This window comes from Pantoea sp. R13S299 (genome assembly GCF_048515925.1).
Lineage (GTDB): Bacteria > Pseudomonadota > Gammaproteobacteria > Enterobacterales > Enterobacteriaceae > Pantoea.
The window spans coordinates 569545-622901 of the sequence record NZ_JBLYEF010000001.1; the positions used below are offsets into that span (position 1 = coordinate 569545).

General features: G+C 52.5%; 69 protein-coding genes and 5 tRNA genes (1 of these 74 running past the window's edge). 49 read left to right on the plus strand and 25 right to left on the minus strand.

Features of this window, described 5'->3' with window-relative positions; genetic code table 11:
* Positions 1 to 66 precede the first annotated feature (66 nt).
* A complete protein-coding gene (locus ACN1CO_RS02720) occupies positions 67 to 708 on the minus strand; it encodes a DUF2057 family protein (protein WP_419137480.1) in 642 nt (213 codons plus the stop codon).
* A 176-nt stretch (positions 709 to 884) separates the two neighbouring features.
* Between ACN1CO_RS02720 and ACN1CO_RS02725 the strand changes: the two genes are divergently transcribed.
* Positions 885 to 1298, plus strand: coding sequence for a CoA-binding protein (locus ACN1CO_RS02725; RefSeq protein WP_419137482.1), 414 nt, complete (start codon positions 885 to 887; stop codon positions 1296 to 1298).
* A 33-nt stretch (positions 1299 to 1331) separates the two neighbouring features.
* Here the strand turns inward: ACN1CO_RS02725 and hspQ are convergent, their stop codons facing one another.
* Positions 1332 to 1649 (minus strand): heat shock protein HspQ, encoded by a 318-nt coding sequence (hspQ, locus tag ACN1CO_RS02730; protein ID WP_150009837.1) that lies wholly within the window; start codon positions 1647 to 1649, stop codon positions 1332 to 1334.
* Positions 1650 to 1707: 58 nt separating this feature from the next.
* Positions 1708 to 2898 carry a 23S rRNA (cytosine(1962)-C(5))-methyltransferase RlmI gene (gene rlmI, locus ACN1CO_RS02735; RefSeq protein WP_283545771.1) on the minus strand — a complete coding sequence of 397 codons (1191 nt, stop codon included), beginning with the start codon at positions 2896 to 2898 and terminating at the stop codon, positions 1708 to 1710.
* Positions 2899 to 2983: 85 nt separating this feature from the next.
* Here rlmI and yccX point away from each other — a divergent pair, with 85 nt between their 5' ends.
* A complete protein-coding gene (gene yccX, locus ACN1CO_RS02740; protein ID WP_419137485.1) occupies positions 2984 to 3262 on the plus strand; it encodes an acylphosphatase in 279 nt (92 codons plus the stop codon).
* On the opposite strand, the gene ACN1CO_RS02745 is transcribed toward yccX, so the two are convergent.
* Positions 3263 to 3589 carry a TusE/DsrC/DsvC family sulfur relay protein gene (locus ACN1CO_RS02745; RefSeq protein WP_419137487.1) on the minus strand — a complete coding sequence of 109 codons (327 nt, stop codon included), beginning with the start codon at positions 3587 to 3589 and terminating at the stop codon, positions 3263 to 3265. It abuts the gene before it with no gap.
* A 105-nt stretch (positions 3590 to 3694) separates the two neighbouring features.
* A complete protein-coding gene (gene yccA, locus ACN1CO_RS02750) occupies positions 3695 to 4348 on the minus strand; it encodes an FtsH protease modulator YccA (protein WP_003850014.1) in 654 nt (217 codons plus the stop codon).
* Positions 4349 to 4583: 235 nt separating this feature from the next.
* Between yccA and ACN1CO_RS02755 the strand changes: the two genes are divergently transcribed.
* The 3 genes from ACN1CO_RS02755 to agp all read left to right on the plus strand — a co-directional run bounded on the left by ACN1CO_RS02755 (position 4584) and on the right by agp (position 6703).
* A tRNA-Ser gene (locus ACN1CO_RS02755) sits at positions 4584 to 4671 on the plus strand.
* A gap of 68 nt (positions 4672 to 4739) precedes the next feature.
* Positions 4740 to 4827: transfer RNA gene (locus ACN1CO_RS02760), tRNA-Ser, on the plus strand.
* 271 nt (positions 4828 to 5098) lie between these two features.
* Positions 5099 to 6703, plus strand: a complete 1605-nt coding sequence (agp, locus tag ACN1CO_RS02765) for a bifunctional glucose-1-phosphatase/inositol phosphatase (protein ID WP_419137489.1) — start codon at positions 5099 to 5101, stop codon at positions 6701 to 6703.
* A gap of 65 nt (positions 6704 to 6768) precedes the next feature.
* Here the strand turns inward: agp and ACN1CO_RS02770 are convergent, their stop codons facing one another.
* The 3 genes from ACN1CO_RS02770 to wrbA are packed head-to-tail and all read right to left on the minus strand — an operon-like array spanning position 6769 to position 9047.
* Complete coding sequence (locus ACN1CO_RS02770) at positions 6769 to 8142, minus strand: NAD-dependent succinate-semialdehyde dehydrogenase (protein WP_419137491.1); 1374 nt, start codon at positions 8140 to 8142, stop codon at positions 6769 to 6771.
* A 54-nt stretch (positions 8143 to 8196) separates the two neighbouring features.
* Positions 8197 to 8427, minus strand: a complete 231-nt coding sequence (locus tag ACN1CO_RS02775; RefSeq protein WP_010669794.1) for a YccJ family protein — start codon at positions 8425 to 8427, stop codon at positions 8197 to 8199.
* A 20-nt stretch (positions 8428 to 8447) separates the two neighbouring features.
* Complete coding sequence (gene wrbA / locus ACN1CO_RS02780; protein WP_419137494.1) at positions 8448 to 9047, minus strand: NAD(P)H:quinone oxidoreductase; 600 nt, start codon at positions 9045 to 9047, stop codon at positions 8448 to 8450.
* 299 nt (positions 9048 to 9346) lie between these two features.
* Between wrbA and ACN1CO_RS02785 the strand changes: the two genes are divergently transcribed.
* Both ACN1CO_RS02785 and ACN1CO_RS02790 read left to right on the plus strand, forming a co-directional pair.
* A complete protein-coding gene (locus tag ACN1CO_RS02785) occupies positions 9347 to 9520 on the plus strand; it encodes a general stress protein (protein WP_013357370.1) in 174 nt (57 codons plus the stop codon).
* Between the two features lie 97 nt (positions 9521 to 9617).
* Positions 9618 to 10532, plus strand: a complete 915-nt coding sequence (locus ACN1CO_RS02790) for a DMT family transporter (protein WP_419137497.1) — start codon at positions 9618 to 9620, stop codon at positions 10530 to 10532.
* Here ACN1CO_RS02790 and rutG read toward each other — a convergent pair whose 3' ends face one another.
* From rutG to rutA, 6 genes are read right to left on the minus strand one after another with little or no spacing between them, the layout of a single operon-like run.
* Positions 10533 to 11861 (minus strand): pyrimidine utilization transport protein G, encoded by a 1329-nt coding sequence (rutG, locus tag ACN1CO_RS02795; RefSeq protein ID WP_419137499.1) that lies wholly within the window; start codon positions 11859 to 11861, stop codon positions 10533 to 10535.
* A 49-nt stretch (positions 11862 to 11910) separates the two neighbouring features.
* Positions 11911 to 12423 (minus strand): NADH-dependent FMN reductase RutF, encoded by a 513-nt coding sequence (gene rutF, locus ACN1CO_RS02800; protein WP_419137500.1) that lies wholly within the window; start codon positions 12421 to 12423, stop codon positions 11911 to 11913.
* A 19-nt stretch (positions 12424 to 12442) separates the two neighbouring features.
* Positions 12443 to 13252, minus strand: a complete 810-nt coding sequence (rutD, locus tag ACN1CO_RS02805) for a pyrimidine utilization protein D (protein ID WP_419137502.1) — start codon at positions 13250 to 13252, stop codon at positions 12443 to 12445.
* Positions 13252 to 13647 (minus strand): pyrimidine utilization protein C, encoded by a 396-nt coding sequence (rutC, locus tag ACN1CO_RS02810; RefSeq protein ID WP_419137504.1) that lies wholly within the window; start codon positions 13645 to 13647, stop codon positions 13252 to 13254. The genes rutD and rutC overlap by 1 nt, the downstream gene beginning before the upstream one ends.
* A 20-nt stretch (positions 13648 to 13667) precedes the next feature.
* Positions 13668 to 14381, minus strand: a complete 714-nt coding sequence (gene rutB, locus ACN1CO_RS02815; protein ID WP_419138958.1) for a pyrimidine utilization protein B — start codon at positions 14379 to 14381, stop codon at positions 13668 to 13670.
* A complete protein-coding gene (gene rutA, locus ACN1CO_RS02820; protein ID WP_419137506.1) occupies positions 14381 to 15472 on the minus strand; it encodes a pyrimidine utilization protein A in 1092 nt (363 codons plus the stop codon). Before rutA ends, rutB begins: the two co-directional genes overlap by 1 nt.
* 306 nt (positions 15473 to 15778) lie before the next feature.
* Here rutA and rutR point away from each other — a divergent pair, with 306 nt between their 5' ends.
* Together rutR and ACN1CO_RS02830 are read left to right on the plus strand one after the other, a co-directional pair.
* Positions 15779 to 16414, plus strand: coding sequence for an HTH-type transcriptional regulator RutR (rutR, locus tag ACN1CO_RS02825; protein ID WP_283545760.1), 636 nt, complete (start codon positions 15779 to 15781; stop codon positions 16412 to 16414).
* 115 nt (positions 16415 to 16529) lie between these two features.
* Positions 16530 to 16664, plus strand: a complete 135-nt coding sequence (locus ACN1CO_RS02830; protein ID WP_419137508.1) for a hypothetical protein — start codon at positions 16530 to 16532, stop codon at positions 16662 to 16664.
* A gap of 47 nt (positions 16665 to 16711) precedes the next feature.
* On the opposite strand, the gene cycA is transcribed toward ACN1CO_RS02830, so the two are convergent.
* Positions 16712 to 18106: a D-serine/D-alanine/glycine transporter gene (cycA, locus tag ACN1CO_RS02835; RefSeq protein WP_419137509.1), complete on the minus strand. Its 1395-nt coding sequence runs from the start codon at positions 18104 to 18106 to the stop codon at positions 16712 to 16714.
* Between the two features lie 285 nt (positions 18107 to 18391).
* Here cycA and ACN1CO_RS02840 point away from each other — a divergent pair, with 285 nt between their 5' ends.
* The 3 genes from ACN1CO_RS02840 to ACN1CO_RS02850 all read left to right on the plus strand — a co-directional run bounded on the left by ACN1CO_RS02840 (position 18392) and on the right by ACN1CO_RS02850 (position 21715).
* Positions 18392 to 19087 (plus strand): extensin family protein, encoded by a 696-nt coding sequence (locus tag ACN1CO_RS02840; RefSeq protein WP_419137511.1) that lies wholly within the window; start codon positions 18392 to 18394, stop codon positions 19085 to 19087.
* A 1172-nt stretch (positions 19088 to 20259) separates the two neighbouring features.
* Positions 20260 to 20982: a transcriptional regulator SdiA gene (gene sdiA / locus ACN1CO_RS02845; RefSeq protein WP_419137512.1), complete on the plus strand. Its 723-nt coding sequence runs from the start codon at positions 20260 to 20262 to the stop codon at positions 20980 to 20982.
* Between the two features lie 121 nt (positions 20983 to 21103).
* Entirely contained in the window at positions 21104 to 21715 is a 612-nt protein-coding gene (locus tag ACN1CO_RS02850; protein WP_033782566.1) for an acyl-homoserine-lactone synthase, read from the plus strand.
* 32 nt (positions 21716 to 21747) lie between these two features.
* On the opposite strand, the gene ACN1CO_RS02855 is transcribed toward ACN1CO_RS02850, so the two are convergent.
* Entirely contained in the window at positions 21748 to 21972 is a 225-nt protein-coding gene (locus tag ACN1CO_RS02855) for a DUF2594 family protein (protein ID WP_031376087.1), read from the minus strand.
* A gap of 432 nt (positions 21973 to 22404) precedes the next feature.
* Here ACN1CO_RS02855 and uvrY point away from each other — a divergent pair, with 432 nt between their 5' ends.
* The 6 genes from uvrY to ACN1CO_RS02885 all read left to right on the plus strand — a co-directional run bounded on the left by uvrY (position 22405) and on the right by ACN1CO_RS02885 (position 25946).
* The gene (uvrY, locus tag ACN1CO_RS02860; RefSeq protein WP_010246608.1) at positions 22405 to 23064 is read left to right on the plus strand and encodes a UvrY/SirA/GacA family response regulator transcription factor; all 660 of its coding nucleotides are present in this window, start codon (positions 22405 to 22407) and stop codon (positions 23062 to 23064) included.
* Positions 23057 to 24889: an excinuclease ABC subunit UvrC gene (uvrC, locus tag ACN1CO_RS02865; RefSeq protein WP_419137515.1), complete on the plus strand. Its 1833-nt coding sequence runs from the start codon at positions 23057 to 23059 to the stop codon at positions 24887 to 24889. The genes uvrY and uvrC overlap by 8 nt, the downstream gene beginning before the upstream one ends.
* 69 nt (positions 24890 to 24958) lie before the next feature.
* The gene (pgsA, locus tag ACN1CO_RS02870) at positions 24959 to 25507 is read left to right on the plus strand and encodes a CDP-diacylglycerol--glycerol-3-phosphate 3-phosphatidyltransferase (RefSeq protein WP_008925896.1); all 549 of its coding nucleotides are present in this window, start codon (positions 24959 to 24961) and stop codon (positions 25505 to 25507) included.
* A gap of 152 nt (positions 25508 to 25659) precedes the next feature.
* Positions 25660 to 25735, plus strand: a tRNA-Gly gene (locus ACN1CO_RS02875).
* Positions 25736 to 25775: 40 nt separating this feature from the next.
* Positions 25776 to 25849, plus strand: a tRNA-Cys gene (locus ACN1CO_RS02880).
* A 10-nt stretch (positions 25850 to 25859) separates the two neighbouring features.
* Positions 25860 to 25946, plus strand: a tRNA-Leu gene (locus ACN1CO_RS02885).
* Between the two features lie 104 nt (positions 25947 to 26050).
* Here the strand turns inward: ACN1CO_RS02885 and ACN1CO_RS02890 are convergent.
* The 5 genes from ACN1CO_RS02890 to ACN1CO_RS02910 all read right to left on the minus strand — a co-directional run bounded on the left by ACN1CO_RS02890 (position 26051) and on the right by ACN1CO_RS02910 (position 28383).
* Entirely contained in the window at positions 26051 to 27073 is a 1023-nt protein-coding gene (locus ACN1CO_RS02890) for a tyrosine-type recombinase/integrase (protein ID WP_419137517.1), read from the minus strand.
* Complete coding sequence (locus tag ACN1CO_RS02895; RefSeq protein WP_064704762.1) at positions 27073 to 27300, minus strand: DUF4224 domain-containing protein; 228 nt, start codon at positions 27298 to 27300, stop codon at positions 27073 to 27075. Before ACN1CO_RS02895 ends, ACN1CO_RS02890 begins: the two co-directional genes overlap by 1 nt.
* A gap of 132 nt (positions 27301 to 27432) precedes the next feature.
* Positions 27433 to 27774, minus strand: coding sequence for a hypothetical protein (locus ACN1CO_RS02900; RefSeq protein WP_419137520.1), 342 nt, complete (start codon positions 27772 to 27774; stop codon positions 27433 to 27435).
* Positions 27775 to 27784: 10 nt separating this feature from the next.
* Positions 27785 to 28189 (minus strand): hypothetical protein, encoded by a 405-nt coding sequence (locus ACN1CO_RS02905; protein WP_419137522.1) that lies wholly within the window; start codon positions 28187 to 28189, stop codon positions 27785 to 27787.
* A complete protein-coding gene (locus ACN1CO_RS02910; protein WP_409390039.1) occupies positions 28186 to 28383 on the minus strand; it encodes a hypothetical protein in 198 nt (65 codons plus the stop codon). The genes ACN1CO_RS02905 and ACN1CO_RS02910 overlap by 4 nt, the downstream gene beginning before the upstream one ends.
* A 139-nt stretch (positions 28384 to 28522) precedes the next feature.
* Between ACN1CO_RS02910 and ACN1CO_RS02915 the strand changes: the two genes are divergently transcribed.
* Positions 28523 to 28777 carry a hypothetical protein gene (locus ACN1CO_RS02915; RefSeq protein ID WP_419137524.1) on the plus strand — a complete coding sequence of 85 codons (255 nt, stop codon included), beginning with the start codon at positions 28523 to 28525 and terminating at the stop codon, positions 28775 to 28777.
* Here the strand turns inward: ACN1CO_RS02915 and ACN1CO_RS02920 are convergent.
* A complete protein-coding gene (locus ACN1CO_RS02920; RefSeq protein ID WP_163657216.1) occupies positions 28755 to 28949 on the minus strand; it encodes a hypothetical protein in 195 nt (64 codons plus the stop codon). The two genes, ACN1CO_RS02915 and ACN1CO_RS02920, sit on opposite strands and share 23 nt — an antisense overlap.
* 252 nt (positions 28950 to 29201) lie before the next feature.
* Positions 29202 to 29837: a LexA family protein gene (locus tag ACN1CO_RS02925; RefSeq protein ID WP_081273833.1), complete on the minus strand. Its 636-nt coding sequence runs from the start codon at positions 29835 to 29837 to the stop codon at positions 29202 to 29204.
* Positions 29838 to 29935: 98 nt separating this feature from the next.
* Here ACN1CO_RS02925 and ACN1CO_RS02930 point away from each other — a divergent pair, with 98 nt between their 5' ends.
* The 7 genes from ACN1CO_RS02930 to ACN1CO_RS02960 all read left to right on the plus strand — a co-directional run bounded on the left by ACN1CO_RS02930 (position 29936) and on the right by ACN1CO_RS02960 (position 34941).
* Entirely contained in the window at positions 29936 to 30160 is a 225-nt protein-coding gene (locus tag ACN1CO_RS02930; RefSeq protein WP_163657217.1) for a Cro/CI family transcriptional regulator, read from the plus strand.
* Positions 30153 to 30641 carry a YmfL family putative regulatory protein gene (locus tag ACN1CO_RS02935; protein ID WP_419137527.1) on the plus strand — a complete coding sequence of 163 codons (489 nt, stop codon included), beginning with the start codon at positions 30153 to 30155 and terminating at the stop codon, positions 30639 to 30641. The genes ACN1CO_RS02930 and ACN1CO_RS02935 overlap by 8 nt, the downstream gene beginning before the upstream one ends.
* Before the next feature lie 249 nt (positions 30642 to 30890).
* The gene (locus ACN1CO_RS02940; protein WP_083068488.1) at positions 30891 to 31079 is read left to right on the plus strand and encodes a DUF4222 domain-containing protein; all 189 of its coding nucleotides are present in this window, start codon (positions 30891 to 30893) and stop codon (positions 31077 to 31079) included.
* Entirely contained in the window at positions 31076 to 32023 is a 948-nt protein-coding gene (locus ACN1CO_RS02945; protein ID WP_419137530.1) for a helix-turn-helix domain-containing protein, read from the plus strand. The genes ACN1CO_RS02940 and ACN1CO_RS02945 overlap by 4 nt, the downstream gene beginning before the upstream one ends.
* Positions 32024 to 32035: 12 nt before the next feature.
* Entirely contained in the window at positions 32036 to 33373 is a 1338-nt protein-coding gene (locus ACN1CO_RS02950; protein WP_419137531.1) for a ParB/RepB/Spo0J family partition protein, read from the plus strand.
* A 178-nt stretch (positions 33374 to 33551) separates the two neighbouring features.
* Positions 33552 to 34568 (plus strand): DUF968 domain-containing protein, encoded by a 1017-nt coding sequence (locus tag ACN1CO_RS02955; protein WP_419138959.1) that lies wholly within the window; start codon positions 33552 to 33554, stop codon positions 34566 to 34568.
* Positions 34569 to 34584: 16 nt separating this feature from the next.
* Positions 34585 to 34941, plus strand: coding sequence for an antiterminator Q family protein (locus ACN1CO_RS02960; RefSeq protein WP_419137533.1), 357 nt, complete (start codon positions 34585 to 34587; stop codon positions 34939 to 34941).
* Positions 34942 to 34967: 26 nt separating this feature from the next.
* Here the strand turns inward: ACN1CO_RS02960 and ACN1CO_RS02965 are convergent, their stop codons facing one another.
* Both ACN1CO_RS02965 and ACN1CO_RS02970 read right to left on the minus strand, forming a co-directional pair.
* On the minus strand, positions 34968 to 35498 hold the full coding sequence (locus tag ACN1CO_RS02965) for a hypothetical protein (RefSeq protein WP_419138960.1): 531 nt from the start codon (positions 35496 to 35498) through the stop codon (positions 34968 to 34970).
* Complete coding sequence (locus ACN1CO_RS02970; RefSeq protein ID WP_419137535.1) at positions 35485 to 36411, minus strand: hypothetical protein; 927 nt, start codon at positions 36409 to 36411, stop codon at positions 35485 to 35487. Before ACN1CO_RS02970 ends, ACN1CO_RS02965 begins: the two co-directional genes overlap by 14 nt.
* A gap of 403 nt (positions 36412 to 36814) precedes the next feature.
* On the opposite strand from ACN1CO_RS02970, the gene ACN1CO_RS02975 reads away from it, so the two are divergent.
* The 23 genes from ACN1CO_RS02975 to ACN1CO_RS03085 all read left to right on the plus strand — a co-directional run.
* Complete coding sequence (locus tag ACN1CO_RS02975; protein ID WP_419137536.1) at positions 36815 to 37840, plus strand: DNA-methyltransferase; 1026 nt, start codon at positions 36815 to 36817, stop codon at positions 37838 to 37840.
* 34 nt (positions 37841 to 37874) lie between these two features.
* Complete coding sequence (locus ACN1CO_RS02980) at positions 37875 to 38261, plus strand: putative holin (protein WP_419137538.1); 387 nt, start codon at positions 37875 to 37877, stop codon at positions 38259 to 38261.
* Positions 38258 to 38557 carry a phage holin family protein gene (locus ACN1CO_RS02985; protein ID WP_419137540.1) on the plus strand — a complete coding sequence of 100 codons (300 nt, stop codon included), beginning with the start codon at positions 38258 to 38260 and terminating at the stop codon, positions 38555 to 38557. Before ACN1CO_RS02980 ends, ACN1CO_RS02985 begins: the two co-directional genes overlap by 4 nt.
* A complete protein-coding gene (locus ACN1CO_RS02990; protein WP_419137542.1) occupies positions 38550 to 39017 on the plus strand; it encodes a lysozyme in 468 nt (155 codons plus the stop codon). The genes ACN1CO_RS02985 and ACN1CO_RS02990 overlap by 8 nt, the downstream gene beginning before the upstream one ends.
* A complete protein-coding gene (locus ACN1CO_RS02995) occupies positions 39017 to 39271 on the plus strand; it encodes a hypothetical protein (RefSeq protein WP_419137544.1) in 255 nt (84 codons plus the stop codon). Before ACN1CO_RS02990 ends, ACN1CO_RS02995 begins: the two co-directional genes overlap by 1 nt.
* 248 nt (positions 39272 to 39519) lie before the next feature.
* Entirely contained in the window at positions 39520 to 40038 is a 519-nt protein-coding gene (locus ACN1CO_RS03000) for a hypothetical protein (RefSeq protein WP_419137546.1), read from the plus strand.
* A gap of 157 nt (positions 40039 to 40195) precedes the next feature.
* Entirely contained in the window at positions 40196 to 40447 is a 252-nt protein-coding gene (locus tag ACN1CO_RS03005) for a bacteriocin immunity protein (protein ID WP_419137548.1), read from the plus strand.
* Positions 40448 to 40547: 100 nt separating this feature from the next.
* Positions 40548 to 40862, plus strand: a complete 315-nt coding sequence (locus ACN1CO_RS03010; RefSeq protein WP_419137550.1) for a hypothetical protein — start codon at positions 40548 to 40550, stop codon at positions 40860 to 40862.
* 34 nt (positions 40863 to 40896) lie between these two features.
* Positions 40897 to 41328: a hypothetical protein gene (locus tag ACN1CO_RS03015; protein ID WP_419137551.1), complete on the plus strand. Its 432-nt coding sequence runs from the start codon at positions 40897 to 40899 to the stop codon at positions 41326 to 41328.
* Between the two features lie 453 nt (positions 41329 to 41781).
* Positions 41782 to 42285 carry a DUF1441 family protein gene (locus ACN1CO_RS03020; RefSeq protein WP_187491730.1) on the plus strand — a complete coding sequence of 168 codons (504 nt, stop codon included), beginning with the start codon at positions 41782 to 41784 and terminating at the stop codon, positions 42283 to 42285.
* Between the two features lie 2 nt (positions 42286 to 42287).
* On the plus strand, positions 42288 to 44405 hold the full coding sequence (locus ACN1CO_RS03025) for a phage terminase large subunit family protein (protein ID WP_419137553.1): 2118 nt from the start codon (positions 42288 to 42290) through the stop codon (positions 44403 to 44405).
* Positions 44405 to 44620 carry a hypothetical protein gene (locus ACN1CO_RS03030; protein WP_187491671.1) on the plus strand — a complete coding sequence of 72 codons (216 nt, stop codon included), beginning with the start codon at positions 44405 to 44407 and terminating at the stop codon, positions 44618 to 44620. Before ACN1CO_RS03025 ends, ACN1CO_RS03030 begins: the two co-directional genes overlap by 1 nt.
* A gap of 8 nt (positions 44621 to 44628) precedes the next feature.
* Positions 44629 to 46137, plus strand: a complete 1509-nt coding sequence (locus ACN1CO_RS03035) for a phage portal protein (protein WP_419137555.1) — start codon at positions 44629 to 44631, stop codon at positions 46135 to 46137.
* Positions 46097 to 48184, plus strand: a complete 2088-nt coding sequence (locus tag ACN1CO_RS03040; protein ID WP_419137557.1) for a ClpP-like prohead protease/major capsid protein fusion protein — start codon at positions 46097 to 46099, stop codon at positions 48182 to 48184. Before ACN1CO_RS03035 ends, ACN1CO_RS03040 begins: the two co-directional genes overlap by 41 nt.
* A gap of 65 nt (positions 48185 to 48249) precedes the next feature.
* Entirely contained in the window at positions 48250 to 48585 is a 336-nt protein-coding gene (locus tag ACN1CO_RS03045) for a capsid cement protein (protein ID WP_419137559.1), read from the plus strand.
* A complete protein-coding gene (locus ACN1CO_RS03050) occupies positions 48585 to 48944 on the plus strand; it encodes a head-tail joining protein (protein WP_187491675.1) in 360 nt (119 codons plus the stop codon). The genes ACN1CO_RS03045 and ACN1CO_RS03050 overlap by 1 nt, the downstream gene beginning before the upstream one ends.
* Before the next feature lies 1 nt (position 48945).
* Positions 48946 to 49608 (plus strand): hypothetical protein, encoded by a 663-nt coding sequence (locus ACN1CO_RS03055; RefSeq protein WP_419137561.1) that lies wholly within the window; start codon positions 48946 to 48948, stop codon positions 49606 to 49608.
* An 8-nt stretch (positions 49609 to 49616) separates the two neighbouring features.
* Positions 49617 to 50171 carry a hypothetical protein gene (locus ACN1CO_RS03060; protein ID WP_163657256.1) on the plus strand — a complete coding sequence of 185 codons (555 nt, stop codon included), beginning with the start codon at positions 49617 to 49619 and terminating at the stop codon, positions 50169 to 50171.
* Positions 50164 to 50763, plus strand: coding sequence for a phage baseplate assembly protein V (locus tag ACN1CO_RS03065; RefSeq protein WP_187491677.1), 600 nt, complete (start codon positions 50164 to 50166; stop codon positions 50761 to 50763). The genes ACN1CO_RS03060 and ACN1CO_RS03065 overlap by 8 nt, the downstream gene beginning before the upstream one ends.
* A gap of 38 nt (positions 50764 to 50801) precedes the next feature.
* Positions 50802 to 52271: a phage tail sheath C-terminal domain-containing protein gene (locus ACN1CO_RS03070; RefSeq protein ID WP_419137564.1), complete on the plus strand. Its 1470-nt coding sequence runs from the start codon at positions 50802 to 50804 to the stop codon at positions 52269 to 52271.
* Complete coding sequence (locus ACN1CO_RS03075) at positions 52268 to 52774, plus strand: phage major tail tube protein (RefSeq protein ID WP_419137566.1); 507 nt, start codon at positions 52268 to 52270, stop codon at positions 52772 to 52774. Before ACN1CO_RS03070 ends, ACN1CO_RS03075 begins: the two co-directional genes overlap by 4 nt.
* Before the next feature lie 72 nt (positions 52775 to 52846).
* Positions 52847 to 53134, plus strand: a complete 288-nt coding sequence (locus ACN1CO_RS03080; protein ID WP_419138961.1) for a phage tail assembly protein — start codon at positions 52847 to 52849, stop codon at positions 53132 to 53134.
* Between the two features lie 114 nt (positions 53135 to 53248).
* Positions 53249 to 53357 carry the 5' portion of a hypothetical protein gene (locus ACN1CO_RS03085; protein ID WP_419137568.1) on the plus strand. 1568 nt of this gene lie beyond the right edge of the window, so only the first 109 of its 1677 coding nucleotides appear in the window; the start codon lies at positions 53249 to 53251; its stop codon lies beyond the right edge, outside the window.

A 53357-nucleotide genomic window follows, 5' to 3' on the forward strand; every position in this document is an offset into this window, starting at 1 on the left:
GGCGTCCTGATAGGGCTCATGCGCATAAAGAGAGAGCACAAGTTTACCCCTGGCCTTTCGACTCTATCAACTCGTACGTAGCATTTTGACCAGAGTCAGAAATTGCTGGCGCGTGGCTTCATCGAAGCGGTGAAACCAGCGGTGCAGCGAAGGCAGTTCGGCCTGAGTCGTCCAGTCCAGATCGGCGGTAAGTCGAACAGAAGAGGAGGGTGCAGATGCGGAATTTGCAAACCGGGGCACAGAGGCAACCTGGCGGGTGCGATTATAATTCAGCATCGCTTTTTCCATATCAGCGATTGGGGTGGCCGGCAGGTGGTCACGCACGCTTGTAATCTCCGTGCCTTTTTCATCCACCAGCTGAAAGTTCAGGCTGCGGTCAAAATGATATCGCTCGCGTTTTGTCTCCAGCGCGGGTAACCGGATGGTGATGGTTTTAGCGACTGCGGTAAACGTGACGATCATCGGCTGCGACTGATAAGAGATAACGCTCTCTTTCTGACCTGAACGCTGCTGCTCAACCCGAAACAGAAACTGATGCTGACCACGATCCAGCTCTAAGCTGTCTGCTCCTTTGAGGAGCGAGCCTGAAATTTTTCGACCATCCAGCACCAGCAGATCGATCTGTGGATCGAGCTTCAATGTGATGGCAGAACAGGACGCCGAAACGAGGAGAGTCAATAACCCCGTGACAGCCAGCGACAGCTTCATTTCAACTCCGGTAACAGATGGTACAAAGGATGATGTGTAGCAAATTCTTACATTATGGCAGTTAATTTACATTTAAACACATTTATTCGTGCGCGGGTTCAATTAATTGCGCTCCGGCCTTACCCGCAGAAGGGCGTGCCAATCTACACTCAACACTGGCCTGAAAGGAGATAAACATGAACGACCAGACAATTCGTGACGTGCTGACGCGTACCCAACGTATCGCCTTAGTCGGGGCAAGCGATCGCCCCGAACGTCCCAGTTACGGTGTGATGAAGTATCTGCTCGATCAGGGCTATGACGTGATCCCGGTTAGTCCGAAACTGGCCGGTAAAACTCTGCTGGGGCAGCAGGGCTATGCCACCCTGGCGGACGTACCCGGCAAGATTGATATGGTGGATGTTTTCCGCAACTCTGAAGCGGCATGGGGCGTGGCGCAGGAAGCCATCGCCGTCGGGGCAAAAACATTATGGCTGCAGCTGGGTGTGATTAATGAACAGGCGGCGGTACTGGCACAGGATGCGGGCATGACGGTGATAATGGATCGCTGCCCGAAGATTGAAATTCCACGTCTGGGGATAACGCGTTAAAATTAGCGTGGCGGCAGAGCGTGCCGCCACAGATTAATGTCGCAGATGAGGCGCCTGTAACTGCTGACGTACTGACGCCGCCAGCTCATCCATTGAAGGCTGCTCAGGATGCTCAATGCTGGTTTCACCGGACAGCTGAATCTCCGCGACGTAGGTATGCACCTGATCGCCTTCCTCATCTTCCATCACCACATGATACCAGGGCGCGGTACGCATTCTCTCTTCCGCGCCAACATCTTCAATTTTAGGTTCATCTAACGAGTATTCAGGATCGACATCGACGATAACGCCCAGTACGCCGGACAGACGATGACGAACCTGCTGACCAATACCAAATTTACTGGCAATCATTGTGACCTCCGAAAAAAAGCTCTCTTACCAATATGGGGGCAGGAGCTGTTTTTTCAAGTCACATCACGCGGCAGGCGAAACCTTTCAGGTAGAGACCTTCCGGATAGCTGGCGATCACCGGATGATCGGCTGCCTGACGGAACTGCTCAATAAACTGCACTTCGCGGCCCGCATCCAGTGCGGCATCGGCGATAATCTTCTGGAACAGATCGGTGGCCATCAGACCGGAGCAGGAGTAGGTCATTAAGACACCGCCCGGATTCAGCAACTGAATGGCGAGCATATTAATGTCTTTATAGCCGCGACAGGCGCCCATCAACTGGCTTTTGTTTTCGACGAACTTTGGCGGATCCATAATGATCAGATCGAATTTCTCACCACTGTCACGATAGCGGCGCAGCAGTTTGAACACATCATCACGCTCAAAGCGCGCACGGGAGAGATCCAGCTCATTCAGTTCAACGTTCTGTCGGGCAACGTCCAGCGCTTCCTGTGAGGTATCGACGCTGATCACTTCTTTACAGCCGCCCATCAGGGCAGAAACCGCGAATCCGCCGGTATAAGAGAAGCAGTTGAGTACGCGGGCATCCTGCGCGTAGCGACGCGTGGCGAGACGGCTGTCACGCTGATCAAGGTAATAGCCGGTTTTGTGGCCGCCCTGGATATCAACCAGCAGCTTCATGCCATGTTCCGTAATCGGCAGCAGCGGCGGTGGCAGTTCACCGGTGACGGTGCCCTGCGTCAGTTCCAGACCCTCTTTCTTACGTACGGCGACGTCAGAACGATCATAGATGGCGCAGCCAGGGAAACACTGCTGCAGAGCGGTGATGATCGCCGCACGCTGATATTCTGCGCCAGCTGATAGCAGCTGCATCACTAAAAAATTGCCAAAACGGTCGATGGTGACGCCCGGTAAATTATCAGATTCACCGGCGATCAGGCGATAACTGTCCAGACCATCGCGGGCTGCAAGCCATTTCCGCCACTGCTGCGCCTGTTCAAAACGGCGGACAAAGAAGGCGATATCGATGGATTCATCGGCCTGCCAGCTCCAGACGCGGGCGCGAATCTGCGACTCAGGTGAATAAGCGGCGCGAGCCAGCCATTTACCGTTGCTGTCACAAACGTCAATGGTTTCACCCAGTTGCGCTTTACCTTCCAGACGTGCAACGGCACCTGAAAAGACCCATGGATGGCGACGGAGCAGGGACTTTTCACGTCCCTTTGCGAGAATCAATCTGACTGTCATAGTTTGCTATGCTTACCTGAAAAAATGAGGCGCCATTGTCCGGTGGATAACGGGAAATTGCAACGAACAGCAGCAGGAGAGAATAATGTCAGCAGCCTGTTTTAAAGCATGGGTTCATGGCCGCGTTCAGGGCGTCGGGTTCCGTTACAGTACTCAGGCCGAAGCCAGGACGCTGGGCGTGCTGGGTTACGCGAAAAATCTGGAAGACGGCAGTGTCGAGGTGCTGGCCTGGGGCGAGGCGGAGCAGGTTGAGGCACTCATCGCCTGGCTTAAAGCGGGCGGGCCACGCAGCGCGCGTGTTGATAAGGTGCTGGTGGAGCCGCACCAACCCGCAGAGGCGCCGCGCGATTTCAGAACCGGTTAATTACAGACATTTCGCCGGTTTAGGCAGACCAGCGATTTTCGTCGCCTGTTTAGCCGGCCCTTCAGGGAACAGGCGGAACAGGTAGCGGCTGTTGCCTTTCTCTTCGCCATATTTCTGCGCCATCGCCTTTACCAGCATCCGCACGGCGGGTGAGGTGTTAAATTCCAGATAAAATTCGCGCACAAAATGGACCACTTCCCAGTGTGCCTCGGTCATGGTGAGGCCTTCCAGTCCGGCAATGTGTGCCGCCAGCGCTTCACTCCAGTCGCCGGTACTCTTCAGATAGCCTTCGGCATCGACGGCGATTTCGTTACCGTTAAAATTCACGTGATGTCCTCTCTGTAAATGACGGCGCAGTTTAGCAAACCTGGCGGGCAGTAAAAGCAAAAACCCCGCCGAAGCGGGGTTTTACAGGCTGACTGTCATTGCCGTTTAGTTGCTGCGGGCAAAACCCAGCAGGCTCAGCAGGCTGACGAAGATGTTATACAACGAAACATAGAGGCTGACCGTCGCGCGGATGTAGTTCGTTTCGCCACCATGAATGATGTTGCTGGTTTCCCACAAAATCGCACCGGCCGAAAACAGAATAAACAGGGCGCTGATAGCCAGATGCAAGGCAGGCAGCTGCAGGAAGATGTTGGCGACTACCGCTACCAGCAGCACCACAAAGCCTGCCATCATCATGCCGCCCAGGAAGGACATATCACGACGGGTAGTCAGCACGTAGGCTGAACAGCAGAAGAACACCAGTGCCGTACCGCCCAGTGCCAGCGCGATCACGTCGCCCATGCCTGCGGTTAAGAAGGAGCTCAGGATCGGGCCGAGGCAATAACCCAGGAAGCCGGTAAAGGCAAACGCGGCCAGAATACCCATCGGGCTGTTAGCCAGACGGTAGGTTAAAAACATCAGGCCATAGAAGCCGACCAGCATCAGGATTAAGCCAGGCGCAGGCAAGGCCAATAGTGTGCTGGCTGTTGCGGTGACGGCTGAGAAGGCCAGGGTCAGACCAAGCAGAAAATAGGTATTACGCAGAACTCTGTGCGTTGACAGCAATGACGACTGCGATGAGGTGACAATTCTTTCCATGTTGCGCTCCTTTAAGCAGAACACTAATAAGCAGATCGTAAAATATGTGCCGAGAATACGCAGGCCATTAATGAGGGAAAAGGCGTTTTACCCTTCTTTACGCGCTAATCTGCTAATTGTTTGAGCAGAGTGGCGATTTTGACACCAAAAAATCACAATCTGGCTGTTTTTCAGGCGAATAAACAGATAGATGCTTTACATCCCTAAACGGGGTGTTTATAGTGCGCGTCATTGCGGAGGGGTGGCCGAGCGGCTTAAGGCAGCGGTCTTGAAAACCGCCGATGGGAAACCATCCGAGAGTTCGAATCTCTCCTCCTCCGCCACTTTATCTGCCACAGGCAATAAAGCGGTAAAAATCAAGTATTTTGCCGATGCAGTACAGTTTCAAAACGGAGGGGTGGCCGAGCGGCTTAAGGCAGCGGTCTTGAAAACCGCCGATGGGAAACCATCCGAGAGTTCGAATCTCTCCTCCTCCGCCACATTTTACAGGCCAGCACTGAGTGCTGGCCTGTTTCGTTTCTGCCATTCCTGTTTCTTCCTCCTGTCCGAAAAAAGCATGCCTCTGCTGATGACGCGCGGCTGCGCATTCATCTGTGCGATGCATCTCTGCTATAGTCCACTCACTGTTTTTGCAAACATCTGGCGCTTTTCTGAGGCGAGCTGAGTTACACTGTTAAATACATCGCTCTGAGGCGAGCTAATCGGTTGATAGCCAGAGTGTTTCTTTACTGAATAAATGGAATAGGCACAATGATCAAGAAACTGAGTCTTTGCGCATTGTCAGTGCTCGCTGCATTGCCGGTCGGATCGGTAGCATTTGCTGCTGAGGGTGATATGCAGCTCCAACAGGTGCTGATGTTGAGTCGTCACAATCTGCGTGCGCCGCTGGCCGATAATGGCAGCGTGCTGGAGCAGTCGACCAAAAAAAGCTGGCCGCAGTGGGATGTTCCCGGCGGACAGCTGACCACCAAAGGTGGCGTGCTGGAAGTTTACATGGGTAACTACACCCGTCAGTGGCTGGCACAGCAGGGCCTTGTGAAGAACGGCAGCTGTCCTGACAGCAATAACGTCTTTGTTTACGCTAACAGCCTGCAGCGTACCGTTGCCACCGCCCAGTTCTTTGTCAATGGCGCCTTCCCTGGCTGTGACGTCGCGGTCACTCATCAGGATGAAATGGGTTCCATGGATCCTATCTTCAATCCGGTTATCACCGACGGCAGCGATGCTTTCAATAAGAAAGCGCTGGCCGCGATGGCTGCTGCGAATGAAAAACTGGCGCTGAAGCCTGCCTTCCAGCACCTGGAAAAGATTGTCGATTACAAAGCATCGCCTGCCTGCAACAACAAAAAACAGTGTGACCTTAGCAGCGGCCAGAACACCTTCAGTGCTGAAAACGGTAAAGAGCCGACTGTCAGTGGCCCGCTGAAAGTGGGTAACTCCCTGATGGATGCCTTCACGCTGCAATATTACGAAGGTTTACCACTGGATCAGGTTGCATGGGGTCAGATCAAGACGCCTGAACAGTGGAAAGAGCTGTCAGCGATCAAAAATGGTTATCAGGACGCGCTGTTCACCAGCCCGGACGTTTCCCGTGAAGTGGCAGCACCGCTGGTGGATTACATCCGCAGTCAGTTAGTGGATCAGGACAAAGCCAACGCGCCGAAAATCACGCTGATGGTCGGCCATGACTCGAACATCGCTTCACTGCTTAGCGCGCTGCAGGTTAAGCCTTACGAACTGCCTGATACGTACGAAAAAACGCCGATTGGCGGTCAGGTTGTTTTCGAACGCTGGCATGATGCGAAAAATGATAAAGACCTGCTCAAAGTCGAGTATGTCTATCAGACCGCCGATCAGCTGCGCAACGCGGACATGCTGAGCCTGAAGAACCCACCGAAGCGCGTCACGCTGCAGCTGGCGGGTTGCGAGACCGATGCCAACGGCTATTGCAGCTGGGATCAGTTCTCTCAGGTGCTGAACGCTGCGCTGCAAGGTACGCCAATGCAGCCTGCGGCAGCACCGGCACCGGCCGCGCAGTCTGACGACGACAGTGCTAAAGCTGCAGCGACCCATGATGCTGCTGCGGATAAAGCTGAAGCGGATAAAGCGACCGCAGCCAAAGCTGAAGCTGACAAAGCCGCCGCTGCTGAGAAAGCAAAAGCGGACAAAGCGGCAGCAGATAAAGCCGCGGCTGAAAAGGCAAAAGCGGATAAAGCAGCCGCTGAGAAAGCGAAAGCAGACAAAGCCGCCTCAGCCAGTGACGCGAAAGCCTCAACTGACCAGGCTAACGCTGCGAATACGCCAGCAGCGACACACAACGACGAATCGAAGTCGCCAGCTGTGGCAACACAGTAATCGCGCTGTTTCGCCGATAATAAAAAACCCCGTCTCGACGGGGTTTTTTTATGGCTGCAGGACAGTTAACCCGCCACGACCACCAGTTTCTGGTTAGCAAACTCTTTAATACCCAGATCAGAAAGCTCACGGCCATAGCCTGAACGTTTCACACCGCCAAAAGGCAGTTCCGCTGAGGTATCGCTCTGCGAGTTGATAAACACCATGCCGGTTTCAATGGCGGACGCCAGTTTACGACCACGTGCAATATCACGCGTCCAGACCGAGCCACCCAGACCGTAGTGCGAGTCGTTTGCCAGCGCCACAGCTGCGTTATCATCACCCACGACATAAACCTGCGCCACCGGACCGAAGAACTCCTGATAATAAGCGGGATTATCCGGGGTAATGCCAGCAAGGATGGTTGGCTGATAGAAGCAACCCGCACCTTCAACAGCTTTACCGCCCGTCACCAGTTTTGCGCCATTAGCGACGGCCTCATCGACCTGTTTCACCAGACGGTCACGCGCGTCAGCGGAAGAGAGCGGGCCAAGCGTGGTCTTCTCATCCAGCGGATCGCCCAGCGTGGCAGAACTCAGCGCGGCGCTGAACTGGCTGATAAAGCGATCGGCAATCTTCTCATGCAGGATAAAACGTTTCGCAGCGGTACAGACCTGACCACAGTTGCTGAGGCGCGCCTGCACGCCCTGACGAACGGCTTCGTCGAGATCGGCATCATCCAGCACGACAAACACGTCATTGCCGCCCAGCTCCAGCGTCGATTTCTTCAGATGTTTACCGGCCTGCTCAGCCACGGCGCTGCCTGCGCGCTCGGAACCGGTCAGGGCGACACCCTGCACCCGATCATCAGCAATCAGATCGGCGACCTGATCGGTGGAGATGAACAGGTTAGTCCAGGCGCCTTCTGGCGCACCCGCTTCACGAACCAGCTTTTCAAAGACATCGGCACAGTGCGGCACAATGTTGGCATGTTTCGCCAGCACCGGGTTACCCAGCGCCAGGTTAGGAGCCAGCACGCGCATCAGCTGATAGTAAGGGAAGTTCCACGGCTCGACGGCGACTAACACGCCAATCGGATGATACTCAACCCAGGCTTCGCCCAGCTCGCTGGGATAGGACTGCGGCTGCAAAATACGTTCTGCATTCTCTGCATAGTAGCGGGCAATCTGCGAACAGATTTTCACTTCGCCACGGCTCTGACCAATCAGTTTACCCATCTCTTTACTGGCGATGGTGGCCAGTTCTTCCGCGCGGCTATCAATCAGGTCAGCCAGCTTTTTCAGCACCTGCAGACGTGGCTGGATCTCGCCTTTGCTCCATGAGGAGTGGAAAAGACGATCGGCTACGTCCAGGGCATGGCTGACGGCGGCTTCGTCATGTGACGGCCAGCTTTTCAGCAACTGGTTGTTCGCGGGATTAATGCTTTGATAGGAAGACATAGCGTACTCCTTGGTGAGCTAAAAAATTGAGGGCGGGAATGTCCCGCCCCTGAATCAGACGTTCTTGCGTTCTACGGGCTTGTCATCCCAGGTCAGGAGATCTTTATCGGTTTTTTCAAAGGCGCGAATCAGCACGTCATCGCTACCTTGCTGACGCCAGATCTCTTCTGCCAGTTTCTCATCGTAATTCGCCACTTCGAAAATGGCCTCGGCAATTTCAGGGGAGGTATGACGCAGACTTGCCCATTCGCCAACGTGATGTGCTTTCGATTGTTCAGTAGACATACTTTTCTCCTTTAGTTAAATCAGTCCTGCAATTTGACGGTCAGTCCGGCAACATGTTCACCCTGGAAACGGGCGATGTTGAGTTCCGCTTCTGTAGGCTGACGCGAACCGTCGCCGCCCGCCAGCGTGGTCGCACCATAAGGTGTACCACCGCGAACCTGTGAGATATCGAACAACTCTTTGGTTCCGTAGCCGATAGGCACAATCACCATGCCGTGATGCGCCAGGGTGGTCCAGACTGACGTAATAGTCTGTTCCTGACCGCCGCCAGTGCCGGTTGAGGTAAAGACGCTGGCAACCTTGCCAAACAGTGCGCCTGATGCCCAGAGACCGCCAGTGCGATCCCAGAATGTCCGCATCTGCCCGGCCATGTTGCCAAAGCGGGTCGGGGTGCCGACGATAATCGCGTCATACTGCGGCAGCACCTCAGGCGTGGCTTCAGCAGCTTGCTGATCGGTTTTGCCGCCCACCTGTGCAAAGCGATCGGCCTCCATCGTTTCTGGTACCCGCAGGATATCCACTTCCGCGCCGGGAACCCGACGAGCGCCTTCTGCAACCGCGTTCGCCATTGTTTCAATGTGTCCGTACATCGAGTAGTAGAGCACCAGAATTTTGGCCATAAATCTCTCCAGGTGGTTTTGACGTCCAGAAAAAGTATAGAAGAGCTTTCATTTTACGCAGGCGATGCCTGGCCCATAGGGTAAGAGTCGGTCAACAAATCTGCAGCTAATCGGTTGTATGCTGGCAGAATGTTTGTTCTTTAATCAAATTGCTGATGATTACTCTGTTGCGAAATGTGACTGTCGGACGAGTTAAAGCAGAATCTGGCTATTATTTAACCATGGGCTGGATTCGCCTTCGGGCCATCAGCCTTCTGCTTTTTATTCTTATTTATCGCACTACGCGACAGGAGCAAATCATGACGACACATCGTGGAGGTTCAGGAAATTTTGCTGAAAACCGTGAACGTGCCGCAGAGGCGGGACGGAAAGGGGGGAAAAACAGCGGCGGTAATTTCAAAAATGATCCGCAGCGTGCCGCGCGTGCCGGTGAGAAGGGCGGACGCAGCAGTCCTAAAAAAGCGGACGCATAGCCCCACACTGCCGCCGGCTAAGACCGGCGGTGAACCTCATTGCTTTTCCACCTCGCTCTCCCCCACAATATCGTCCGGACACATCATCAGGTGAATTATGTCGGACACACTCCGCGGTTTAACCCTGCGCCTGACGCGGCAGGAGCTGGTATTACTTTTTATCACCATGATCTGGGGCGGCACCTTTCTGGTGGTGCATCGTGCGATGCAGCACTCCGGTCCGTTCTTCTTTGTCGGCGTGCGTTTTGCCACTGCCGCGCTGCTGCTGGCGCTCTTCTTCCGCCGTTATCTGGCCGGTATGACCTGGCTGGAGGTGAAAGCGGGCGCGTTGATTGGCCTGTCGATCGCCGGAGGCTACGGTCTTCAGACCTGGGGCATGCAGACCATCTCCAGCAGTCAGTCCGCTTTTCTCACCGCGCTCTATGTGCCGGTCGTACCGTTGCTGCAGTGGCTGTTTTTACGCCGTCCGCCAGGATTAATGTCGTGGCTGGGGATTCTGCTGGCATTTACCGGCTTGCTGCTGGTGGCCGGTCCACAGGATGGTCGCATCAGCCTGAATGCGGGTGAAATAGCGACGCTGCTGAGTACCCTGGCGATCGCCGCCGAGATCATCTTAATCAGCCGCTATGCCGGTCAGGTTGATGTGCGCCGCGTGACGTTGATCCAGCTGGCGGTGGCGTCACTGTGTGCCTTTGTGCTGATGGTCCCCAATGGGGAGACGGTGCCCGCGATCTCAACGCCGCTGCTGCTCAGCGCGCTGGGACTGGGTGCAGCCAGTGCCCTGATTCAGGTCACCATGAACTGGGCGCAACGTAGCGTTTCGCCAACCCGCGCCACGGTGATTTATGCCGGGGAACCGGTCTGGGCGGGCGTGGTAGGGCGTATTGCCGGTGAGCGCCTGCCTGGGCTGGCGTTGCTGGGTGGGGCGCTGATTGTCTGCGGGGTAATCGTGAGTGAGCTGCGGCTGAAACGAAAAAAAGCGGTGCAGCCTGCTGCCACACCGCTGGAGTAGTTAACCCTGCTGTCGCGCCAGCGGCTTATCCTGCTGCGCCGCATTGCGTCGGCGCAGAATCGCATTAAGGATAATCGCGCCAAAGGTGGCGGTACCGATCCCGCCCAGCGTGAAGGAGCCGATTTTCAGCGCGAAATCCCCTGCACCGAGAACCAGCGTGGTGGCGACCATAATCAGGTTACTGTTCTGACCTAAATCGACATGGTTCTGCACCCAGATGCGTGCGCCCGCCACCGCAATCAGCCCGAACACCACAATGGATGCGCCGCCAATCACCGGGGCCGGAATGGTGTGGATCAGCGCACCAAACTTCGGCGAGAAACCAGCGAGGATAGCGATGATGGCTGCGGCAACAAACGCCAGCGTGGAGTAGACCTTGGTCACGGCCATCACACCGATATTCTCGGCATAGGTCGTCACGCCACTGCCGCCAATTGAGCCGGAGAGGATGGTTGCCAGACCATCGCCGACAAAAGCCCGTCCCATGTAAGGATCCAGGTTGCGGCCAGTCATACCCGCCACCGCTTTCAGATGTCCGAGGTTTTCAGCCACCAGAATGATCGCCACCGGTGCGATCAACACCATCGCCTGCAGATCAAAGGTCGGTGCGGTAGTGTGCGGCAGACCAAACCAGGCTGCCTGTGACAGCATCGTAAAATCGACCGGCTTGCCCAGACCCAGAACGTTGGTCAGAATCGCATAGATCACCCAGGCCAGAATCAGGCCGACCAGAATCAGCAGACGCTGAATCATCCCGTGAGTAAACACGGCCACCAGACCGATACAGAGCACGGTCATCACCGCGACCCAGCTGTCAAATGAAGAGGCGGAGACGCTGTGAACTGCGATGGGTGCCAGATTCAGCCCGATCGCCATCACCACCGCACCAGTCACTACCGGCGGCATCAGATTTTCGATCCAGCGCGTGCCGGACTTCATGACTACCAGCCCAATCAGCGTGTAGAGCACGCCACAGGCGATGACGCCGCCCAGCGCCACGCTAAGGTTCGGATTCAGTCCCTGACCGCTGAAGCCGGTCACCGCAATCACTACGCCAACAAAAGCGGCACTCGACCCGAGATAGCTGGGCACCCGACCGCCGGTGATAAAGAAGAACAGCAGCGTGCCCATACCCGAGACCAGAATTGCCAGATTGGGATCCAGCCCCATCAGCAGCGGCATCAGCACCGTTGCGCCAAACATCGCCACCGCATGCTGTAAGCCCAGCACCAGCGTCTGTCCCAGAGGCAGTGTCTCATCCGGGGCGATAATACCGTTTTCTGTTAGTGCCGACTTCTTTTGCCATTGCGGAAACCAGGATCGTGCCATCGTCTACTCCAGAGCGTTATGAATGCCGGTGGGTTACAGGGAAGCGTTATCAGGCATCCTGCCGCATCAGGGGATGGTATCCCCGGTCAAACCAGGCGAGACCGTGGGTGTCGTCATTACGCACCAGGCCCACGACTTCACAGAACAACGTGTCATGCGTACCCACACTGACAATCTGTGTGATACGACAGTCAAAAGAGGCGACTGCACCACTCAGCACCGGCGAGCCGGTCACGGCCGTCGACCACTCAGCGGCAATAAAACGGTCAGCCATCGGCGTTTTCCCGCCGAACAGACTGGAGAGCGCTTCGTGTCCGGCCGCCAGCGTATTGACGCAGAGCTGCATGTTTTCGCGGAACACCGGATATACCGAGGCTGAGCGGTTCAGGCAGACCAGCAGCGTTGGCGGCGAATCGGTGACGCTGCATACCGCAGAGGCGGTAAAGCCTGCGCGTCCGGCCGGGCCTTCCGTCGTGATGATGTTGACCGCAGCACCCAGCCGCGACATCGCATTACGAAATTCAGTTTTCTCAACGGCTGGGGTAAGGGTTTCCAGGCTCATAGTGTTCTCCGCGAAAGGGTTATCCTGCGACGCGCTGCAGCGGCTGCACGTCATCAGTCTGATCCAGCCACTGCAGCAGCAGGGCATTAAATTTTTCAGGGTCGGTAACGCTCATGGCGTGGCCGCCCCAGGCCATCATCTGTTCAGTGGCGTTCGGCAGCGTCGCGGCCAGCTCGGTTGAGCAGCTCCACGGCACCAGCAGATCGTCCTGGCTGGCAATCACCAGCACCGGTTGCGGAATGGCGGCGGCTCGTGCGCTGAAATCGGCGCTCATCAGGGCGTGCAGCCGTCGCATCAGGTTTTCCATCCCCTGAAAATGCGTGACGTGATGGCTATCTTCCTGCTCCAGCCGCGTCTGATGCTCTGCCATCCACTCAGCAGGATAGAGAAACAGCGGCTGAGCGCGCACAAAAGCCTCAACGCCGACATTGAGCAGCAGATCCTGCCGCACCTGGAAGCAGCGGCGGGTATGCGGATGCAGCGTCAGCCAGCCGTTGATCACGACGATCCGTTCGATCCGATCCGGATAATCCAGCGCCAGCTGCATCCCCACCAGACCGCCCAGCGCGTGGCCGATCAGGCTGAAGCGCAGGATGCCGTGTTGCGCCAGCGCGTCGGCCAGCTCCGCCGCCATCATCGCCATGCTGTAGCCTTCCGGTAAGCTGTCCGCGCTGCGACCGGTGCCGCGCTGGTCATAGAGCACGACCCGATAGCGTGCCGTCAGGGCCGCCAGCTGCGGCTGCCAGAAACCCGCCACGCCGCCCAGACCGGAAGAGAGCACCAGCGTCGGTGCCTCGGGATTTTGCAGGCCCAGAATATCCAGCTGCATCAGACCTCCGGCTTGCCGATGTGCGCCACAGTGGCGATCTCAATCAGCGCGTCAGGCTTGACCAGCCCGCACTGAATGCAGAAACGGGCAGGTTTTTCACCGGGGAAGTATTCGGCATAAACCTGATTCACCGCGGCGTAGTTCGACCAGTCGGTGATGAATATCGAGTTAAAAGTCACATCGTCCATGCTGCCACCGGCGGTCTCTATCACCTTTTTAATGGTTTCCAGCACGTGGCGGGTCTGCGCGGCGGCATCACCCACATGCACCACATTGTTGTCACCGTCAAACGGCAGCGTACCCGAGACATAGACCACGCCATCTGCCAGCGTGCCGGGGACAAACGGGGCGATGGGTGTGGTGGTGCCTGGTGGAACAATAATACTTTTCGGCATTGCGACGTCCTCGTAGTGGATTAGCGGGTATTCAGGCTTTCGCAAAAGGTATCGGCATCCGATACCCAGCCAAAAAAGGTTTCGATATTGAACAGCGCCGCCTGCTGAGCAAAGGGCGGGCCCGCCTGATAGGTGGCGTCTTCCAGCACCACGCCGAAGTACTCCAGGAAAAAGCCGTCGCGCAGCGTTGATTCCACACAGACGTTGGTGGCGATGCCGGTGAAAATCAGATGACGGATCCCGCGACTGCGCAGCATGCTGTCGAGTGGGGTGTTATAGAAGCCGCTGTAGCGCGATTTTGGCAGCACGATGTCACCGGCCTGTGGCACCAGCTCATCAACCAGCGCGTAATCCCAGCCGCCTTTCGACAGCAGTGAACCCTGCAGTTCAGGCCGTTTGCGCATGGTTTTCAGTGCATTCGATTTGTGGAAGTTGGGGGAACCGGCGTCACCGGCTTCAAGATAGTCACTGTCCCAGCCGTTCTGGAACCAGATGATCTGAACGCCGGCCGCACGGGCCGCCGTCACCGCCTGATGAATCTTCGCAATCACTGGCTTCGTCGCGGAAACATCGAAGCCCGCCAGGTCGAGGTAACCCCCTTCGGTGGCGTAGGCGTTCTGCATATCAACAACAATCAGTGCCGTCTGGCCAGGCGGAAAGGCAATGGGTTCTGGCCGCGCCGGCAGTTCAACCTGCGGAACGTCCGGCGTGTGGGCACAATAAACGGTACTCATCATGCCACCTCCTGCTGTGCGTCGAGCAGGGCGCTGCGACAGGCCATCAGCGGCTGAATGTGCTGACCGAAGTTCTCAATACCTTCCAGGAAATCATCAAAGGTCAGCAGCACGCCGTGAGTGCCTTCTACCTGCGCCACTTCATCCAGCATTCGCGCGACGTTGGCGTACGAACCCACTAGGGTGCCCATATTGATATTGACGGCCGAAGTCGGATCCGCCATCTGGCGCACGTTGGTGTCGCTGCCTGATTTGGTGTCCTGCTGACTCTGGGTGGTGAGCCACGAGAGCGCCTCTTCATCCGCACCGGCTTTGTAGTGCTCCCACTTAGCCCGCGCCTCTTCATCTGTTTCTGCTGCGATGATCATAAACAGCACATAGGAGCCGACATCGCGGCCCGCTTTTTCGGCGGCCTGCTTCATGCGAATCGAGGTCGAGCTGAACGCAGAAGGGGTGTTCACACCTTTGCCGAAGCAGAAATTGTAATCGGCATGCTGGGCGGAGAAGGCCATACCGGCATCGCTCTGACCGGCGCAGATCACCTTCATCGGGCGCTGCGGCTGCGGACTGACGCGGCAATCGTTCATGGTAAAGAACTCACCTTTGAAGTCCGATTTTCCGGTGCCCCAAAGGTCGCGCAGCACCGTAACGTACTCGGTAAGATAAGAGTAACGGCTGCCGAAGTACTCATCGCCCGGCCACATTCCCATCTGCTCATATTCGGGTTTCTGCCAGCCGGTCACCAGGTTAACGCCGAAACGACCGCCTGAAATGGAATCAATAGTGGATGCCATGCGCGCCACAATCGCCGGAGGCAGCGTCAGGGTGGCCGCAGTGGCGTAGATCTCAATACGTGATGTGACGGCAGCCAGGCCCGCCATCAGGGTGAATGACTCCAGGTTATGATCCCAGAATTCTGTTTTTCCGCCGAAGCCGCGCAGTTTGATCATCGAGAGCGCAAAGTCGAAGTGGTAATGCTCTGCTTTCAGCACGATGGCTTTGTTCAGTTCAAAGGTCGGCATGTACTGCGGCGCATTGGACGAAATCAGCCAGCCATTGTTACCAATCGGAATAAAGACGCCTATCTTCATGTGAAACCTCGTTGCGATGGGGGAAAGGTGTTTCACGCGCGGCACTGCATCCTGCTACGTCCCTGTGGGCTGCGCTCAGTCACAATTCTGCAAACTGTGTGCCACATTTTTTATTGTTTTAAATAACAGAGAGTTAAAAATAACCCAGAAGAGTTATGTGGAGTAACTGGTCCATTTCAGACCATCTGGTCAAAATTCGCTGCACGTTTTGCATGCAGGCTGAACAAAAAAGGTGCAGGGTGCGGATTGGGCAGCAATGAATCCCTTTGCTATGATGCGCTGACACCAGATGGATGAGGTAAACGTGTGAATACCGATGAAAAAAAGCCAACGCGTCGTTCGCGTGCGGTCGCAGCGAAGCGGGCCGCCATACTGGAAGCGGCATTAACTTTCTTCTCACAGTTTGGGATTCACGGCACCAGCCTCGATAAGGTGGCCGAGCTGGCCGATGTCTCAAAAACCAACCTGCTCTACTATTTTCCTTCTAAAGAAGTGCTCTATGTGGCGGTGCTCAAACAGATTCTGGATGTCTGGCTGGCGCCGCTGCGTGCGCTGGCGCACGATCAGGATCCGCTGGTCGCCATCCGGCGCTACATCCGGCTGAAGCTGGAGGTATCGCGCGATCATCCGCAGGCTTCCCGACTGTTCTGTCTGGAGATGTTGCAGGGCGCACCGCTACTGAAAGGGGAGCTGGCGGGCGATCTCAAGCAGCTGGTGGATGACAAGGCGGCCATTATTGAACGCTGGATAGATGAAGGACGGCTGGCGGGCGTACAGCCCCAGCATCTGATCTTTATGCTGTGGGCTACCACGCAGCACTACGCCGATTTTGCTACCCAGGTCGAAGCCGTTACTGGCCAGACGCTCAGCGATCCGGCGTTTTTCGACCAGACCGTTGATAACGTTCAGCGCATGATCATTGAAGGGATTCGCGTTCGCTAATTAAGGACACATTCACCGTCCAGAGACGGAGTTAATCAATGGATTCTGTTTCGCAGTAAGTTCTGGGTGCCTCGGTCAGTCTCGCCGTGATGGGACGACGGTTGCCGATCTGCGAATGGGCGAAGGCGATAGCTATACCTTCACCTTTGGTCTGGGCTCGCCTCAGCAGCCCGAGGCGCGGCCGCAGCGCTTACTTTATGAACGTCCCCCGTTGTCCGCCATCTTCTCTGCACTGGGCGAGCGTCTGTAATAAAAAAGCCCGGTCAGGTGACCGGGCTTTTTCCATGCTGTTTTTGATTAGCGGCTGCGGCGAGTCCGCAGCATCCAGCCCACACCCAGCAGAGCAAACCAGAGTGGCGTCACCATCAACGCCTGGCGCGTATCTTCCTGCAGCGTCAGCAGCACCAGCACAAAGGCGAAGAAGGCCATGCAGACCCAGCACATGAATTTACCCAGCGGCATCTTAAATGCCGATTCCGCGTGGCGCTGCGGATGCTTTTTACGGTAAGCCAGATAGCTGCACAGAATGATGGTCCAGACGAACATAAACAGAATGGCCGACACGGTGGTCACCAGTGTAAAGACCTTCATCACATCCGGGATCAGGTAGATCAACGCCACGCCAATCAGCAGGCAGAAGCAGGAGAAAAACAGGCCGGTGGTGGGTACCGCGCGGGCAGAGAGTCGGCCAAAGGCGCGACTGGCCACACCCTGCTGAGACAGGCCATACAACATACGGCTGGTGGAGAAGATGCCGCTGTTGGCGGAGGAGGCGGCGGAGGTCAGTACCACAAAGTTGACGATACTTGCGGCAGCAGGCAGACCAATCAGCACGAACATCTCAACAAACGGACTGCGATCGGCCATGACCTGGGTCCACGGCGTCACCGCCATAATCACCATCAGCGCCAGCACGTAGAACATAATCACACGCAGTGGAATCGCATTGATCGCGCGCGGTAAGACTTTATGCGGATCGTGGGTTTCAGCCGCTGCCGTACCGACCAGTTCAATACCGACAAAGGCAAACACCGCTATCTGGAACCCGGCAAAGAAGCCGCTGAGGCCTTTCGGGAACATCCCGCCGTGATCCCAGATGTTGCTCAGTGCTGCCGTACCGCCGCCCGGTGAAGGGTAGTGAATCGACACCAGCACAATGCCGGTCACGATCAGCGCCACAATGGCGACGATTTTAATAATCGCGAACCAGAACTCCATCTCGCCAAACAGCTTGACGGTGGCAATATTAAGCGCCAGAAAAACTACCACGCAGAGCAGGGCGCTCATCCAGATGGAGAAGCCCGGGAACCAGAGCTGAAAATAGGCACTGATGGCCACCACGTCGGCAATGCCGGTCACCACCCAGCAGAACCAGTAAGTCCAGCCGGTAAAATAGCCTGCCCACGGACCCAGCAGATCGGCGGCAAAATCGCTGAAGGATTTGTACTCAAGGTTGGAGAGCAGCAACTCCCCCATGGCGCGCATCACAAAGAACAACATAAAGCCGATGATCATATAAACGAAAATGATCGAGGGACCGGCCAGGCTGATAGTTTTACCGGAGCCCATAAACAGGCCGGTGCCGATAGCGCCACCAATGGCGATGAGCTGAATGTGGCGGTTGTGCAGATTGCGCTGAAGCTTATCGGGCGCGTCGTGGGCGCGTGCGGTTTCTTTAGATTGATCAACCATAGAATTGTCTTTCCTGTCTTGATGTTGTGTCAGCTCTGCTGGCTGTTAGTTAAGGCGTCTGCCCAAGGGCAAGTCGGATAAGATAGAGGAAGTCACCCCAAAGCCGGTAACAGTTTTTTACCTGATGTGACACCGGGCATGCTCAGATGCGACCGCTACAGGCGATTCCGGTTAATCCTGCGTCAGTCTGCGTAATGATTCATCACGTTGTGTCAGGCCGACAGCGTGAAGAGTAATGTGCTTCTACACTTTTTGTTTGCTAATCATCATGCTGCAAAGGGGACTATGCGCACGCTTATCCTGTTTTTGCTGTTAATCGCGCTGGGATGGGTCAGCTTACCCTGGCTGAAGCAGCAACTGCCGCCGCAGTTCAATCCTTTTACGCCGCTCTCTGTGACCGATCCGCCGGGCTGGATGACGCAGTTTAAAATGAAAAAGCTGGCCAGCGATCCCGACGCCTGTCTTGCCGTGATGCGCCGCGCGCAACAGGCGGGTTGGGTCACTTTCAGCGAACGTCCTGCCGTCACCGGAAGCTGTCCGCTCAGTCATCCCCTGCGGATTCAGAAATTTGGGCCGGTCAGCCTCAGCAGCAGCTTCCTCGCCAGCTGTCCGATGGCCGTTGCCAGCACCATGTATGCGCTGCGCAGTCGTGAACAGACCACCAGGGATATGCACAGTCCACTGGTACGAATTACCCATGTCGGCAGCTATGCCTGCCGTAACATTTATCACCGCACACAGGGGCGGCTCAGTGAGCATGCCACCGCCGATGCCTGGGATGTCACAGGCTTTCAGCTGGAAGATGGACAGCGGCTTGAGGTCAGTCGGCACTGGCAACAGCCGGAAGCCAAAGCGGCGATGCTCCATACGCTGTGGCGTGGCGGCTGTGACGTATTTGGTAATGCACTTGGCCCGGACTACAACGCCGCGCACGCCTCACATTTTCATCTGGGTATGCGAGGTGCAGGCTATTGCCGATAAATCATCAGGCAGGATTAAGGCCGGGTTTGGTTAAGAAATGTTCTGATGGTGACGGAGAATTCATTCCAGCGATCATCGCTGCACCTGATCCACTGCTGAAATAGTCTGCCAGCAGATCAGTACGCTGATAAAGGACCTTCTTTTAGTGCCATTTATTGTAATAAAACGATGCGTGCAGAATAAATCACTTGTGCAAAATATCAGCATCGCTGACGACATTAAGCGGGGTGGCATAATGAAATCTTTTCACGATCTCTCTGGAAAGAATAAGCCAGATTAATCGTATAAATAGTGAAGGTATCATTAAGGAAATGAACGGAACGTATCGCGTCATTTATTTTCAGATGATTTAGTTGCGTGACTATCGGTATAGTGATTTAAATGATTAAAATAGAATCACTGTTTATGTGCTGTCGCTACAAATAGTGATCTTCGCCACGGCTTATGTTCAGACAGAGGAGATAAATCAATCTGACACCGGATATGCTTCACTGAGGCCTGATTTGCCGCAGTCAGATAAGTGGATAAACCCAGACTGGAGGCAAATGAGTTAGCAGAGAGTATCGTCATAGAGGAGATTGACAGAATATCCTTATTAAACTGCCTGTCGGTTCGCTTAAAATAGTGAGGATAAAAATTAAGGCAGGTTTGTCGCGCAAAAGCGCCGGACGCAGGCTGCGAGCCGGTTTTCTGTCGTCAGGATTTGTTCTCAGGCCGCAGTGCTGGCGGGTTTCACCTGGACTTAAGGCAACAATGACAAAGCTACTCTTATTTCCTGATGAAAAATATGTCAGCAGATCGCGCCTGCCGCTTCGTTTTGGAGCGCTAATTAACGCCTTGTTTACGCATTATTTACTCAACCATAAGCAGCGCTATTCAATATTTTCAGCAGAACTTTCGGGCATAAGATAAAATTGCATTGAAGTGCAGGGATTGAAATCCTATCAGAAAAATCTTATTCTCCAGGGGTGATTGAAATTGCTGTGATCGGCCTCACATTGTAAAGGCGGGACACTTTTTCACTCCGCTCCAGCGGTGAAAGGTTTAATAGGCTGTACATTGCGACAGATTCATCCCCTGCGATAAATTAAGTTTCGTCTGCTTAATTATTTTATCCGATGAATCCGAATGAATAATACCGGAAGAGCGAGTGAAATTAACGCTGAGGCAATATGAGTACTGAAAACTATTTCACCTGGCGAAGTGAGGTGAAAGAACAATTTCAGGCATTAACGGCTTCTTCTGAATTGAAGCCATTATTGCAACAATTTACTGAATCATTAGGTTTCGATTATTTTGCCTTTTTGATTCAGCATCCGGTGCCTTTTAGCCGACCGCGTATTCATCTGCATAGCACCTATCCCAAATTATGGGTTAAACGTTATGAGAAGCAGAATTATTACGCTGTCGATCCGGTGCTCACGTCGTGTCAGCGACCGGGCAAGGGGTTGCTGTGGACGCAGGAATTGTTTGCTGACGCCGGCAATTTTTGGCATGAGGCGAGAGAATATGGGCTGCGGAGCGGATTTTCTTGCTCTGCAATGGCACCAAATCGCGTCCTTGGTATATTATCTATATCGTCGCAACAGCCCATTTCTGTCCAGCTCAGTCATGCTGAGCTGGAGGTGAAACTACATCTTTTAGCGGAACTAAGCCTGGATGCGCTGGAACGCTTTAGCGATGATGCAATGATGGTACTAAAAAAAGAGTTTAGTCAGCGTGAGCTGGAAATTCTGAAATGGACAGCCGAAGGAAAAACGGCGGTCGAAATTTCACTTATTTTATCTATCTCTGAACATACCGTTAACTTTCACCAAAAAAATATGCAAAAGCGTTTCAATGTTTCCAATAAAACGCAGATTGCCTGCTACGCAGCCGCAATCGGACTGATTTGAACACAAACAACTGCTTCATTTGGCAGTTCCTTTGTGCAGGTGTGTTGTCTACCCTGCACCGGGACTTTGCCAGGCTGGCGCAAAGAAATCATTGCAAACATGGGGATGTCAGAGGCGCATGATGAAAATAGTGCAAACGCAGTTAAAGGATATGCCATCCTCTTTGCTTGCCGAACTCGGCAGCTACCGTTACAGCGTCTTTGCGCGCGGAGAAGGGTGGTCAATACCGCCACGCCTGAGCACGCCAGGACAGGAATATGATCGCTACGATCGTTCAGATGTCACCTGGCTCATTGCCTGGAATGCGCGCGAGGGCATCAGTGGCTGTGCGCGTCTTATGCCATGGTTCGAACCTGAGCAGAGCGAAGGCATCGTGCTGCCGTTCAGCCATGAGAAAGTGTGGGAGATGTCGCGCTTCTCGGCCCGGCTGGAAGTCGATGCTGAACTGCCGCTGAACATTCTCTGGCACGCGGTGCAACTGGCAGAACTGAACGGCATGGAGTACATCATCAGTTCGGCAACGCCGATGCTGGAGAAGATGTTTGAAGAACATGGCGTGGTGTACGAGCCGCTGACGCCGGGACTTATTCTGTCAGAAGATAATCTGTTTGCGATCCGTATTCCGGTGGTTCAGCCAGCTCTGGCAGAGAAGTATCGGGGAACACGGCGCTTTAGTCCGGAAGAGGTCCTGCCAACGCTGGGCGTTTCGGTTAACTGGCAGGCACACAGTTAGAATATTTGCCCCCGCCGCTGGGGGCAAAAAGCTTACTGACGGTAGGCTGCTTTGATCTGCTTAATGGTATTGCTGAACACTTCCGCCTGAGGCTTGTCGCCCAGCGTCTGTACATAGCGTTCCATGTTGATAATCACTTTGCCTGCATCCGCCTGGCCCATACCTTTCAGGATCAGGGTGATCATCATCTTCAGACCCGCGATTTCATCGGCTAATTTCCGGGCTTCCTGCGAAGTTGCAAAATCTTCATCGCTCATGCGTTTCTCCTTGGTGAATGACAACGTGTCGGCAATCTGTCCGAACAGCAGTGCGTGAGTATATCACAGGGTCACTAAGTTGCTGAGGCAGCCGGTTCGCTGCCCCAGTAACAGCTGGTTTGTCCAGTACAACTAATCAATCGCTGAAAGTAATCACAGCCTTCACCGGGCGTAAGATAACCCGTGTCTGCGGCGACCGTAAGCTGCAGCGAAAGTGGTTAATGCCATGAAATAGTGAGAGTTTAAGAATTATTCAGCGGCTCTGTCTGTTGTCAGAAATGTCTGTTATTGCTGGCAGGAACAGGCTGAATGGAATGATGTAAAGGCTGGACTGTTTTGCTTTGTTGATGTGCTTTTGAGGTAAAAGCGGGTATGATTACCGCTTGCAATCGTTAATTGCTTCCTCTTTTTTTAGCCTCTGGAGTTTCCCCGTTGATCAGTGTGCTTCTTGTTGATGACCATGAACTTGTCCGTGCCGGTATCCGTCGCATCCTGGAGGATGTCAAAGGACTGGCCGTGGTCGGAGAGGTCAACTGTGGCGAAGACGCGGCTAAGTGGTGCCGTGCCAACCAGGTTGATGTAATCCTTATGGATATGAACATGCCTGGGATCGGCGGACTGGAGGCAACGCGCAAAATCGTGCGTTACAATCCCGATATCAAAATCATCATGCTGACCATTCACACGGAAAATCCGCTGCCTGCTAAAGTGATGCAGGCGGGTGCAGCTGGCTACCTTAGTAAAGGGGCTGCGCCGCAGGAAGTGATCAATGCGATTCGCTCGGTGAATGCCGGTCAGCGCTATATCGCATCGGATATTGCTCAGCAGATGGCACTGAGTCAGATTGAGCCGCAAAAGGCGGAATCCCCCTTTAGCTGTTTGTCGGAAAGGGAATTGCAGATTATGCTGATGATCACCCGAGGACAAAAGGTGACGGAAATTTCCGAGCAGTTAAATCTCAGTCCTAAAACCGTTAACAGTTACCGCTACAGGATGTTCAGCAAGCTGAATATCAGTGGCGACGTAGAGTTAACGCATCTGGCCATTCGACATGGCCTCTATAATGCGGAGCCGTTAATCAGTAGTGAATGACGTTTTTGATTCCAAAGCCTTTCTGAGTACGGTAACCAGCAAACCCGGTGTTTACCGCATGTATGACGCCTCAGGCACCGTCATCTATGTGGGCAAAGCCAAAGACCTGAAGAAGCGTCTGACCAGCTACTTCCGCGCTCAGGTCGGCAGCCGCAAAACCGAAGCGCTGGTCAGCAATATCCAGCACATCGATGTCACCGTTACCCACACCGAAACCGAAGCGCTGCTGCTTGAGCATAACTACATCAAGCTCTATCAGCCGCGCTATAACGTACTGCTGCGCGACGATAAATCGTACCCCTACATCTTTCTCAGCAGCGATACCCATCCGCGACTGGCGATGCACCGTGGTGCAAAGCATGCCAAAGGCGAATACTTTGGCCCATTCCCGAACGGCTATGCGGTACGGGAAACGCTGGGGCTGCTGCAAAAAGTCTTTCCTATCCGCCAGTGTGAAAACAGCGTTTATCGCAATCGCTCCCGGCCCTGTCTGCAATATCAGATTGGCCGCTGTCTTGGTCCCTGTGTCGCGGGGCTGGTCAGTGAGGAGGAGTATGCTGAGCAGACCGACTACGTGCGCCTGTTCCTGGCCGGTAAAGACGATCAGGTGCTCAATCAGCTGGTCAGACGCATGGAAGAGGCAAGCATTGGCCTGCGCTTCGAAGAGGCGGCGCGCCTGCGCGATCAGATTCAGGCCGTGCGACGCATCACGGAGAAACAGTTTGTCTCGAATCAGGGCGATGACCTGGATGTAATGGGTGTGGCTTATGAATCGGGGATGGCCTGTCTCCACGTGCTGTTTATCCGTCAGGGCAAAGTGCTGGGCAGTCGCAGTTACTTCCCGAAAGTGCCGGTGGATACCGATCTGGCCGAAGTCGTACAGACCTTCGTCGGGCAGTTCTATCTGCAGGGCAGTGAGGCACGCACGCTGCCTGGCGACATCCTGCTGGACTTTACCCTGCCGGAGCGCGAACTGCTGGCAGAGTCGCTTAGTGAGCTGGCGGGACGTCGTGTAAACATTCAGAGCAAGCCGCGTGGCGATCGCGCCCGTTATCTCAAGCTGGCGCGCACCAATGCCGCCACGGCGTTAACCACGCGTCTGGCACAGCACTCCACGATTCATCAGCGCCTGATGGCGCTCGCGGAGTTTCTTGATCTCGACAAGATTAAACGCATGGAGTGTTTCGATATCAGCCACACCATGGGGGAGCAGACCATTGCTTCCTGCGTAGTGTTTGACCAGAATGGTCCGCTGCGCGCCGATTATCGTCGCTACAACATCACCGGTATTACACCGGGTGATGACTACGCCGCCATGAACCAGGTGTTGCGTCGCCGGTATGGTAAAGCGATTGAAGAAGATAAGATCCCGGATGTGATCCTGATTGATGGCGGTAAAGGCCAGCTGTCGCAGGCGATACAGGTCTTCGCGGAGCTGGATGTGTCATGGGATAAAAACCATCCCATCTTACTCGGCGTCGCCAAAGGCAGTGACCGTAAAGCCGGACTGGAAACGCTGTTCTTTGAGGCGGAAGGCGAGGGTGTTTCGCTGCCTCCAGATGCCCCTGCACTGCATGTGATTCAGCACATTCGTGATGACGCTCACAATCATGCGATTACAGGTCACCGTAAAAAACGGGCCAAAGTGAAGAACACCAGTGCCCTGGAAAGCATCGAAGGCGTGGGGCCGAAACGGCGTCAGCAACTGCTTAAGTACATGGGGGGCCTGCAACCGCTGATGAATGCGTCGGTGGAGGAGATCGCCAATGTACCTGGTATCTCACACGCTCTGGCAGAAAAAATATACTACTCGTTGAAACACTAGCATTGAAACGGGGGGGGCAATGTAGGAACATAGGCTAAATTTTACCTATATCCAGACAGTTACCGGCATATGCAATTAAACATCCCGACGTGTCTCACCCTGTTTCGAGTCGTGCTCATCCCGTTCTTTGTGCTGGCTTTCTATCTGCCGTTCATCTGGGCACCGCTGGCTACCGCACTAATTTTCATCTTTGCTGCTGTTACCGACTGGTTTGATGGTTTTCTGGCGCGCCGCTGGAAGCAGACGACGCGCTTTGGGGCGTTTCTCGATCCGGTTGCCGATAAAGTGCTGGTCGCAATCGCGCTGGTGCTGGTGGCAGAACATTTCCACGCCTGGTGGATTACCCTGCCTGCGGCGACCATGATTGCCCGCGAGATCATTATCTCTGCGCTGCGTGAATGGATGGCGGAAATTGGCAAGCGCAGCAGCGTGTCTGTCTCCTGGATTGGTAAAGTGAAAACGACGGCACAAATGTTGTCTCTTTTTGCACTGTTATGGCGTCCGGATGCTACCGTTGTGGCGATTGGCGTAGTGGCGTTATACATTGCGGCCGTGCTGACTTTCTGGTCGATGTTCCAGTATTTAAGCGCTGCACGCGGCGATCTGCTCGAACCGTGATCGATACGATTTAAAAAGCAGCAAACGGACGCGCTGTGAGGATAATTTTATTGACTCATTGCGCCATCTAAGTAGAATGCATCGCATCGAACGGCAGCCAGGCTGCCAGAAGATAAGTAAAATCAGCAGGTTCGACGAAGTTGCTGAAAATTGCGGGAATAGCTCAGTTGGTAGAGCACGACCTTGCCAAGGTCGGGGTCGCGAGTTCGAGTCTCGTTTCCCGCTCCAGATTCGCAGGTCAGGGTATCCTGACGGCACATCAGTTTAAGGCGCGTTGGCAGAGTGGCTATGCAGCGGATTGCAAATCCGTGTACCTCGGTTCGACTCCGGGACGCGCCTCCAGTTACACCCTGCCCGGGTGGTGAAATCGGTAGACACAAGGGATTTAAAATCCCTCGGCTGTAAGGCTGTGCGGGTTCAAGTCCCGCCCCGGGCACCATATCGAATTACCAATAAAATCAATGATAAGCAGTGTCGTATGACCGCCCCTCAGAGGCGGTTTTTTTGTGCCTGAATTCAGCATCCTAATATCCATTCCTAATATTATTTCTCTTTCACCTGTCCGCCAACTACGGGAACCACCACTATTTTTCTGTCATAAGTAGCAGTCTGCTCCACGTTTTTATGCCCCGTAATGGCTCTCTTCTCGTACAAATCCCCCTCCAGATCAGACACACCCTTTGCCTTCAAATCATGAAAAGTGAAATCAAAAAGTAGTTCTGGAAATTTGAGCTTTGCCGCTTCACGTGCAGCACTCCAGCGGCTATTAAACCCGTCTCGGGTGTAGCCAGAACCGTTAGGCTGGTGGATGATAAAAATACTGCTCATCCCTGGTTTGAGCGGCAATTCGGCAGCCATTTTGATTGCTGCTGCAAACCGTGGCGACCACGCCTTGATCTGAGCAACACTGGTTTTACTCTGTTTGATCAGTATGCCCTCATCCATGATCTGGCTCTTTTTCATTGCGAGAATATCACCCTGACGGGAGCAGGTGAGGTAGGCTAATTCCATAGCGATCTTCACCACATCAGGCGCGCATGAATAGAGAGCTTGGTACTCCGCATCGGTCACGTACCGATCTCGCGACGCCTCCTTGAACTTTTTAACCCCTTTCGTTGGATTACCCTTAACCATGCCACGCTCATAGCCCCAGCGGTACATACGGGACATGAACGCCTTTTCCCGGTTGGCCTGTACCCGACTTTTTATTCCACGTTTGTCCATGTACTTTCTGACGTGCTCAGGCCGGATTGCATCAGATGGCATGGCACCAAAAACAGCTAAAACATTTTTTGAATATTTCAGGTAGTCCCGCTGTGTTTCGCGTGCCAGTTCGAAAAAATCAGCCGATTTGAAAAAGCGGTCAGCCAGTGACGCCAGAAGCCTGTCATCAGGTATCTCATTTATCAGCGCCTCATATGCTGCCCATACAGAAGACTGGGCCGCATCCAGCGCACAGAGGCGTATAGCACCACCGTTTTTGGGATGGAACTCATAGGCTGACTTACCGCGATAAACGCGTGGCGGCATCCAGGCATCTGCAGCGTTTTTGCGAACGCGTGCCATTAATCCAGTGCTCCGAAGTTGGGTTCAAGTTGATTAGTGTCCGGGGCTTTTCTTGATGAAATGGGATCGTTGAAATGCTGCCATGTAGTTCTGGGGCGACCATCACGGCGGACCACAAAAAATATACCCGCCTGTTTCAAGCACTGGCATTGTTTTGAGGGGATTTTATAGCCGGTTATTTTTTCGATATCGGCATCAGAAATTATCACGTTTTCAATATCAGACATCTCGTTCTCTCCACATAACCTGCTGCAACAGGTCTGCTGAGCCGTGACAGGTCACGGCCTATCTATGTTTAGTTTCAATTTATCTCTTCGCGAACTTGGCGAAGCGTGTCTTAGTTAAAGATCACGGGACGTTTAATAATGGCCACCTAACATTACAGGGCGAAGCCAGATGCAATAGGGGCCGTCCTCGGTATCGTGAATGGAGCCGACAAACCAGCCGTTGCCTTCTGGCTTGGATGGCTGCCATAAGGAGATGTCGCAACCAAAGCCCCCATCGAAATACTTTTCTGCAACTTCAGATGCTGCATCGTCAGATTCTAGGGATAGAGTGAATGATTCCAGGTTGTGCTGACGCAGCCACGTGCTGAACTCACCGGGAACGCCATACTCGTTACCGTTTGCAGGCACAAAATAGTCCGGGTGTGTCCAGTAGCCGTCCTCATCACGCTGCACTTCCAAAGGTTTAATGCTCATTGGTGCCTCCCTAACCCATGCATTCCATGTAAATCCCGCTGGCAATCAGTCGGGCACGTCGTTTAGCTGCAGCTCGGTGGCGCTGGATAGCCTCTTCTGACCGATCATTGCTCTGGCTGATGACCATTGGCGGCAGTGCCTGCCGAGCTACGCGGCGTGGACGCCTGATGAGCCTGTAGGTGCGGTCGATAGAGTTGCCATCGAGACAGACAAGATTGGAGGCCTCAACCTGAAGAGTTTCGCCGCCATGCCGCATCGTATTAATGATTAGGCGATTGAACTCACGCAGGCTCATGCCAAACCGTTCCGCCAGCTCTCGGCCTGTCGCCGGGCCTTTTGATAATTGCCAGGCGAGTTTTTCGCTGAAACCTGCGTTCGGGCCGTTGCTGCGGCGATATTGGGCGAGTTTTTTCATAACTGCGCCTCCTGCTGAGCAAGACTGGAACCTGCCGGGGAGCGGGTAGGAGATGGGTTGATGCGTGCGGTGCGTCTTAGGTTGAGCTGCGAAACCAGGCTTGGTGTGTAATCGCCAGGGGTGTTACAGATGAGGCGTGGTTGGGGGTATTCGTCGAAAATTTCAGTAATCAGGTCGTCGATGTCCTGGATCATAATCATTTCCTCGATTATGGCTGGTGGGCTACTGCAATAGCCCACTGCCGTTTCTCCACATTTGAAAATAAGCCTGCTTTTAACCACATCAGGCGAGGTGGTATTCTGGTTGCTCTCACACATCCAGAAAGGGATATTTATGCGCGGAGTCGTCGTACATCATGAGCACCGCAATGGTTACATCGTTATTCGTGACCAAATTGGGGAATTCACGGTCGCAGAACTTCTCGGTAGCTATGACGTTGAGAAGGGACATGCCATATCAGGTGAACTCCATAATCTCGGTGGCGAAACCTTCATGAACGAGAGTAAGGAAGAAGAAATTGAAGTTTTTGTTCAGGGTTACGGCATGACTGAACAACAATCTATCCTCATGCTCCAAAAAACTCGCTAATCCATTTACGAAACAAATCACAGTTCTGGATCGTTGCGTTGCAGTGCTCAACAGAGATCATATGGCCTTGCGCTAAGTGAGGCTTGACCTCTTCATTCAGCTTCAAGCCCTTTCTGGCTGCCAGTTCAAGGCGTGCGACATTTTCTAAAATTGCTTCTGCTTTCTTATCCACCGCCATTTCCCCACGCTTTAATGTTTTACGAGAGGCAGGCCACGAATTCAATAAAGCTGAGTGCTTCTTCGCCTTCTTTGAGATTGTTGAAATACTCTTCGTATGCTTCGTCCATCTTTACAACCTCCAGAGGTTTCAATAGAACGGATGTTCGCATTTACGGACGTTTTGGTCAACAGTTAAAGTTCGTTTTTACGGACGCTGGCGGGTGGGGCCGAACTTTCGGCCTTTGTCTGTGTGGTTTATAGGTATTTAAGGCAGCTTAGTCTGGACAGATATGCCAGTTGCGACGATCTGTGAGAGAGACTCTAACTCGATGGTTTTATAACCGGAATTAATCGGTGCAAGATATGCGCTGGGACCGTCTATTACTAATTTTTTAATTACCGCTGTATTACCGATATTTGCTAACACAATTTGGCCCGACCGGGGTATCAGGTCAGGGTCAAATATCACAATAGCTCCCTCCGGGATGAGACCAGCCATTGAGTCATTATCCATTTCTACAGAGAACGCATGGGGGGATACGTCGTCAGTAACGGTTGTCCATTCAGAAAATTCATTTGTTTGGTTCATGAGATTTCTCCAGTCCCCCGCCTGCGACAGCGAGACTAGAGGTATTTTCTGCATGGGCCTTTGATCTATCTCAGATGAGTTACCCCTTTGTGAGTAACTGCCTCCATTTATTAACCAAGTTTCTGTGACGTTTAAAAGTTTCGCTAATTTGGGAATGTGTGTTGCTGAAGGGTTATTGCCACCATTCACCCACTGGCTAACCGTGCTCTTTGATGCCCCGGTTCCGGCTACGATGTCTCTACTGCGCAGGTTCAGTTCACGCATTTTGCTGGCAATGCGATCACTGATTGTCTGATTACCATACTGTTTCATATTCGTCCGTTTTTCTAAACTTCAAGTGTTGAAATTATTGACCAAACGGGATTCGTTAACGTAGACTGAATTTGTTCGCTTTTACGGATGAGAGGGTTATGAAAAAAAATATTGTTTTGGACTATTACGGCGGAGTAACCGCTACGGCTCGGTTTCTGAATATCTCTAAATCAAGCGTGAGCGTGTGGCCTGACCCCATCCCCTGGAAGTTTGCAATGTTGCTTTCGAAATTAACTAACAACGAACTCATGTTCGAAGCGAGTGATTATCCAGAATTAATCCCCCTTTTCGAACCACAGAAGAGGGTTCAGAAACGTGGGTAACGAGCCGAAATGGAAAGTTGAAAGGCAACCTTCGTGGCTGGTGAAAGCAGTTCGCAAAACTATTGCAGGGCTGGCTGGTGGATATAGCGAAGCTGCTGAAATTCTGGATGTAACTGAGGACGCAATTCATAACCGGTTGCGCTCAGGTGGTGATCAGATATTCCCGTTCGGCTGGTCAATGCTGTTACAGCGCGCCAGTGGCAATCACGACGTAGCGAACGCGGTTGCGAAAGTGTCCGGCGGGGTGTTTGTGCCGTTGCCTGATGTTGAGCTGGTGGATTACGGCGATATCAATCAGCGACTACTGGAGGCTATTGAGCAGATCACCCGGTACTCACAGCAGGTCAGGGCAGCTATCGAGGATGGAGTAGTAGAACCGCACGAGCGCGAGGTTATTGACGAGGAACTACACCGTGCCATTACGAAATTACAGGAGCATACAACGCTGGTTTACAAAGTTTTCTGTGCTTCAGAAAAGTGAAAGCGCCGGGTTGCAGCCCAGCGCCTTCGGCGACTACATCAATTAGTGTGGAGAAATAATCGCGTGAACAATTTAAACAGATCCCGAAACTATCCGCAATTCCGCTGCCTGCCCATGACGGGCGGGCGCAGCCAGCAGCCATTTCGTTATTCGCTCAATTTACCTGATGGCCATCACGCAGTTAACCACAGTTTCGTGGAGTGGGCTGTGGGCGTCCACCTTCAAAAATTAAGCAAAACAGGGGGCTAAATGCCCCAGCAGACAAACGAAATTATTCAGCCGTGGGTTGCGCGTTATGCCGACCCACGCGGTGTGATTGTTGAAACCATTGGCGTTGATGTAGCGAATAACAGGGTGCTGTTCAGGCGTCCAGGCTATCCGCACGTCTGCGTCCAGCCCCGCAATCTGTGGGGCCAGAAGTTCAGGAGAGTTGGATGAGCGTGAAATTGTCTGCATACGTCTGGGACGGTTGCGCGGCGTCAGGCATGAAAATCACCAGTGTGGCCATCATGGCGCGCCTGGCTGATTTCTCAAGTGATGAGGGGGTTTGCTGGCCGTCAATTGCCACAATCGCCCGCCAGATTGGGGCTGGTCCCAGCACTGTACGCACCTCAATACGCAAGCTGGAGGCTGATGGCTGGCTGAACAGTACGCCACGGCGTAAGGGCAACCGCAACACCTCGAATATGTATCAGCTAAACGTCAGGAAACTGCGCGAAGCCGCTGCTGTTCACCAGCCAGAATCTGATGCGTCAGAATCTGACACATCAAAATGTGACACGTCAAAATCTGATGCACCAAATTTTGATGCGTCAAATTTTCACCCGTCAAAATCCGGCCAGAAAACGGGTTTTCACCCCCCAGAATCTGGCGACGATCCGTCAGTAAGATCAAAACATGATCCATTAGATAAAAACCTCTCTTGTCCGGACGCTTCGCGACCAGACGACTCGCCTGTGGATAACCCCGATCAAATCCTGGCTCGCTTTCCCGACGCGGTGGTTTACAGCGAGAAGAAACGCCTGTGGGGCAGCCATGAGGACTTGAAGTGCGCGGAATGGATATGGGGGCAGATCACACAACTCTACGAGAAGGCGGCAGAGGCTGACGGCGAACTGGCAAGGCCCAAAGAGCCGAACTGGGCTGCGTGGGCGAATGACGTGCGCCTGATGTGCTCACAGGACCAGCGCACACACTTCCAGATTTGCAAGATGTTCAAACGCGTTCAGAGCGATCCGTTCTGGTGCCGGAACATCCTCAGCCCTGCAAAACTCCGCGAAAAATGGGATGAGCTGGTGGTAAGGCTCGGTCCGGTTCAGCGGTCAGTCACAGACATTTCACCAGTGGATTACGCCATCCCGGAAGGGTTTCGCGGTTATTAAGGGATTTCAAAAATGACTACGCTATCGAAAATTTACGACAACAAATCTAAAACTGAAACGAACATCACGACCCGCAAAACCTACCTGCTGGGTGTTGATGAACTCTATGTCGAGATTGGTTACAACATCCGGGAAATCGATCAGACCCACGTCGAGGAGTTCCGTGATGCCTACATCGCTGGTGAGCAGGTGCCTCCGCTCGCTGTGCAGGTAACTGAGCAGGGCATAAAAATCATCGATGGCCACCACCGTTACTACGGGGCCAAACTGGCACAAGAGGCCGGTTATGACATCCGCCTGGAATGCAAAGACTTCATAGGCAGCGAGGCGGACCGTATCGCTTTCATGGTCACGTCCAGCCAGGGACGCGCACTGGAACCACTTGAGCGAGCAGCTGCATATCAGCGCCTGATTAATCAGGGCTGGGAACAGGCTCAGATTGCCAAAAAAGTTAAACGCTCGATCACTGACGTTGAAAACCACTTGTCGCTGCTGACGTCTGGCGATGAGTTGATCGCACTGGTTAAAAACAAAGAGGTTGCTGCCACTACAGCCGTCGCGCTGGTTCGTGAGCATGGTGCGTCAGCAGGCAGGGTGGCAAAAACAGAACTGGAAAAGGTCAAAGCAGCGGGCAAGAAAAAGCTGACCAAAGCTGCCGCCATGACGCAATTCAGTGCCAAACAGTCTCGCCAGCTGGTGGAGCTGTTAGCCAAACATTGCCAGGCAGAGCAGGATGAGGAGGGCGCACGCGTTACTCTGACGCTTGAGACTGACCTGCAGGTAGCTGAGTTGATGGATATCATTCAGGCCGCCAGAGAGCATTACGGCGTCACTACGTCCGTAAGTGAACAACCGGCACCGGCTGAGCCAGAGAATGACGAGGGTGATGACCTGCCGCTGCTGAAACATGAAATCCTGGAGAAGAGCGGCGTAGAGGTCTGGGCCTGTATTCAGGCGGCGTTCAAAATCAAATCCCAATATACCTACGCTCAGTCCAAATATGCGCACACATGGGCGGCAGACTCAGTTGAGCACCCTGAGCACGTAGTTGTTCCAGAGGAAACCATCCAGTCAGCCCTGCGATTCATCCAGCAGCACCAGGATGACCAGGCGATCAAGCAGTGGTTATCTGAGCAGCATGATGATCCCGAGGTAGTGGAAGAGCAGTTGCAGCAGTTCTCCAGCGTGCTGATTGGTTTGCGGCAGGACCAGCCATGCACGGTTCAGGAGTTCATCGAGCTGGTGGAACAGACCGACCGTGATTGCTGGTCCAATTACCGCATGCTGCGTCAGGCCGTGCGCGAGGTCGCGGGTCAACTGACTATCCCGGACATGGGAGAGTTGCAGTGAAAAATGACTTTATAGCGGTGGTGGTGATATGCGCTTTAGCCTGGGTCCTGAGTGGATGCCTCAGTTGGCTGGCAATCAGTTGCCCAGCATACAGATACGCATGCGCAACTCTGGTATCGCTGGCAGCTGGGTTGATTGCGACACACTACCTGCTCAAACGTCTGATTGGGAGGGCGGCATGAGGGCGCTGCTCACTCCCGAGGTTGCACCACGCACAGGGATTGTGCTGTTTAAGCCGGGGCCGGACCTACTAAAACTTTTTAAGGGGCGTGTAGTAATCAGCACGCCAACAATGGACCTGACAGACAAACCATCAGGGCTACTAAACGATAGTACGCAGCCGTTACTGGATGAACCCTTGCTGGCAGCTTTCTTCGGTCATGAGCGCGTCATTACGGCTGCTGGTGGGCTTAATGCGCTGGCGTCATATGTTCAGTCGCTGGGTTACTGTCAGTGGGAACAACGGGGAACCTGGCACTATCACGAATTCACAATGGCAGAGACTGAGAGTGGCCCGGTATCGATATGCTGCAGCCATGATACTGAATTCATGAAAAACGGCATGCCGGGCCGTATGGACGTCATCGCGAAACGTAACGCTGCGCTGTGGATCATTAAAGTGGCATGCAACCAGATGGCGCTACACGGCGACCACTTGCTCACACTGCCAGAATTATGCTGGTGGGCGTCACTGAATGACGTTGTTGATCTGATTCCAGAGGCACCGGCACGGCGCGTTCTGCGCATGCCAAAAGACGCTATACCACAAGGCGAGCTTAAAGAGTCGTTGATTGCGCCAGTGCGTCCGGCCACGGAAATCATTCAGGAAGCTGGGCAGGAAGTTAAAAGTATTATCACGCTACAGGCCGACCCGGAGTCGCCTGAGTCATTCATGCTGCGACCTAAACGCCGCCGCTGGGAAAATGCGAAATACACGCGATGGGTGAAGTCGCAGACGTGCGCCTGCTGCAATCAGCAGGCAGACGACCCGCATCACATCATTGGTTATGGACAGGGGGGAATGGGTACGAAATCTCACGATCTCTTTGTGATACCGCTTTGCAGAGCGCATCACGATGAGTTGCACCGGGATGTAAGGACATTTGAGGAAAAATATGGAAGCCAGATTGCGCTGCTGTTTCGGTTCCTCGATTACGCAATAGCGGTCGGTGTTATTAGTTCAGTAAAAAATTAATTATGTGGAGATAATAATGCGTGATATGTCACAAGTTTTGGATTCATGGGGAGCTTGGGCTGCTAGCGATAATAGTGGTGTTGACTGGCAGCCAATAGCTGCTGGATTCAAGGGCCTAATTCCGCACGGTAAAAAATCTAGGATACAATGTTGTGATGATGAAGGAATAAAAATAGACGGGTGCGTGGCGAAATTAAGAAAGTGTAAACCAGAAGAGTATGAATTAATAATCGTTCATTATGTTATCGGATTATCATTAAGGAATATTGCAAAAAAAAGAAAGTGCTCGGATGGAACTATAAGAAAAGAATTACAAACAGCTACTGGTTTTATTGAAGGTTGCTTATGCATGCTTGATTCGTATTTGTCTTAATTGCAATAAGGCGGTTTAAGGCCGCCTTATTGTTTTAAGAATACTTTAATGTTTTCCCGTATAATAATAAGACAATATAGCATCAGGAAAACAGTTAAAATAGCAAGCCATACACAAAATAAACTAGCATAAAAGTTCGTCGACAAACCTATTGTGAATTGCGAAATTGCTGTAATAATGGAAAGCCAAATAGCAAGGTTAATGAATGACGATAAATTATCCAGTGGTTTGAAAAGTTCAGATTCATTAACTTCCCCCTTCGCTATACCACGAGCTGCTGCAAAAGTTTCTTTGTAATCATCAGTCCCGAACACTTTTTCTTTTAAGTTAACTATTACAAAAGTATGTAAGCTAAGAAGAAAAGACCCTACTGATATGAATCCTGAAAAAAGATAACCCCTCAGATTCTTATGATGGAACTCAAAAAATCGTGTGTTTAACTCAGGGGAATGACGATAAAGACAGATCAGTGCAGCAAGCGTTAGAAAAGATAAAGCTATCAGTACCAGGTACTGACAGCGAATTCTTAATGATCCAAGCCAATTAATTAAAAACATTCCTGTTTTTTCCATTGATGATTTGATCTTTTATTATACCTACAACATCATTTGAAGTGTAGTTATCATTTGTCAAACCATCAACTTTATCAGCAATAAAATCGAAATCATATTGTTCAAAAAAAGTGGGGCAATTGACTACATCTATAAGCCTTTCGTTATCTAAATAGTCTATTGCAACAACCTTAGCTTTTAAAATGTTTGATGTTTTTTTGTAAGCGTCAGAAATCAGTTGTCCTAAGGTGCTTGTTTTCGTTCTCGCAGCGTTTTCGATAGAGAAATTAACATCTATGTTATTAGTCAAGGTTTCAATAGCTTTCATTGGTTTCTCTATGAAATCCAAATGAGAGAACCTGAAAGACGCGGACTTAATTTTTTTAAATTGAGCTAGAATATTCTCTATATTGTCTTTAGTTGTAAGGATCTTAAAGTTTGGCCTTTGTTTGTATTTCTTGTTGATGGCTACAACCGTTTTTTGTTTAGGTTTGTTTCCTAGTAAACTAATTTCATCAGTATTTTTCTTTCGAATATATTCGTTACTAATAGTTTGAAAATTTGAAAATAAAGAATTAATTGAACATGACGAATGGTGATAGAGGTATAAACCTTTAAGTGTTGACTTTTTGAGGCAAAAGAAATTGAATGAAACAAGTTTCTCATTACTTTTTAAGTCTTCAACTTTCAGTTTGAACTTACCTCCACTTATGGTGGACTTGCAGCTTTTCTTCTGATTCCTGTAAGTCAAAACCATGCCTACGTAGAAATCTGGGTCTTCTGTCAAAAGTATTTGTCTAGAGTAATCCAGATACGAGTGCACCCGCGCAGATGAATCTATGAAAGACTTCAATATTTCAGAGATATTAATGTGTGGATTCAAGTTTTCAATGTGGAAACCAATACTTTTTACTTTCATATCAATCCTTTAGTGACAAAGTAAATTTCTAATACTTCTTTTTTTCGAATCATACCTAAAAAACACGTGCAGATCACTAACGCGTACGCAAAAATCCTTGTAATGTGATAAGAGTGGGTTCCACGCATTGCTGCTTACCATCCTAAGAATGGGTATAAGCGCTTGCGCTAAATCGCGTTAAATCTTTCCAATTGAGGTGAGTTTTCATATCCATTAATCCTAAGTTGAGTATTAACCCCCTTATTCCTTCATCTATAAGTTTCCGTTAAAATTGATAAGATTGTGAGCTAACGCTTTGATGTGGAAGTGTTATGCATTCGATAGGCTGTCAGAGAACACCTACGAACCGAATGTTATTTTGGCTATGAAACTGAGTGACTTTTGAGTGATAAAAAGAATAACCATGCACGGCATTGAGCTAATCAATGCCGATTGTTTGCGCGTGCTGAAAACCATGCCAGACGATTCAGTTGACCTGATTGTTACCGATCCGCCGTATTTCAAAGTAAAGCCGGAGGGATGGGATAATCAGTGGAAAGGGGATGAAGACTATTTGCGGTGGCTGGATTGCTGCCTGGCAGAGTTCTGGAGAGTGCTGAAGCCCAACGGCAGCATTTATATGTTTTCAGGGCATCGACTCGCATCTGATATTGAAATCATGATGCGTAACCGCTTCAACATTCTTAACCACATCATCTGGGCTAAGCCTGAAGGGCGCTGGAAGGGCTGCAACAAAGAAAGCCTGAGAGCGTATTTCCCCGCGACTGAACGGATATTATTTGCAGAGCATTATCAGGGGCCATACAAACCAGACGCCTACGCTCGGAAATGCGATGAACTGAAACAGCAGGTGCTGACACCCCTGATTGATTATTTCCGTAATGCCCGGTCAGAACTGGGTGTTACCGCTGCCCAGATTGTTGCGGCAACCGGTAAGAAAAACATGACCTCGCACTGGTTCAGCTATAGCCAATGGCAGCTGCCCAGCGAGGCTGATTACCTGAAGCTGCAGGCGCTGTTTACTGAGATAGCCATTTCGCGCCATCAATCGGGAACATTAGCAACACCGCACCACCAACTGGTGGACACGTATCACTCACTGAACCGCAAATATCTGGAGCTGCAGGAGGAGTACAAATCTCTTCGCAGATATTTCGGCGTTTCAGTCGCGGTTCCCTATACAGACGTATGGACACATAGGCCGGTTCAGTTTTACCCCGGCAAACACCCCTGCGAAAAACCTGCCGATATGCTGGAGCAGATTATCAACGCCAGCAGCAGGCCGGGTGATGTAGTTGCTGACTTCTTCATGGGGTCAGGTTCAACGATAAAGGCGGCCTTAAAGCTCGGTCGCTCTGCAATTGGTGTAGAGCTGGAAGAGGAACGTTTCCGGCAGACGGTTAGCGAACTGAATCAGCTAATCGAATAAATCAGAATTTATTAATCATTAAGAGGGACCGCTAATGGCTGAGCCATTAAGCACCGGCGCTACTGCAACCGTAGCTGGCTGGGGCATTGTCACGTCTGCGCTGGTGGGATTCATCACCTCTGTAGATTACTCAATCGCATTCGGTGCGTTTGCCGGTTCGATGTGTTTTATCGTCACCGCCAGCGACCTGACGCGACGACAGATTTTTGGTTATTTCCTGTTTGGCTATGCAGCTGGCGTATTTGGAGCCGGATTTGTTGCTGACAAAGTTGAGGACTATTTCAACTACCGCGAAAAACCACTGGACGCACTGGCAGCGGTGATCATTTCAGCTGCGGCGGTGCAGGGTTATTTCTGGCTGAAAAATGGTGGCGTTTCAAAACTGCCATTCGTTAAAAAATGGCTGGGGGATAAATCATGACTGTCCACTGTGATCCGCAAACATTATTAGTGGTCGCATTCAGTGCGGCTATTGCTATGCGGCTGATGCTGTTCAGCAAACAGGGTAGAACGCATAAACCTCTGTATTCCTGGATTGCTGCAGGCTTGATTCTGGCCTACGGCAATTTTGTATTGCTGTGGTTGTTTGGTTATTACCAGTCAACCGGATGGTCGATAGTGATTGCGCACGGGTTGGCGTGCATCGCTGTATTTGCAGCACGCGGGAATGTGGCGCGTATCCTTTCAAATCCATCACGGAGTAAAACCGGTGAGTAAAATTATTGAAATCCTCAATTTTGAGGAGGGCTACAAAGAGACTCCCTATTGGGACACCCGCAATTTTCCAACAGTTGCCGGTGGTATCAGAATTGGCCCTCAGAACGCACCGCTGAATCAATATCAGTTTACCGTCCCGCGCCGTGCTGGTGACGTCTGGAAGCAATGCTTGGTAGATGCGAAAACCGCCTCTATGAAACGACAGCCTGCAATTGTTGCCGCGCTGGCGCAGTGTAATGACGCACGTCGGGACATTCTCTGCAGCATGGCCTATCAGATGGGTGTGGCCGGTCTGGCCGGATTCACTAATACGCTGGGCATGATTGCACGTGGTGATTTTGCTGGTGCAGCTGGTGGAATGCTGAACAGCCTGTGGGCACGCCAGACACCTGACCGTGCATGCCGCCATGCTGAGGTTATGCGCAGCGGTACCTATGACGCCTACAAAGGTTTGATTTGATGCAAACACTATTAACTGTGCTGGCCGTCATTGCCGGTCTGGTAGTGGCTGCATTCGGTCTGGGTCGTAGCAGAGGCAAAAAAGCAGCTGAAACCACAGCAGCAGCTGAGCGGGCGTCTGTTAAGGCTGAGGAATCAGAAAAACATATTGAGGTGCTGAAAAATGCTGTCGAGGTTCAGCAGGATATTAGCAGCCAGCCTGATGCTGCTGTCTCTGAGCGGTTGCGGGAACGGTGGCGGCGCGAAGGTGATTGATACCAACTGTGAGTGGGTACGCCCGATCTATGTCAGTGACCACGATATCGATTTTATGAGTGGCCCGACACAGCGTTCAATCCTTTATCACAATGAGACTTGGGAGAGAGTTTGTGTCAATTCCAGACTTTCAAAAAAATTATAACCTGCATCAACAAGAATCCTCGGCAAGTAAGTGAGGAAAGGTTGAAGTGATTAGATATTTGAAGTCGTGTATTATTGTCCTTGTAAACAATTGGGGGCAAAAAATGGACGCAGATTTAATATCTTTCGAAACACTAATAGCTACTCGTGACTCTGCATACTGGGTTATGTGGGGTGCTATAGCAACTAGTATCGCAGCAATAAGTTCAATTATCACATTGTATTTTGCATTCGCCGCTTTAAATACCTGGAAGGTTCAAGAAAAGACAAAAATTAAAAGTGAATTAAAGCGTTCATTGTTCGCTTTGGATTACGCTATTCACATGATGCCTGATGACTGGAATGCAGCTAAGGCGGCAATGATACAAATGAATGAATCATCCTTCCTTGTCACACAAGGTAGCGATAAGACGTCGGCTGCATATAGTGAACTGAAGAAGCGATGGCATAATGCATTGACAGCGTGGGTAATGTGTGAAGGTTTATTATTTGAAACTGAGCTTACTGGTTTATGGAATGAACTATCTAACATTTATATAGAATATATCCAGGGTCGGACTAGTAAGGTTGAGATTCTTCAAAAGTTATCAGAAATGCATAAAGTTAAATTTATTTTTGACTAAAAATTTAACCGCCTCCGGGCGGTTTTTTATTGGAGTGAAGGTATTTCTCATGAAGTCGAATTTGGGGCTGCCACGCGCCTGTTGGCGTGCTCAAGTTGGAATACGTGTTGGAGCAAAAAGAGTAAGATGATCTTCACCGAAAAGGAGGAGAGCAGCCATGAAGTTGAAACCTACATTTCAGGATTACACGGAAGCAGAGTTTACGGAGTTAGTTGCTAAGATTTTCAGTGCTGAAGGTGGTGAAAAGTACCAAAACGTGTTGCTTGAGAACTTCATCACTGTCAGCGAGCACCCTAAAAGCTCAGATCTGATTTACTACAATTACGATGAAGACCTGACTCCAGAGAAAGTTGTTGCTGAAGTGAGAGAATGGCGTAAGAGCCAAGAGTTACCCGACTTTAAGACGTAATCATCATAAGGCGCATTTATGAGTGTGCTTGATGATGGATTGAATTGGCCTAAGTGATGATTTAACGTTTCATCTTGTTAAACATTAGAGGCTAAACGTTATGTCTAAACTGACACTGGAGCGAGTCCTGCAATACCGCGGTGGTGATGGAGAAATGACGAGATATGAGATCTTCAAAAATGATGGGGATTCAGCGGACAATATTGAGTTAATCACCGTTTATAGAGAAACAGAGATTTCCGGCCTTAAGCTCTGGATGAGAACAGATGATGAGGTATCTCTTGAGCACCTAGCGCCTCAGCAAAATACGGGCTTCCCTACAATGGTCATGGATTCTTTAAGTCGCGGCTATGGTCGTCAAATATCCTTTGCAATAGACGAATGCAGTAAGCATTGGTCGAAGCATTACGCATAACCGCCTACGGGCGGTTTTTTTATTGGAGCAACCAATGATTTTTACACCCGATGCCACTGTCATTGGCGGCACCATTATGCCCGGGATATCAGCACCCGGCGCAATCGTTATAGGCGGTCAGGATAAACCACCAGCGGACACGATATTCATCCAGAACGACAGCAACAAAACACCCACGTCGCCGTGGTTCGTAACGCAGATAGATAGCACGCATTACACGATGCTGAACGCAACCGCCCCTAAAGGCTGGCAATATCTTGGGGCATTCCTCGTCAGCGGTGAAACTGGCGCTCAAATCGGGCGCGCAGACGGTGCTGTCTGGACAATATCAAACCCCAGCATGGTGCAACATATAAGCACATCCGCTGGTGGTCAGGCTGCCGTGAGCATACTCACAGCGGGAACCTGCACGCTGAAGGTGATGCTGCGTGACATGGTTTCAACGCTAGTCATAACTGCTAAATAACTATCGGGAGCAATAGTGAAGACTACTAACCTGGATTTAACCGAAGAGTGGCAGCTCGTTGCCGATACCGACCAAACCTATGATGTTCAGGTGGAGTTTGGGTCGGCATTATTTTGTCTTTCTCAGGATGCGCCAGACGCGTCTCAGGCAGGCCAAACCGTCAGGCCAGGGCGATGGCTGAAATTCACTGATCTAAGGGTGTGGTTCAAAACCACCCTGGTTGGATCATATATTTCCGTATCGTCGTACGATACCTCGAAAAGCTAATCAATTGAAAATGATTCTCATTTGAAAAGGTACTCCCGGCGAGATCGTTTACCGAGGGGGCGGCGACACGCGGAAAACGGCTAGTTTTTTGCATTTTATCGACATCATCATCATCCCCTTAACCTTCTGATATTTCAGTCGTGAAATTTTTCACGATGTCGAAATGATTAAATTTTGTTCATCATCATGGATAAAGAATTTAAAAATCTCCGACTCAATATTAATCAGCTTGCTGCGCTTACCGATATGCATCGACAGACGGTCTCCAGCAAGTTGAGCTGTGTTCAGCCTGCACCTGGAAGCAATCCAAAATTAAAACTGTTTTCAGTAGTGGATATTCTCAAAGAACTCCTGAGCCGGACAACATCTGAAGAGCTGGTGAACGTCGACAAAATGCTGCCGCCTGATCGAAAAGCGTGGTTTCAGTCCGAACGCGAGCGCCTCAAGTTTCAGCAGGAAACCGGGGAATTGATCCAAGCATCAGAGGTAGTACGGGAATTTTCATCAATGGCTAAAGCGGTGGTTCAGGTGCTCGAAACTTTGCCAGACATTCTGGAGCGTGACTGCGCTATGACACCTGCAGCAGTAGTTCGTGTTCAAAAAGTTATAGATGACCTGCGCGATCAGATAGCCGTGAAAGTTGAAATGGCTGACGCACCGCCAGAGGAGGAATTGCCAGACGAGGAGTAACCATGCATCAGGCCACGGCGGCAGAGATCAGAAAAAACACTGCCTCGATCATCCGTGCGCCACGCAGGTTGCCGGTAGCGGAGGCAGTGCATAGATACATGCGCGTCCCCGTGGGTGTAGGGAACTCAGTGGAATGGGACCCCGATTTAGCACCCTATATTATCGAGCCAATGAACTGTCTGGCATCGCGTGAATATGATGCCGTGGTGTTTGTTGGCCCTGCTAGAACAGGCAAGACAATCGGCCTGATAGATGGATGGGTGGTCTATAACGTGGTCTGCGATCCGTCTGACATGCTGATCGTTCAGATGACGGAGGAGAAGGCGAGGGAGCACTCTAAGAAACGTTTGGCGCGTACGTTCCGTGTCAGCCCTGAAGTGGCAAAACGCCTCAGCCCGCTGCGCAATGATAACAACGTTCACGACAAAACATTTTTGGCTGGTAACTATCTAAAAATAGGCTGGCCATCCATCAACATCATGTCGTCATCCGATTTTAAATATGTTGCGCTGACCGACTATGACCGGTTTCCGGAGAACATAGACGGAGAAGGTGATGGATTTTCTCTGGCCTCAAAACGCACCACGACTTTCATGTCGGCGGGTATGACGCTGGTGGAGGGTTCACCAGGCAGAGAGATAACCAATACCAAATGGCGTCGTCAGTCACCTCACGAAGCACCGCCAACAACCGGCTCTCTTTCCCTCTATAACCGTGGAGACAGACGCCGCTGGTACTGGCAATGCCCACACTGTGAAGAGTATTTCCAGCCAGAGATGGAGGTGATGACTGGTTATCGGGACGACACCGACCCGGTTAAAGCGAGTGAGGCCGCTCATATCTGCTGCCCTCACTGCAACAACGTCATTACAGCTGACCTGAAACGCGAACTGAATAAATCCGGTGTCTGGCTGCGTGAGGGTGAAAAAATTGATGTAGCCGGGAATCGTTCAGGTGAACCACGCCGCTCTCGCATCGCTTCTTTCTGGATGGAGGGACCAGCTGCGGCTTATCAGACGTGGGCGCAGCTGGTTTACAAATTACTGACCGCTGAGCAGGAGTATGAGGCAACGCAGAGTGAAGAGGCGCTAAGGGCGGTTATTAACACCGACTGGGGGCGTCCGTATCTGCCGCGTGCATCTGTCGAACAGCGCCAGTCAGACGTCCTGATGAAACGTGCTGAGGATTATGGCAAACGGCTGGTGCCGTCTAAAGTGCGATTCCTGCTGGCCGCAGTTGACGTGCAGGGCGGTAAAAAACGCCGGTTCGTGGTGCAGATAATCGGGTATGGCGAAAACGGGGAGCGCTGGCTGATAGACCGCTACAACATCCGCTATTCAATGCGACATGATGAAAACGGCGAGGCTTTGCCAATTCGGCCTGATGCCTATCCGGAGGACTGGCAACTGCTGGTTTCCGACGTGCTGGATAAAACTTACCGGCTGCAGAGCAACGAGGAACAGCGGATGACGGTTCTGGCAATGGCGGTGGACAGCGGCGGCGAGGAGGGCGTGACCGGAAATGCTTATAAATTCTGGCGGCAGTGTCGCCGGGACGGACTGGCCAGACGCGTTTATCTCATCAAAGGCGACAGCACAAAACGCCAGAAAACAATCACCAAAACATTTCCGGATAACAGCGGCAGGGCCGACAGGCGTGCTGAGGTTCGAGGGGAGATTCCTGTCTATCTGCTTCAGACCGATACGCTCAAAGACCAGCTGAGTAATAACCTTTCACGCGAAACGCCCGGTGCAGGTTACATCCATTTCCCGGACTGGCTGGGCGAATGGTTTTACGACGAACTGACCTATGAGGAGCGCGGCGCTGATGGCAAATGGCGCAAACCCGGAAAAGGTAATAACGAGGCGTTTGACCTGTTCTGTTATGCGCAGGCCGTAGCCGTTCTGCGCGGGTATGAAAAAATCCGCGACTGGGAAAACCCGCCAGCATGGGCGCGGGAACAGGATGCCAACCCCGGTATCGTGAAGGGCGATCAGCCTCTGCAGAAAACTGAATCAAAACCTAAAGCCAAAAAACAAAACGTTCCCAAACCAGCGCCACGAAATAGCCTCGCTTCAGATGGCTGGGCCGGGACGTCTGGCAATGGAGGATGGCTGTAATGACGAGAAGTGAGATTTACCAGATGCTCCTCACGGTGCGTCAGGCGTACACCGATTCGCTGGATGGAAAATCGGTATCGTTTACCGGCGTAAACGGTCGGGCTATTACCAACCATGATCCGGTGGCGTTACGCACCGAGCTGGATTACTGGGAAAGACGCTGGCGCGCTGAACGCGGTCGCGGCGGTTCTTACAAACTCGCCAGATTTAACTAAGGGCCGATATGGGATTTATTGAAAAAACACTCGGCGTTATTTCGCCTGGGTGGGCCGCTGCACGTGCGCAAAACCGCCTCCGGCTGCAGGCGTATGAGGCCGCTCACCCGTCCCGGCTGCATAAAAGCAAACGCGAATCCCGCTCAGCGGATACCGCTGTATTTGCAGCGGGAACCTCACTGCGTGAGCAGGCGCGCTGGCTGGATGAAAACCACGATCTGGTCATCGGCCTGTTCGACAAAATGGAGGACCGGGTAATCGGAGCGCACGGCATCCACGTTGAGCCACAGCCGCTCGACCTTGATGGCAATCTGCACGGCGATTTTGCCTGCCAGCTATCAGCATTATGGGCGGAGTGGTCAGTGCGCCCGGAAGTGACTGGGATGTTTACCCGCCCCGAGGCAGAACGGCTGCTGCTGCGTTCGGCACTGCGTGACGGTGAGGTGTTCACTCAACTGGTGCGCGGCAACGTAGCCGGGTTACAGCACGCCACATCAGTGCCGTTCTCGCTGGAAATGCTGGAAGCCGATTTCGTTCCATACACCCTGAACAGCACGACAGGGCAGCAAATCAGGCAGGGCATCATCGTTAACGCATGGGGGCGACCCACTGGTTACAAGGTCTATAAAAACCATCCGGCCTCATTTACCGGCTTTAACACTGAATTCAAAACTATTTCTGCAGACAACATGCTGCATCTGGCGCAGCGCAAACGCCTTCATCAGCTGCGCGGGATCAGCCTTATTCACGGCGTTATCACTCGTCTGTCAGACATCAAAGACTATGAAGAGTCCGAACGTGTTGCAGCGCGCATCGCTGCAGCGCTGGGGTTCTACATCCGGCGCGGTGATGCGCAGTCTCTGGATGACAGCTGTGAATTTTCGGAGCCTGGCGGAGAGCGGTTCTACAACATCGCGCCCGGCATGATTTATGACGAATTAAAGCCGGGTGAAGACCTCGGCATGGTGGAATCAAACCGTCCCAACGTTCACCTCTACGAGTTCAGGAACGGGCAGATGCGGGCCGTTGCTGCCGGTACGCGCGGCAGCTACTCCAGCATTGCACGCGACTACAACGGTACATACAGCTCACAGCGTCAGGAGCTGGTGGAGAGTTTTGAGGGGTACAACGTTCTCCAGCAGTGGTTTGTGGGGCAGCACAGTCGCCCCGTATACCGTGCATGGCTGGCAATGGCACTCCTGAGCGGTATCGAAATCCCTCCCGATGTAGACCAAAAATCTCTTTATAACGCGCTCTATCTTGGGCCGGTGATGCCGTGGATTGATCCGGTTAAAGAGGCGCAGGCGTGGAAAGCCAATGTGCGTGGCGGTGCCAGTACTGAGGCGGAGTGGGCGCGTGCGCGTGGCAAAAATCCGCAGGAGGTTAAGCGCCAGCGTCTGCGCGAGACCGAATACAACCGGGAACATGGGCTGGTGTTCGATTCCGACGCCGCCAACGATAAAGGAGTGGTGTTAGATGCAACATCAAAAGAGTCAGACGACTCAAAAACTGATTAACCCTCAAGCCTCGCTGGCCGGTGTCGATGCGGCAAACGGTCAGTGCTGGTATGAGATTCGTGCGCAGGCAGCAGGGCGGGTAGAGATTTATCTGTATGACGTGATCGGCGGCTGGGGCATCACAGCCCAGCAGTTTGTGAATGAGTGCCGAGAGGCTGGTGTGTTTGAGGCCAGCGCCATCGACCTGCATATTCACAGCCCCGGTGGTGATGTGATGCAGGGCTTTGCCATTTACAACACGCTGTCACGCCTTAAAGCCACGATGGATATCTGGGTAGACGGCGTGGCCGCCAGTATGGCGTCCATGATTGTCTGCCTGCCGGGTGCCAACGTGCATATGCCGGAAAACGCCTGGATCATGATTCATAAACCGTGGGGTGGCATTGCTGGCGATTCCGATGAGATGCGCGATTACGCAGATTTCCTGGATCGTAATGAGGCGCTGATGCTTAACGCCTACATGAATAAAACCGGGCTTGGGCGGGAGGAGCTTGTGGCAATGCTGAAAGCCGAAACCTGGCTGAGCGGTGCAGAGGCCGTTGAAAAAGGCTTTGCCGATACTCTGGAACCTGAACTGCAGGCAGCAGCCTGTATGAATGAAAACAAACTGAAGGATTACACCAACATGCCTCAACAACTCCAATCACTGTTTACGCCACGCGCGGAAGGAAAACCAGCTGCTCAGACGCCAGCGCCGCAGATTCCTGCCCTGCAGGCAGCAGCCACTCCGCCCGCGCCGGTTCAGGCAGGCAACATTGATATCGGCGCATTGGCTGTTCAGTTGCAGCAGCAGATGCAGACGGCGAACGCTGAGCGCGTTAATGCCGTTAGCGCAGTGTTTGAGGCATTCCCGGCCTTTGCCTCTCTGCGCACCGAATGTATCAGTGATATGTCATGCTCAGCGGAAGTTGCACGCGGCAAACTGCTGACCGCGCTGGCGGCAGGCACAACCCCACTTGCCGGGCCGGGTGCTATTCATCTGCACGCGGGTAACGGCAATCTGGTGGGCGACTCAGTTCGCGCTGCAATCATGTCACGCGTGGGCTATGCGGAAGCAGAAAAAGATAATGCGTATGCAGGCTATACGCTGCGTGAGCTGGCACGTGCTTCTCTGGTTGATCGCGGGATCGGTATTGCCGGTCATCAGACTCCGATGGCAATGGTGGGTCTGGCATTCACCCACAGTAACAGTGATTTTGGCAATATCCTGATGGACGTGGCTAATAAAGCGGCGCTGATGGGCTGGAATGAGGCCGAAGAAATTTTTGATAAATGGACGCGGAAAGGGATTCTGACTGATTTCAAAACGGCGCATCGCGTTGGCCTTGAGACGTTCCCGACACTGAGCAAGGTGCGTCCGGGCGCTGAATATAAATATGTCACGTTGAAAGATCGTGGCGAGTCGATTGCGCTGGCAACCTACGGCAACCTGTTCAGTATTGACCGTCAGGCCATCATCAATGACGATCTGTCCATGCTGACCGGGATTCCGCAGGCGATGGGAAGCGCAGCCCGAGCAACAGTAGGCGATCTGGTCTGGGCCGTCCTGACCAGCAACCCGAAAATGTCAGACGGTAAGCCGCTGTTCCATGCCGACCACGGCAACCTGATTAAAGCCGGTCTGAGCATTGAAGGTCTGGACACGGCACGCAAGGCGATGAAGTTGCAGAAATCAGGTGAGCGTAACCTGAATATTCGCCCGGCGTTTATGCTGGCACCCGTCGCTATCGAGTCACGTGCCAACCAGCTGATCAAATCTGCCAGCGTGCCGGGTGCTGATGTTAACAGTGGCATCAATAACCCGATTCAGAACTTCGTGGAGGTCATGTCGGAGGCGCGTCTGGATGACAGCAGCGCGACTGATTATTACCTGGCTGCAGCGCAGGGCCGCGACACTATCGAGGTCGCCTATCTGGACGGCATTGATACCCCGTATCTGGAGCAGCAGCAGGGGTTCACCATTGATGGTGCGGCGTTTAAGGTTCGCATTGATGCAGGTGTTGCCCCTCTGGATCATCGGGGCCTGGTTAAAGTCACCAACAAATAAGCCGCCTCCGGGCGGCTTTCTTATATCCGGGCGGCGCAGGCCGCCTTTTTCATTGGAGAGTAACGATGGCAACGAATTATCAGCAGGACGGCAGAACGATTGATTATCTGAACACTGGCGCTACTGAAATTGCCTCCGGCGAGGCAGTGGTTGTGGGGGCGCTGGTGGGTGTAGCACATGACGATATTCTGGCGGGTTTATGGGGTGTGCTTCATACGGCTGGGGTGTTTGTACTGCCAAAAGCGGCAGAGTCTGTCGGGACGGGCCAGAAACTCTACCTTGCAGACGGCAAGGTGACGGCGGAAGTAGGTGAAGATGCTACGCCTAATCCTCTTGCCGGTACTGCCTGGGCGGATGCTGAAGCCGGTGACGAGTCTGTTGCCGTGCGGCTGGGCTTCTGATGAACCGATTCCGTTCGCGGCTGGCAAAGGCGGATGCCCGGATTAACCGGGCGTTTGCTGAGGAATCTCCGGCCACCCTGCTAATGGGAGGTGAGGCGCGCCCGGTGGTGGTGATATTTGAATCGCCCGATTCACCTGTGAGTGTGCCGGGCGGCGGTGAGTTGCAAGACTACTCGCCAGCATTCAGCGCCATGACGGCTGATATTGCCGATCTTTCCAAGGGTGACGGCGCGGTGGTGAATGGCGTCAATTATCGCGTCACTCATGTGGGAACCGATGAACAAGGCCGCACCCGCGTTTCGCTGGCGTTCGGTGAGCCGGGAAAACCCCAGCCTGAGATAAATAACTGGAGTAAATGAAATGGCACGTGAATCGCGGCTTAGGCGGGATTTACCCGTGGATATTGACGTTACCGCTATCTGGCGGATAGCGGAAAAAATCGGAGCCACACAAAAACAGTTTCGTGCCGCGTATTCACGGGCATTACAGCGAACAGGGGCAACGCTGAGAAAGCGGGCAATGGCCGATCTTAAAGATGGCCTGGCACCGCGCAGCATGAATATGGTGCGCCGTCGCCTCCTGTCGTTTCGTGTTCAGCCAGCCTCTAATTCCACGCTGGATAATTTCCGACTGTGGTTTGGCCTGAACGCGATAAAGGTGAAAGACCTAAAAGGGAAAATCTCTGGCCGCGTGCGGCCACATCATGATCGGCGCGATAAAAATACGGGCCGGTTTATTAAATCGCGGCGACGGGCTAACACAGTCGGATTCACTCCTAAAGGGAACCTGCTGTCAGCCCGCACGTTTGAGAATGGGGAGGTGGCTCGGAGTCGCCGCGATAATCGACGCACGGTAGTGATTCGTGACCCGGAAACGCGCCGGACCCATGATGCTGAAATTGATATCTATGAACCAATGCTGAACTACATAGAGGACAACGCGTTTGCGGAGGTGTTGGAGATTTTTATGCATCATTTTCAGAGCGATCTGTGTGGCCGTGTTAAAGCCAAAATTTCTGTGTGAGGTTTGCAATGGCTGAACCGTTAATGATGGGGCAGTACCATGACGCCGTTATTTCGGCGCTGAAAAACATAGCGTGGGTGCGGGATGCTGATGCCTATCCCGAAAAAAACATTCCCCGATTTACTGGCTTAACCACGCCTGCAGTGTATTTCACGATTAACAGCTGGGAGCAGGGTGGCGGTAATGAGGGCCAGATGCAGGTCTCACTCAGCTGTGATCTGTTTGTCGTGGTGGATTCTGAGGGAGCCAGCGCCAGTAAACCTGAAATTTTTTTGCGAACTGCAGCAGCAGATATCACGCAATGGATTGACGGTCAGCAATTCGGTATCGGTCACATTGAGCCAGCTGAATTCATATCAGCTGAACGTGATGAGTTTGATCCCCGTATGGATGATTACCTTGTCTGGCGGATTTCATACACGCAATCAGCCGCGTTTGGCACTGACCCGTTTGCACCATCAGGTGTGCCGTTGCGTAAGGTGTGGCTTGGTAAATCGCCTGATGTAGGGCGTGCGCACGTCGATGACTATCAGTTGGTCTGGGAGTCAAAAGCCGATGAGTGATATCAGTGGAGACCTGCAGCGGCGGCTGGCTAATCTCATCCGCCGTGGCGTGATTCACTCAGTCCGCCATGATAAGCAGCCAAAGTGCCGCGTCGATCTCGGAGATATCGTCACCACCTGGCTGCCACTTTGCCAGGGTTTTTCAGGTTCAAACCGTTCCGACTCAAACCCCTGCGCAGTGGGTGATGCTGTAACCGTTCTGTCAGAGGCCGGAGAGCTGAACAATGGCCGTGTGTTTCCGGGCTGGAATACGGGAGCAATGCCTGTGCCGGAGGGTAGCTATAGCGAGCACATCACCCGCTATAGCGATGGCACCGAAATCAGGTATGACCGGGAGGCCCATGCACTGACAATCAAAATCGCGGCAGGGGGATCATACAAAATTGTTGGAATCGGCACGCTGGATGGTCCTGTTGAAATCACTGAAACGCTAACGGTGCAGGGGAAAACGCAAGTTAACAGCGACATTGAAGCGACCGGCGATATCAGTGACGGCACCGGCACTATGAGCAAAATCCGGGAGGTGCATAACGACCATGACCACCCCGGAGACAGTGGTGGAATAACCGGTAAACCTAATCAGAAAATGTAACCTGCTTCGGCAGGTTTTTTTATGCCTGGAGAAAACAGATGGGTGATTTACATGGTGTTGAAACTATAGAGTTAACCTCTGGCACCGTTGCAGTAACAACGATTCAGACGGCAATTATTGGGCTGGTGGGAACCGCTCCTGATGCATCAGCCGGTACGCCAGCCAGTGCTACGACCGGAACCCCGATACTCGATAACGTGCTGAACTTCAAAACAACCATCATCGGCAGAGCGGGAAATGTTATCAGCGTGGAGGCTGTTGCAGGTGTACCCGACTCGACTGTAAAAGCAGCTGTTCCCACATCAGCATCATGGGATGCCGCCGCACTCAAACTCAGCATCACGCTGGGCTGCGATGAGGATGGGGTGCTGAATGCAACTCCCGCTGATGTTGTTGCCGTCGTACCTGCACAGGATGGCGCGAAAATACTGGTTTCAGGCAGTGGAGCGGGCTTTGTCACGCCATTTACGCTTCAGCTGACTGGTGGAGAGGATGAACCGTTCCCGCTCAATACGCCCGTGGCGATTGTTGGCACAACGATGATGTCCCGCCTGGGTGACACCGGAACGCTTAAGCAGGCCATTGCTGACATCAATGACCAGCGCAACGCTCTGACCGTAATTGTGCGCGTCAGTGAGGAAACAACGAAAGAGAAGCAGCGTGCCGCCGTTCTTGCTGGTATCGGTAAACTTTCATCTGCTAAATCCGCGACCACCTATCAACCGCGCATTGTTATTGCGCCCGGTTTCAGTGAGGACGACGCGGTAGGTAAAGCACTGGAGACGGTTGCCGGTAAATTGCGAGCTGTGGCTTATGTTGACTGTGCGTCAGGCGCAACACTGCAGGAGGTGGTCCAGCGCCGCCAGTCATATGGCGCACGTACCGAGCTTTTGCGTCCGCGTGTTCAGACGAGCAACAGTGACGGCCAGTTGGTATACCGGGCCTATTCCGCATTTGCTGCCGGGCTGCGTGCCCGGATCGATTTCGAAAAGGGCTGGTGGTGGAGCAAATCCAATCAGGACATCAACAATATCCTCGGCGTTGAGCAGATTGATGAATTTATCCTCGGCGAAAGAAATTGCGATGCCAACCTGCTGAATATGCAGAACGTCTCAACCATCGTGCGACGCTCTGGATTTAAACACTGGGGTAACCGCCTGTGCGCGGACGATCCGCAGTGGCATTTTGAATCAGTCCGTCGCACGGCGGACGTGATTGAGGACAGCATTCAGGAGGCCATGCTGCCGTACGTGGACCGTCCTCTGGACTGGGAAAATGCTGATGACATCATTGGCACCATTAACTCCTATATGCGGAAACTGGTCAGGCTGAAAGCCATTTTCGGTGGCGAAGCCTGGCTGGATAAGGAGCTGAACACAAAAGAAACGCTGGCAGCAGGTGAACTTTATATCAATTACGATTTTGGTCCTAAGTCACCAACCGAGCTGATCAGCCTGCGTGTCCGGGTTAATAACAATTATGCGCTTGAGGAGATGCTGGCGGCATGAGTGATAAAAATACATTACGCGTCTGGACGTTTTTCCGGCAGGGGGTGCGCATTCAGGGCGCGCACGAATTCACGCCGCCGACACTGGCAATCGTCAAAACCGATTTGCGTACCGGCGCGCAGGACGCACCGACACCCGTTGATGACGGCATGGAAGCAATGACCTGTCAGATTAAATTTTACGGCATCGATACCGACATGCTGACGGCGTTCGGTTTCGTCAGTGGCAGTCGCCCACGCTTCACTGCCTATCAGGGTTATCTGGCTAACGGTACCGCACTGGGAACGGTTGAGGAGATTGAGGGCTTTGTTCATACCGTCACTCCCGATACGCGGGGTAAAGACGCTCTGTCAGAGAACGCCTTTACGGTTGACATTGCGGTCAGTTATTACAAACAGACTAAAGACGGTCAGGAGCTGTTTGAAATCGACACCGAGAGATTTGCCCGACGCGTCAACGGCGTTGACGTGCTGGCCGGACTGGCATCAAAAGTCCGCCTGTAATTTGCCTCCCTTAACCCTTAACCCTTCACTCATAACGGCCTCCGGGCCGTTTTTTTATTTCAGGAGCTGATGATGAGTTTTCCCGCTTCAACACGAACCATCAAACTGTTTACCCCCGTCGCGCTGGAGGGTGGCGCAGAGTTAAACGTTGTACACATGCGCGAACCGCTGGTACGCGACCGCATTGCACATGCAAAAGATCGCGGCAATGAAGAGGAGAAGGAGGCGCGGATGATTGCGCAGCTATGTAACCTCAGCGAACAGGATATCTGGCTGCTGACAGCAGCGGATTATGCGCAGCTAACGGATGCCTTCAACGTTTTTATGCTCCCGCCCGGAGAGCGACCGAAGGAGAGTTGATCCGGGCTATACGCTTTCTGGGCAGGCGGCTGCATTTCCCTATGGGGGACTATCTGAATATGCCATTCAGCACGTTTTCCGATTTTCTGTTTGACGAAATGGAGGCATTAAACCGTGGCCGGAATAAGTCAAAACCTTAAAGCCACCATAACGTTTGGCGGCAATATCGACAGTTCATGGAAACGCTCAGCGACCGACCTGCAAAAGAACCTGAAAGCGGTGG

Coding starts and splice junctions, on each gene's coding strand:
- wrbA (WP_419137494.1), bottom strand. CDS start 9,047: ATGGCCAAAATTCTGGTGCTCTACTACTCGATGTACGGACACATTGAA.
- ACN1CO_RS02930 (WP_163657217.1), top strand. CDS start 29,936: ATGAAAAAAAATATTGTTTTGGACTATTACGGCGGAGTAACCGCTACG.
- ACN1CO_RS02785 (WP_013357370.1), top strand. CDS start 9,347: ATGACGACACATCGTGGAGGTTCAGGAAATTTTGCTGAAAACCGTGAA.
- ACN1CO_RS02940 (WP_083068488.1), top strand. CDS start 30,891: ATGCCCCAGCAGACAAACGAAATTATTCAGCCGTGGGTTGCGCGTTAT.
- ACN1CO_RS03055 (WP_419137561.1), top strand. CDS start 48,946: ATGGCACGTGAATCGCGGCTTAGGCGGGATTTACCCGTGGATATTGAC.
- ACN1CO_RS02925 (WP_081273833.1), bottom strand. CDS start 29,837: ATGAAACAGTATGGTAATCAGACAATCAGTGATCGCATTGCCAGCAAA.
- ACN1CO_RS02985 (WP_419137540.1), top strand. CDS start 38,258: ATGACTGTCCACTGTGATCCGCAAACATTATTAGTGGTCGCATTCAGT.
- ACN1CO_RS03005 (WP_419137548.1), top strand. CDS start 40,196: ATGAAGTTGAAACCTACATTTCAGGATTACACGGAAGCAGAGTTTACG.
- agp (WP_419137489.1), top strand. CDS start 5,099: ATGATCAAGAAACTGAGTCTTTGCGCATTGTCAGTGCTCGCTGCATTG.
- ACN1CO_RS02840 (WP_419137511.1), top strand. CDS start 18,392: ATGCGCACGCTTATCCTGTTTTTGCTGTTAATCGCGCTGGGATGGGTC.
- ACN1CO_RS03060 (WP_163657256.1), top strand. CDS start 49,617: ATGGCTGAACCGTTAATGATGGGGCAGTACCATGACGCCGTTATTTCG.
- yccX (WP_419137485.1), top strand. CDS start 2,984: ATGTCAGCAGCCTGTTTTAAAGCATGGGTTCATGGCCGCGTTCAGGGC.
- rutD (WP_419137502.1), bottom strand. CDS start 13,252: ATGCAGCTGGATATTCTGGGCCTGCAAAATCCCGAGGCACCGACGCTG.
- ACN1CO_RS02830 (WP_419137508.1), top strand. CDS start 16,530: ATGGGCGAAGGCGATAGCTATACCTTCACCTTTGGTCTGGGCTCGCCT.
- ACN1CO_RS02775 (WP_010669794.1), bottom strand. CDS start 8,427: ATGTCTACTGAACAATCGAAAGCACATCACGTTGGCGAATGGGCAAGT.
- ACN1CO_RS03080 (WP_419138961.1), top strand. CDS start 52,847: ATGAGTTTTCCCGCTTCAACACGAACCATCAAACTGTTTACCCCCGTC.
- ACN1CO_RS02720 (WP_419137480.1), bottom strand. CDS start 708: ATGAAGCTGTCGCTGGCTGTCACGGGGTTATTGACTCTCCTCGTTTCG.
- ACN1CO_RS02960 (WP_419137533.1), top strand. CDS start 34,585: ATGCGTGATATGTCACAAGTTTTGGATTCATGGGGAGCTTGGGCTGCT.
- ACN1CO_RS03045 (WP_419137559.1), top strand. CDS start 48,250: ATGGCAACGAATTATCAGCAGGACGGCAGAACGATTGATTATCTGAAC.
- ACN1CO_RS02910 (WP_409390039.1), bottom strand. CDS start 28,383: ATGATCCAGGACATCGACGACCTGATTACTGAAATTTTCGACGAATAC.
- yccA (WP_003850014.1), bottom strand. CDS start 4,348: ATGGAAAGAATTGTCACCTCATCGCAGTCGTCATTGCTGTCAACGCAC.
- ACN1CO_RS02770 (WP_419137491.1), bottom strand. CDS start 8,142: ATGTCTTCCTATCAAAGCATTAATCCCGCGAACAACCAGTTGCTGAAA.
- ACN1CO_RS03040 (WP_419137557.1), top strand. CDS start 46,097: ATGCAACATCAAAAGAGTCAGACGACTCAAAAACTGATTAACCCTCAA.
- ACN1CO_RS02725 (WP_419137482.1), top strand. CDS start 885: ATGAACGACCAGACAATTCGTGACGTGCTGACGCGTACCCAACGTATC.
- ACN1CO_RS03050 (WP_187491675.1), top strand. CDS start 48,585: ATGAACCGATTCCGTTCGCGGCTGGCAAAGGCGGATGCCCGGATTAAC.
- rlmI (WP_283545771.1), bottom strand. CDS start 2,898: ATGACAGTCAGATTGATTCTCGCAAAGGGACGTGAAAAGTCCCTGCTC.
- ACN1CO_RS02895 (WP_064704762.1), bottom strand. CDS start 27,300: ATGTCTGATATTGAAAACGTGATAATTTCTGATGCCGATATCGAAAAA.
- ACN1CO_RS03015 (WP_419137551.1), top strand. CDS start 40,897: ATGATTTTTACACCCGATGCCACTGTCATTGGCGGCACCATTATGCCC.
- rutB (WP_419138958.1), bottom strand. CDS start 14,381: ATGAGTACCGTTTATTGTGCCCACACGCCGGACGTTCCGCAGGTTGAA.
- cycA (WP_419137509.1), bottom strand. CDS start 18,106: ATGGTTGATCAATCTAAAGAAACCGCACGCGCCCACGACGCGCCCGAT.
- ACN1CO_RS03030 (WP_187491671.1), top strand. CDS start 44,405: ATGACGAGAAGTGAGATTTACCAGATGCTCCTCACGGTGCGTCAGGCG.
- ACN1CO_RS03000 (WP_419137546.1), top strand. CDS start 39,520: ATGGACGCAGATTTAATATCTTTCGAAACACTAATAGCTACTCGTGAC.
- hspQ (WP_150009837.1), bottom strand. CDS start 1,649: ATGATTGCCAGTAAATTTGGTATTGGTCAGCAGGTTCGTCATCGTCTG.
- ACN1CO_RS02905 (WP_419137522.1), bottom strand. CDS start 28,189: ATGAAAAAACTCGCCCAATATCGCCGCAGCAACGGCCCGAACGCAGGT.
- ACN1CO_RS02980 (WP_419137538.1), top strand. CDS start 37,875: ATGGCTGAGCCATTAAGCACCGGCGCTACTGCAACCGTAGCTGGCTGG.
- rutC (WP_419137504.1), bottom strand. CDS start 13,647: ATGCCGAAAAGTATTATTGTTCCACCAGGCACCACCACACCCATCGCC.
- sdiA (WP_419137512.1), top strand. CDS start 20,260: ATGAGTACTGAAAACTATTTCACCTGGCGAAGTGAGGTGAAAGAACAA.
- ACN1CO_RS03020 (WP_187491730.1), top strand. CDS start 41,782: ATGGATAAAGAATTTAAAAATCTCCGACTCAATATTAATCAGCTTGCT.
- ACN1CO_RS02975 (WP_419137536.1), top strand. CDS start 36,815: ATGCACGGCATTGAGCTAATCAATGCCGATTGTTTGCGCGTGCTGAAA.
- ACN1CO_RS02850 (WP_033782566.1), top strand. CDS start 21,104: ATGAAAATAGTGCAAACGCAGTTAAAGGATATGCCATCCTCTTTGCTT.
- ACN1CO_RS03065 (WP_187491677.1), top strand. CDS start 50,164: ATGAGTGATATCAGTGGAGACCTGCAGCGGCGGCTGGCTAATCTCATC.
- ACN1CO_RS02945 (WP_419137530.1), top strand. CDS start 31,076: ATGAGCGTGAAATTGTCTGCATACGTCTGGGACGGTTGCGCGGCGTCA.
- ACN1CO_RS02955 (WP_419138959.1), top strand. CDS start 33,552: ATGAGGGCGCTGCTCACTCCCGAGGTTGCACCACGCACAGGGATTGTG.
- rutF (WP_419137500.1), bottom strand. CDS start 12,423: ATGAGCCTGGAAACCCTTACCCCAGCCGTTGAGAAAACTGAATTTCGT.
- ACN1CO_RS03075 (WP_419137566.1), top strand. CDS start 52,268: ATGAGTGATAAAAATACATTACGCGTCTGGACGTTTTTCCGGCAGGGG.
- rutA (WP_419137506.1), bottom strand. CDS start 15,472: ATGAAGATAGGCGTCTTTATTCCGATTGGTAACAATGGCTGGCTGATT.
- ACN1CO_RS02890 (WP_419137517.1), bottom strand. CDS start 27,073: ATGGCACGCGTTCGCAAAAACGCTGCAGATGCCTGGATGCCGCCACGC.
- ACN1CO_RS02855 (WP_031376087.1), bottom strand. CDS start 21,972: ATGAGCGATGAAGATTTTGCAACTTCGCAGGAAGCCCGGAAATTAGCC.
- ACN1CO_RS03010 (WP_419137550.1), top strand. CDS start 40,548: ATGTCTAAACTGACACTGGAGCGAGTCCTGCAATACCGCGGTGGTGAT.
- rutG (WP_419137499.1), bottom strand. CDS start 11,861: ATGGCACGATCCTGGTTTCCGCAATGGCAAAAGAAGTCGGCACTAACA.
- ACN1CO_RS02790 (WP_419137497.1), top strand. CDS start 9,618: ATGTCGGACACACTCCGCGGTTTAACCCTGCGCCTGACGCGGCAGGAG.
- ACN1CO_RS02970 (WP_419137535.1), bottom strand. CDS start 36,411: ATGAAAGTAAAAAGTATTGGTTTCCACATTGAAAACTTGAATCCACAC.
- ACN1CO_RS02950 (WP_419137531.1), top strand. CDS start 32,036: ATGACTACGCTATCGAAAATTTACGACAACAAATCTAAAACTGAAACG.
- ACN1CO_RS03070 (WP_419137564.1), top strand. CDS start 50,802: ATGGGTGATTTACATGGTGTTGAAACTATAGAGTTAACCTCTGGCACC.
- ACN1CO_RS02900 (WP_419137520.1), bottom strand. CDS start 27,774: ATGAGCATTAAACCTTTGGAAGTGCAGCGTGATGAGGACGGCTACTGG.
- ACN1CO_RS02995 (WP_419137544.1), top strand. CDS start 39,017: ATGCAAACACTATTAACTGTGCTGGCCGTCATTGCCGGTCTGGTAGTG.
- ACN1CO_RS03035 (WP_419137555.1), top strand. CDS start 44,629: ATGGGATTTATTGAAAAAACACTCGGCGTTATTTCGCCTGGGTGGGCC.
- ACN1CO_RS03025 (WP_419137553.1), top strand. CDS start 42,288: ATGCATCAGGCCACGGCGGCAGAGATCAGAAAAAACACTGCCTCGATC.
- pgsA (WP_008925896.1), top strand. CDS start 24,959: ATGCAATTAAACATCCCGACGTGTCTCACCCTGTTTCGAGTCGTGCTC.
- ACN1CO_RS02915 (WP_419137524.1), top strand. CDS start 28,523: ATGCGCGGAGTCGTCGTACATCATGAGCACCGCAATGGTTACATCGTT.
- ACN1CO_RS02965 (WP_419138960.1), bottom strand. CDS start 35,498: ATGTTTTTAATTAATTGGCTTGGATCATTAAGAATTCGCTGTCAGTAC.